This is a genomic window from Primorskyibacter flagellatus, assembly GCF_048268605.1.
In the GTDB taxonomy this organism is placed as follows: domain Bacteria; phylum Pseudomonadota; class Alphaproteobacteria; order Rhodobacterales; family Rhodobacteraceae; genus Primorskyibacter; species Primorskyibacter flagellatus.
This window is the reverse complement of the sequence record NZ_JBLWVF010000009.1, coordinates 55,808-113,223: the sequence shown is the minus strand read 5'-3', so window position 1 is coordinate 113,223 and position 57,416 is coordinate 55,808. Positions and strand designations below refer to the sequence as shown.

General features: G+C 59.8%; 51 protein-coding genes (1 of these 51 cut by a window edge). 33 read left to right on the top strand and 18 right to left on the bottom strand.

Annotated elements, in window-relative coordinates; translation table 11 throughout:
• Positions 1–10 precede the first annotated feature (10 nt).
• Genes ACN0WV_RS11815 through ACN0WV_RS11800 form a run of 4 tightly spaced genes read right to left on the bottom strand, consistent with a single transcriptional unit; the run spans position 11 to position 3,107 of the window.
• Positions 11–304 (bottom strand): CcdB family protein, encoded by a 294-nt coding sequence (locus ACN0WV_RS11815; RefSeq protein ID WP_084353705.1) that lies wholly within the window; start codon positions 302–304, stop codon positions 11–13.
• An 11-nt stretch (positions 305–315) separates the two neighbouring features.
• A complete protein-coding gene (locus tag ACN0WV_RS11810; protein WP_417605960.1) occupies positions 316–552 on the bottom strand; it encodes a type II toxin-antitoxin system CcdA family antitoxin in 237 nt (78 codons plus the stop codon).
• Between the two features lie 58 nt (positions 553–610).
• Positions 611–1,702: a ParB/RepB/Spo0J family partition protein gene (locus ACN0WV_RS11805; RefSeq protein WP_417605958.1), complete on the bottom strand. Its 1,092-nt coding sequence runs from the start codon at positions 1,700–1,702 to the stop codon at positions 611–613.
• Position 1,703: 1 nt separating this feature from the next.
• Entirely contained in the window at positions 1,704–3,107 is a 1,404-nt protein-coding gene (locus ACN0WV_RS11800) for an AAA family ATPase (RefSeq protein ID WP_417605956.1), read from the bottom strand.
• A gap of 601 nt (positions 3,108–3,708) precedes the next feature.
• Here ACN0WV_RS11800 and ACN0WV_RS11795 point away from each other — a divergent pair.
• The 4 genes from ACN0WV_RS11795 (at position 3,709) to ACN0WV_RS11780 (ending at position 9,963) form a co-directional block, all read left to right on the top strand.
• On the top strand, positions 3,709–4,908 hold the full coding sequence (locus tag ACN0WV_RS11795) for a replication initiation protein (protein WP_417605955.1): 1,200 nt from the start codon (positions 3,709–3,711) through the stop codon (positions 4,906–4,908).
• A gap of 193 nt (positions 4,909–5,101) precedes the next feature.
• Positions 5,102–6,271 (top strand): efflux RND transporter periplasmic adaptor subunit, encoded by a 1,170-nt coding sequence (locus tag ACN0WV_RS11790; protein ID WP_417605953.1) that lies wholly within the window; start codon positions 5,102–5,104, stop codon positions 6,269–6,271.
• Positions 6,268–9,369 carry an efflux RND transporter permease subunit gene (locus ACN0WV_RS11785; protein ID WP_417605951.1) on the top strand — a complete coding sequence of 1,034 codons (3,102 nt, stop codon included), beginning with the start codon at positions 6,268–6,270 and terminating at the stop codon, positions 9,367–9,369. Before ACN0WV_RS11790 ends, ACN0WV_RS11785 begins: the two co-directional genes overlap by 4 nt.
• Before the next feature lie 267 nt (positions 9,370–9,636).
• Positions 9,637–9,963, top strand: coding sequence for an MliC family protein (locus ACN0WV_RS11780; RefSeq protein ID WP_417605950.1), 327 nt, complete (start codon positions 9,637–9,639; stop codon positions 9,961–9,963).
• Here the strand turns inward: ACN0WV_RS11780 and mgtE are convergent.
• Positions 9,955–11,298, bottom strand: coding sequence for a magnesium transporter (mgtE, locus tag ACN0WV_RS11775; RefSeq protein WP_417605949.1), 1,344 nt, complete (start codon positions 11,296–11,298; stop codon positions 9,955–9,957). The genes ACN0WV_RS11780 and mgtE overlap by 9 nt on opposite strands.
• A 173-nt stretch (positions 11,299–11,471) precedes the next feature.
• The gene (locus tag ACN0WV_RS11770; RefSeq protein ID WP_417605947.1) at positions 11,472–12,170 is read right to left on the bottom strand and encodes a helix-turn-helix domain-containing protein; all 699 of its coding nucleotides are present in this window, start codon (positions 12,168–12,170) and stop codon (positions 11,472–11,474) included.
• Positions 12,171–12,425: 255 nt separating this feature from the next.
• On the opposite strand from ACN0WV_RS11770, the gene ACN0WV_RS11765 reads away from it, so the two are divergent.
• The 13 genes from ACN0WV_RS11765 to ACN0WV_RS11705 all read left to right on the top strand — a co-directional run bounded on the left by ACN0WV_RS11765 (position 12,426) and on the right by ACN0WV_RS11705 (position 27,389).
• A complete protein-coding gene (locus ACN0WV_RS11765; RefSeq protein WP_417605945.1) occupies positions 12,426–15,149 on the top strand; it encodes a nitrate/nitrite transporter in 2,724 nt (907 codons plus the stop codon).
• Positions 15,150–15,213: 64 nt separating this feature from the next.
• Entirely contained in the window at positions 15,214–18,960 is a 3,747-nt protein-coding gene (locus tag ACN0WV_RS11760; RefSeq protein ID WP_417605943.1) for a nitrate reductase subunit alpha, read from the top strand.
• Complete coding sequence (gene narH / locus ACN0WV_RS11755) at positions 18,957–20,483, top strand: nitrate reductase subunit beta (protein WP_417605940.1); 1,527 nt, start codon at positions 18,957–18,959, stop codon at positions 20,481–20,483. Before ACN0WV_RS11760 ends, narH begins: the two co-directional genes overlap by 4 nt.
• Positions 20,483–21,187: a nitrate reductase molybdenum cofactor assembly chaperone gene (narJ, locus tag ACN0WV_RS11750; RefSeq protein ID WP_417605938.1), complete on the top strand. Its 705-nt coding sequence runs from the start codon at positions 20,483–20,485 to the stop codon at positions 21,185–21,187. Before narH ends, narJ begins: the two co-directional genes overlap by 1 nt.
• A 1-nt stretch (position 21,188) precedes the next feature.
• A complete protein-coding gene (narI, locus tag ACN0WV_RS11745; RefSeq protein ID WP_417605936.1) occupies positions 21,189–21,974 on the top strand; it encodes a respiratory nitrate reductase subunit gamma in 786 nt (261 codons plus the stop codon).
• Between the two features lie 5 nt (positions 21,975–21,979).
• Positions 21,980–22,774, top strand: coding sequence for a peptidylprolyl isomerase (locus ACN0WV_RS11740; protein ID WP_417605934.1), 795 nt, complete (start codon positions 21,980–21,982; stop codon positions 22,772–22,774).
• A gap of 72 nt (positions 22,775–22,846) precedes the next feature.
• The gene (locus ACN0WV_RS11735) at positions 22,847–23,464 is read left to right on the top strand and encodes a carbonic anhydrase (protein ID WP_417605932.1); all 618 of its coding nucleotides are present in this window, start codon (positions 22,847–22,849) and stop codon (positions 23,462–23,464) included.
• Positions 23,465–23,858: 394 nt separating this feature from the next.
• A complete protein-coding gene (locus ACN0WV_RS11730) occupies positions 23,859–24,341 on the top strand; it encodes a hypothetical protein (protein ID WP_417605930.1) in 483 nt (160 codons plus the stop codon).
• 14 nt (positions 24,342–24,355) lie between these two features.
• On the top strand, positions 24,356–24,736 hold the full coding sequence (locus ACN0WV_RS11725; protein WP_116599120.1) for a hypothetical protein: 381 nt from the start codon (positions 24,356–24,358) through the stop codon (positions 24,734–24,736).
• A gap of 21 nt (positions 24,737–24,757) precedes the next feature.
• Positions 24,758–24,925: a hypothetical protein gene (locus ACN0WV_RS11720; protein ID WP_179141504.1), complete on the top strand. Its 168-nt coding sequence runs from the start codon at positions 24,758–24,760 to the stop codon at positions 24,923–24,925.
• Between the two features lie 13 nt (positions 24,926–24,938).
• On the top strand, positions 24,939–26,354 hold the full coding sequence (locus tag ACN0WV_RS11715) for an APC family permease (protein WP_232824976.1): 1,416 nt from the start codon (positions 24,939–24,941) through the stop codon (positions 26,352–26,354).
• A 76-nt stretch (positions 26,355–26,430) separates the two neighbouring features.
• On the top strand, positions 26,431–27,111 hold the full coding sequence (locus ACN0WV_RS11710) for a hypothetical protein (protein WP_417605927.1): 681 nt from the start codon (positions 26,431–26,433) through the stop codon (positions 27,109–27,111).
• Positions 27,108–27,389, top strand: coding sequence for a hypothetical protein (locus ACN0WV_RS11705; protein ID WP_417605925.1), 282 nt, complete (start codon positions 27,108–27,110; stop codon positions 27,387–27,389). Before ACN0WV_RS11710 ends, ACN0WV_RS11705 begins: the two co-directional genes overlap by 4 nt.
• 76 nt (positions 27,390–27,465) lie before the next feature.
• Here ACN0WV_RS11705 and ACN0WV_RS11700 read toward each other — a convergent pair whose 3' ends face one another.
• The 5 genes from ACN0WV_RS11700 to ACN0WV_RS11680 form a co-directional block, all read right to left on the bottom strand.
• The gene (locus ACN0WV_RS11700) at positions 27,466–29,448 is read right to left on the bottom strand and encodes a TRAP transporter permease (RefSeq protein ID WP_417605923.1); all 1,983 of its coding nucleotides are present in this window, start codon (positions 29,446–29,448) and stop codon (positions 27,466–27,468) included.
• The gene (locus ACN0WV_RS11695) at positions 29,445–29,912 is read right to left on the bottom strand and encodes a DUF1850 domain-containing protein (protein WP_417605921.1); all 468 of its coding nucleotides are present in this window, start codon (positions 29,910–29,912) and stop codon (positions 29,445–29,447) included. The genes ACN0WV_RS11700 and ACN0WV_RS11695 overlap by 4 nt, the downstream gene beginning before the upstream one ends.
• Positions 29,909–30,868: a TAXI family TRAP transporter solute-binding subunit gene (locus ACN0WV_RS11690; RefSeq protein ID WP_417605919.1), complete on the bottom strand. Its 960-nt coding sequence runs from the start codon at positions 30,866–30,868 to the stop codon at positions 29,909–29,911. The genes ACN0WV_RS11695 and ACN0WV_RS11690 overlap by 4 nt, the downstream gene beginning before the upstream one ends.
• Positions 30,869–31,011: 143 nt before the next feature.
• A complete protein-coding gene (locus ACN0WV_RS11685; protein ID WP_417605918.1) occupies positions 31,012–32,217 on the bottom strand; it encodes an aminodeoxychorismate synthase component I in 1,206 nt (401 codons plus the stop codon).
• A complete protein-coding gene (locus tag ACN0WV_RS11680) occupies positions 32,204–32,521 on the bottom strand; it encodes a Dabb family protein (RefSeq protein ID WP_417605917.1) in 318 nt (105 codons plus the stop codon). Before ACN0WV_RS11680 ends, ACN0WV_RS11685 begins: the two co-directional genes overlap by 14 nt.
• A 340-nt stretch (positions 32,522–32,861) precedes the next feature.
• On the opposite strand from ACN0WV_RS11680, the gene ACN0WV_RS11675 reads away from it, so the two are divergent.
• A complete protein-coding gene (locus ACN0WV_RS11675; RefSeq protein ID WP_417605915.1) occupies positions 32,862–33,674 on the top strand; it encodes a phytanoyl-CoA dioxygenase family protein in 813 nt (270 codons plus the stop codon).
• 122 nt (positions 33,675–33,796) lie between these two features.
• On the opposite strand, the gene ACN0WV_RS11670 is transcribed toward ACN0WV_RS11675, so the two are convergent.
• The 3 genes from ACN0WV_RS11670 to ACN0WV_RS11660 form a co-directional block, all read right to left on the bottom strand.
• Positions 33,797–35,101 carry a TRAP transporter large permease gene (locus tag ACN0WV_RS11670; RefSeq protein WP_417605913.1) on the bottom strand — a complete coding sequence of 435 codons (1,305 nt, stop codon included), beginning with the start codon at positions 35,099–35,101 and terminating at the stop codon, positions 33,797–33,799.
• The gene (locus ACN0WV_RS11665; protein ID WP_417605911.1) at positions 35,088–35,579 is read right to left on the bottom strand and encodes a TRAP transporter small permease; all 492 of its coding nucleotides are present in this window, start codon (positions 35,577–35,579) and stop codon (positions 35,088–35,090) included. The genes ACN0WV_RS11670 and ACN0WV_RS11665 overlap by 14 nt, the downstream gene beginning before the upstream one ends.
• 67 nt (positions 35,580–35,646) lie before the next feature.
• Entirely contained in the window at positions 35,647–36,591 is a 945-nt protein-coding gene (locus ACN0WV_RS11660; RefSeq protein ID WP_417605909.1) for a TRAP transporter substrate-binding protein, read from the bottom strand.
• Positions 36,592–37,111: 520 nt separating this feature from the next.
• On the opposite strand from ACN0WV_RS11660, the gene ACN0WV_RS11655 reads away from it, so the two are divergent.
• The 5 genes from ACN0WV_RS11655 to ACN0WV_RS11635 all read left to right on the top strand — a co-directional run bounded on the left by ACN0WV_RS11655 (position 37,112) and on the right by ACN0WV_RS11635 (position 43,112).
• On the top strand, positions 37,112–37,795 hold the full coding sequence (locus ACN0WV_RS11655) for a TetR/AcrR family transcriptional regulator (RefSeq protein WP_417605908.1): 684 nt from the start codon (positions 37,112–37,114) through the stop codon (positions 37,793–37,795).
• Positions 37,796–37,845: 50 nt separating this feature from the next.
• Positions 37,846–38,079, top strand: a complete 234-nt coding sequence (locus tag ACN0WV_RS11650; protein ID WP_417605906.1) for an STAS/SEC14 domain-containing protein — start codon at positions 37,846–37,848, stop codon at positions 38,077–38,079.
• Positions 38,080–38,607: a SpoIIAA family protein gene (locus ACN0WV_RS11645; RefSeq protein WP_417605904.1), complete on the top strand. Its 528-nt coding sequence runs from the start codon at positions 38,080–38,082 to the stop codon at positions 38,605–38,607.
• Positions 38,608–38,730: 123 nt separating this feature from the next.
• Positions 38,731–39,984, top strand: a complete 1,254-nt coding sequence (locus tag ACN0WV_RS11640) for an efflux RND transporter periplasmic adaptor subunit (protein WP_235866639.1) — start codon at positions 38,731–38,733, stop codon at positions 39,982–39,984.
• The gene (locus ACN0WV_RS11635; RefSeq protein ID WP_417605902.1) at positions 39,981–43,112 is read left to right on the top strand and encodes an efflux RND transporter permease subunit; all 3,132 of its coding nucleotides are present in this window, start codon (positions 39,981–39,983) and stop codon (positions 43,110–43,112) included. Before ACN0WV_RS11640 ends, ACN0WV_RS11635 begins: the two co-directional genes overlap by 4 nt.
• Before the next feature lie 645 nt (positions 43,113–43,757).
• On the opposite strand, the gene ACN0WV_RS11630 is transcribed toward ACN0WV_RS11635, so the two are convergent.
• On the bottom strand, positions 43,758–44,063 hold the full coding sequence (locus ACN0WV_RS11630) for a DUF1127 domain-containing protein (RefSeq protein WP_084353676.1): 306 nt from the start codon (positions 44,061–44,063) through the stop codon (positions 43,758–43,760).
• 541 nt (positions 44,064–44,604) lie between these two features.
• Between ACN0WV_RS11630 and ACN0WV_RS11625 the strand changes: the two genes are divergently transcribed.
• The 3 genes from ACN0WV_RS11625 (at position 44,605) to ACN0WV_RS11615 (ending at position 46,803) form a co-directional block, all read left to right on the top strand.
• Positions 44,605–45,057 (top strand): GreA/GreB family elongation factor, encoded by a 453-nt coding sequence (locus ACN0WV_RS11625; RefSeq protein ID WP_417605900.1) that lies wholly within the window; start codon positions 44,605–44,607, stop codon positions 45,055–45,057.
• 87 nt (positions 45,058–45,144) lie between these two features.
• On the top strand, positions 45,145–45,645 hold the full coding sequence (gene rnk, locus ACN0WV_RS11620; protein WP_417605898.1) for a nucleoside diphosphate kinase regulator: 501 nt from the start codon (positions 45,145–45,147) through the stop codon (positions 45,643–45,645).
• A gap of 234 nt (positions 45,646–45,879) precedes the next feature.
• Complete coding sequence (locus ACN0WV_RS11615) at positions 45,880–46,803, top strand: mechanosensitive ion channel family protein (RefSeq protein WP_417605896.1); 924 nt, start codon at positions 45,880–45,882, stop codon at positions 46,801–46,803.
• 155 nt (positions 46,804–46,958) lie between these two features.
• On the opposite strand, the gene ACN0WV_RS11610 is transcribed toward ACN0WV_RS11615, so the two are convergent.
• Positions 46,959–47,093, bottom strand: a complete 135-nt coding sequence (locus tag ACN0WV_RS11610; protein ID WP_268876745.1) for a hypothetical protein — start codon at positions 47,091–47,093, stop codon at positions 46,959–46,961.
• 451 nt (positions 47,094–47,544) lie between these two features.
• Here ACN0WV_RS11610 and ACN0WV_RS11605 point away from each other — a divergent pair, with 451 nt between their 5' ends.
• Positions 47,545–48,339 (top strand): HpcH/HpaI aldolase family protein, encoded by a 795-nt coding sequence (locus ACN0WV_RS11605; protein WP_417605894.1) that lies wholly within the window; start codon positions 47,545–47,547, stop codon positions 48,337–48,339.
• Between the two features lie 293 nt (positions 48,340–48,632).
• Here ACN0WV_RS11605 and ACN0WV_RS11600 read toward each other — a convergent pair whose 3' ends face one another.
• Complete coding sequence (locus tag ACN0WV_RS11600; RefSeq protein ID WP_417605892.1) at positions 48,633–48,908, bottom strand: hypothetical protein; 276 nt, start codon at positions 48,906–48,908, stop codon at positions 48,633–48,635.
• A 119-nt stretch (positions 48,909–49,027) separates the two neighbouring features.
• Positions 49,028–49,927 (bottom strand): LysR family transcriptional regulator, encoded by a 900-nt coding sequence (locus ACN0WV_RS11595; protein WP_084354966.1) that lies wholly within the window; start codon positions 49,925–49,927, stop codon positions 49,028–49,030.
• A gap of 184 nt (positions 49,928–50,111) precedes the next feature.
• On the opposite strand from ACN0WV_RS11595, the gene ACN0WV_RS11590 reads away from it, so the two are divergent.
• From ACN0WV_RS11590 to ACN0WV_RS11565, 6 genes are all read left to right on the top strand, one after another.
• Positions 50,112–50,834, top strand: coding sequence for an isochorismatase family protein (locus ACN0WV_RS11590; RefSeq protein ID WP_084354965.1), 723 nt, complete (start codon positions 50,112–50,114; stop codon positions 50,832–50,834).
• A gap of 62 nt (positions 50,835–50,896) precedes the next feature.
• Positions 50,897–51,958, top strand: a complete 1,062-nt coding sequence (locus ACN0WV_RS11585) for a TRAP transporter substrate-binding protein (RefSeq protein WP_417605889.1) — start codon at positions 50,897–50,899, stop codon at positions 51,956–51,958.
• Positions 51,959–52,033: 75 nt separating this feature from the next.
• A complete protein-coding gene (locus ACN0WV_RS11580) occupies positions 52,034–52,657 on the top strand; it encodes a TRAP transporter small permease subunit (RefSeq protein WP_084354963.1) in 624 nt (207 codons plus the stop codon).
• Positions 52,658–52,660: 3 nt separating this feature from the next.
• Positions 52,661–53,944: a TRAP transporter large permease gene (locus ACN0WV_RS11575; protein WP_417605887.1), complete on the top strand. Its 1,284-nt coding sequence runs from the start codon at positions 52,661–52,663 to the stop codon at positions 53,942–53,944.
• Positions 53,945–53,983: 39 nt separating this feature from the next.
• Complete coding sequence (locus tag ACN0WV_RS11570) at positions 53,984–56,065, top strand: hydantoinase/oxoprolinase family protein (RefSeq protein WP_417605885.1); 2,082 nt, start codon at positions 53,984–53,986, stop codon at positions 56,063–56,065.
• 17 nt (positions 56,066–56,082) lie between these two features.
• A protein-coding gene (locus ACN0WV_RS11565) for a hydantoinase B/oxoprolinase family protein (protein ID WP_417605883.1) crosses the window boundary here: on the top strand, positions 56,083–57,416 show its 5' portion. 454 nt of this gene lie beyond the right edge of the window; the window shows 1,334 of its 1,788 coding nt (coding positions 1–1,334); the start codon lies at positions 56,083–56,085; its stop codon lies beyond the right edge, outside the window.

The window sequence follows — 57,416 nt, the reverse complement described above, 5'->3', positions numbered from 1 at the left end:
GACCCCCCGGTCAGACCCCGTCGATCAGAACATCCAGCGCCCGCTTGAGCGCGTCGCGGTCTTCCGCCAAAGACCCTATCGGCGCGCGCAACTCGGCCCCCGGCACGGCGGCAAGCTCTTGCACCCGGACGATCCACCGCGTGCCATCAATCACCACCTTTGGCGTCAATACCGGGAACGCGGCATACCGGCCCTCTTCGCGCAAAGGTGCCACGATACGGGACGCCTCGATCCCGATCAGATCGGTCTGCAAATCGACGACAAGCTGGCCCGAGTTCAGGCGATAAACATCGAACTGCGCCACCGCCCCCTGCCCTAAAAGCTTCTGAACTGCGCCAGGGGCAGGCCGTTCCGGGCCACCTCCTCGGCATAAGCATCAATCGCGGCCCGGTTTTCCTCGCGCCACAGACGGTTGCGCTCGACCTTTGCGGCCTCAAGAATAGCGCCCTCTGCAAGCCGCGACATGTTCAGGCCAAGCGCCCGCGCCGTTTCCGCGACCTCGGCATCCAATGTCAGATTGACCTTGATACGGCCCATAGCACCCTCACGCATTATACGCCTATCTCAGGAGTATATAACCGCACAGACCCACTTGACAAGTCATCAACCATCAGCCCCGCCGATCCGGCGCATCGAGCAACCGTTCCAGCTCCGCCATGGCCACCTCGACCAGTTCACCGTCGACATGCTTCCCCCCGATCCGGATGAACCACCCCGCCCCGTCCTGTTCGGCCCGCAATGAGATGCCCGACCCCAGCGTCCTGAGTTCCGCCCTCGCCTGTGCCTTACGCGGCCGGCCGCCCCTCTTGGGATCTTCCTTGCGCTCGAACCCGTCCAGCGCCGCCGCGATCAGATCGGCCTCTTCCGCCGGACTGTCCGGCACGCGTTCCGCCAGCGCCTCACGCAGTTTCGCCTCTCCGCCATCGCGCAGCGCGGCGGCGATCTTCAGACCGTCCTTTTCCTTGATGAGATCCGGGAAGGTCAGCATATCGCCCAGCTCTTCGAAGATCAGCGCGAAGGACCGGATCTTCGACCGCTTGCCTTTCGACGCCGCCGGGAACAGCGCATTCACGGCCTCCTCGGCATTCACGAACGCGCCCTGCTGCGCGGCAATCACCGCGATTCGCCCGCGTTCATAATGGCTTAGCGAGGCGCGGATTTCGTTTTCCTCGACCATCGCGGCAAAGGTGCCACCCATCGCCTCCGGGTCGCGCAGCACCGCCTTGATCCGCGCATAGCCATCCTCATTCGTCAGCGCATGCAGATCCCGAAACGCCTTCAGCCGCCGATAGCCCGACAGCAACCCGTAGCGGAACCCCCGCGAATCGTCGGGCAATTCGAACAGTTCAACCGGCAGCCGCAATCCCCCCTTCGCGATAGAGGCTTTCAGCTCTTCCATCTCTTCGACGTCCAGCACCACCCGGTCGCGCACCAGCGCATCGGCGTCGATCTCGTCCAGCGGCACCTCAAGCATGACCAGCCCGCGCCCCTGCGCATCGCGCAGCCGCTCTGCATCAACCCGGTTCTTCGCCGCCTCGGCCCGCTGTTCGGCCGGGCGCGGGTCGAACGCGCCTGCGCTTTCGGCGGCAACCTGGGCAATTGGCGCCCCGCCCCGCCCTGCCCCGGTATCCAGTTTCAGTTCCGCCTCGATCCGGCTCAGATCCTCGGCCGAGGGCGTCTCCAGCTTGCGTCGCTTTGCCATGTCACTTGTCCTCCTGCTCGGCCTTTGCCATCTGCTGATCGCGCCACCATGTGCCAAGGATCACTTCCTTCACCTCAGCCCAGGTCCGGTCAAACGTCTCGCGGCCCCGCACATAGGTCTCCCGGTTGAAATCGCGATAATCGGTCTCGTAGATGCCCGAAACCTGCTCTCCGGCCTGTCCGACCATGGCGGTCATTTCCTGCCGATATGTCGTCATGAAATCGCCGAAATAGGCCTGGATCACATTTGCCAGATCGGTCTGCTGGTTCGCGTCGAAACGGGTCACCATTGCGCGCACCGCATCCCATTCGAACCGCACCTCGTCCAGCCCTTCGGCCCGCCGCAACCGGTTTTCGCCCTCCTCGATCGAGGCGAAGGTCGAATAGATCATGTCAAAGAACCGCCCCGTCGAATCGAATTCCAGAAACGATGCGCCAAGCGGCACAAGCAGAATATCGGCGGCGGTCAGCGCATTGATCGTCAGATACCCCAGTGCCGGCGGGGTATCGAGCAGGACGATATCGTAATCATCCAGCATGCCGCCTTCTTCCAGCGCATTCAGCAGCGAATTCCACAGCGGCCAGGATCGCATCTGCATCCGCCAGACCGGCACCTGAAACTCCGCCCAATACAGGTTCAGCTGCGCGCCGATCAGGTGGATATTGGGCCAATGGGTTTTCTGCACGAGGTTTCGTGGCGAAACCTCTAACGCCTCGGTCAGCGTCTCATCGAATTGGAAAGGTGTCAGCCCCTCGGCCTCGCGCACCCTGTTCTCTTCGGTCAGGTGCAGGGCATAATCGCGCGCCAGCAGCGGAAACACCGTCTGCCATTCATCCTCTACCTTGCCGCCCATGATCGACGTCATCGACCCCTGACTGTCCAGATCGATCACCAGCACCTTGTAGCCATCCAGCGCGGCCGACATCGCCAGATGCGCACAGGTCGAGGTCTTGCCCACGCCACCCTTGAAATTCGCCACGGCCACGACCTTTGCAGGCAGGCCTTCGGGGCGCCACGCGCGGTAATCGCGATCCTTCACACCTTCCTTGGCAAAAAAATCGCGCAGGCGCAGGATCTCTTCCAAAGTGAACCATTTCGATCCACCCTCGCCCTCGCCCTGTGGCAATTCCGGGTTCTGCCGCAGAACGCGGCGCAGATGCGCCGAATTCACCGGGATCAGATAGCGACAGACTTCCCATGTGGAAAACTTGCGCAGACGCTTGGCCCCGTCCGGGGCATATCCCCGGCGCGCCAGATCATCCCGCCCGCGTGTAGCGAAGGCCGCCGCCTTGGCAAACCGCGCCGTATCAATCGGATCTGCAAGCTTGCCAGCAGCCGTCTCCGGGTCAATATTGAAATACGGGGGAATTCCGGGCTTGCCCGACAGTCCAGGTTTTTTTGCCATGTTGCCTCGGATGTCCGCTGTTTACCGCGATATTCGCTGAACTATGGCACATGACGGAACGATTGTGAATCTGTTTGAGTCCCGTCTCTTCCAAAAACCTTATATAGAGACGAAGCAAACGAGGCCTGTTTGGTTTCTTTCAGACTCTTTAAGATGTTTGAGGTTAAATTATCCGTGTTATAACAGATAATTAGAGGCGTTTCAGCGCCCGTATACGGGATGAAAGGGGGCTGGATGCGGGAATTGTGGGACCCATCTACGGGATGCAAGGAACCTTTATCCGGTCAGACAGGGCGCAAGCGACTCGAAATGCCGGGTTTTCGGCTTGATAGGCTCACATAGGCGCGAATCGGGTCGCCCCTGCCCGCCCGATGAAAGTGAGGCATCCCGCAAACGGATACCTTTCCGATCGTATGCCAAAACATAGGTGCCCGTATACGGGAGGCCGGCACAGGTTCCCAGTTTACTCTTGCTCGCGGATACCTTTTCGCGGATCATATTGGCAACCGGGGCAAGGCGAGTCGCCCGAGACATCCGGATATAAAGCGCCCGCTTCCGGGTGCATGAGGCATAGGCGGTTCTGCCGCCAAGCGAGGTCAGTATGGATGACATCCCCCGCGATCGGCTCAGCGGCCCGTTGCGCCGTGGTGCGGTCAAGAAGCATGTGGCGGCAATCCACGTTTCTGGCAAGTTGACGCTGTTGCAGCGCAAGTTGTCCAATGTGCTGCTGCTCAACGCCTACGATACGTTGACGTCGCAGGCCTCTCATCAAATGGACGCCCGGACGCTCTGTTTGATGATCGGGTATAATTCGAACGACATGGACACGCTCAAGGCGTCGCTTCGCGGTCTGGCCGAAACGGTGGCCGAATGGGATATGCTCGACGCCGAGGGCAAACAGGAATGGGGTGTCTCGGCGCTGTTATCCTATGCCAAGCTGAAGGGCGGGGTCTGCGAATATGCCTATTCGCCCGCGCTGGCGGAAAAGCTGCACGATCCCAAGGTCTTTGCCCTGATCAACCTCAACATCCAGCGGCGGTTCACCTCGGGCCATGCACTCGCTCTGTATGAGAATTGTTATCGCTTCGTCCGGACAGGTTCGACGGGCTGGTGGTCGCTGGACCTGTTTCGCCGTCTGATGGGCGTGGCCGACAGCCCGTATTACGAAACCTACAAGCATTTGAACGCCAAGATCATCAAACCCGCCGTGGCCGAGGTGAACAAGACTTCGAACATCGTGGTCACGCCGGAGGTGCGCAAGATGGGCCGTTCGGTGACGGATATTCGGTTCCAGATAGCCGAGAATCCGCAACTCGCGATCCTTGATCTCGATGACGGAGAAGGCATCCGCAACAGCGAGATCTACGCCCGCCTGCGAGAACTGGGCGTCAGTGACCGGCTGGCGCGGCAATGGGTGGCCGAACATGGCGAAGCCTATGTCGGTCAGAAGCTCGACTACGTGGCTGGTCAGGGCGGGGTGAAGAATGCTGTGGGATATATTTCCAAGGCACTGAAACATGATTACGGCAATCCGCATCCGAAGGACGGGCAGGGGGTTTCGCCGCGAAACCCTGTGCCTCCGACCAGTCCCCGCGCGCGTCGGCTTGCCCGGATCCGGGATCTGGCGGCGGCCCGGAAACCGACCCAAAGAGATGCGGACAAGCTGCTTTTCCTGGCGCGGCTCGAAGGGTCATTGAGGGATGATTTCGAGCGGCACGGCTGGATGTCGGCGCTGAATGCGGACGCGATTCTGGCCTTTTGGGAGGAGCTTTCGCCGGGGGCTTTCGATGATCTGGAGTGATCGCAGCACGTCCGAGGAATGATGGATGATTGCGAACGCGTAAAGCGCGCGGGCGCGGTGCAAAGTCGTTCGAAATCATCTATACTGTGGAGATTGCACAAAGGCCGCATGCTGGGCGGGAACGCAAAATTGACGTGCTTTTTCCAGTCTGGTCCTGAATGATGCAAGACATCAACAGTGATGAAAGCCTTAAATGCATATTCTTCGTCAACTCATCCTTGTTTTGATTGTCGCCGCAGGCGGCCTTTATCTTTGGGTGGCCTATGTCCCGCAGTCCAGACCGCTTTTGGACAAGCTGGGATTGCTTGACCTTTTGGGGGTCGAAATGGCCGCCACTGACGCGGCACCTTCCGGGGCGGGATGGTCCGGGGGTGGGGCTGCGAAGGTGGTCACAGAGGATGCGGCGGAGCGGGCCATCGCCAACCGGATCACCGCCATCGGGGATGGCCGCGCGCTGCGGTCCGTCACGGTCCGGTCGAACGCTGTCGGGGTGATTACCGATCTGACGTTGGCCTCGGGTCAGCGTGTGGAGGCGGGAACCGTGATTGCGCGGCTGGAGGACGAGGCCGAGCAGATTGCGGTGGAGCAAGCCCAGCTTCGGCTGGACGAGGCCCGCAAGGAAGAAGAGCGCGTCAAACAGCTTCAGACACGCGGTGCAGTCACCGAGGTGCGTCTGAGCGAGACCGAAAACGCGGTGCGCAGCGCCGAACTTGGATTGCGGGAGGCAGAGTTCAACCTGTCACAGCGCGAAGTGGTCGCGCCGATTTCCGGCTGGGTCGGAATCATCGACATCTCGCAGGGCGACCGGGTCAACAGTCAGGATATTCTTGCAACGATTACAGACCGTTCCGAGATCCTGATCGACTTTCGCGTGCCTGAACGGGTGATTGGCAAGATCGCGGAAGGGCAGGGGGTTGATGTCACGCCGCTGGGCCTGCGCAACACGACCCTGAAAGGCGAAATTGCCACGATTGACACGGTGGTGGACCGGGCCAGCCGAACCTTGCTGGTGCGGGGCAAGGTGCGGAATGCTGACGATCTTCTGCGCGCCGGGATGGCGTTTTCGGTCAGCCTCAGCTTTCCCGGCGAAACGCTGCTGTCGATCGCGCCTTTGTCGGTGCAATGGTCAAGCGACGGTCCTTTTGTCTGGGTCGTGCGGGACGGCAAGGCGCAAAAGGTCGAGGTCACCATCGAACAGCGCAACAGCGATTCCGTTCTGGTCAAATCCGACGATCTGGCTGCCGGGGATGCCGTTGTGACCGAAGGGGTGCAAACGCTGCGTGACGGGGCCGAAGTCTTGCCAGTGGGCCCACAGGAAACAGCCAATGCCGTGGCCAACCCCGTCCGAAAGGATGCGCTATGAGCGGCGCTGACATCTCGTCGCCCGGCACGGCGCTGTTTGTGCGTCGCCCGATCCTTGCCTTCGTCCTGAACGCGTTGATCGTGCTGGCGGGTCTTGCCGCGCTTGTCGGGGTCGAGGTGCGGGAACTGCCCAATGTGGACCGGCCGGTTGTGACTGTCACGACCAGATTTTCTGGCGCGGCCCCGGAAACCGTGGATCAGGAACTGACCGGGCGCATCGAGGGGGCCGTGGGGCGCGTTTCGGGCGTGCGGGCCATCGCGTCCAATTCGCGGTTCGGGCGCAGCCGGGTCACGCTGGAATTCAACGACAACGTGGATATTGACGTGGCCGCGACCGATGTGCGCGACGCGGTGGCGCGGATCGTCAACCAACTGCCCGAAGCTGCGGATGATCCCGAAATCGTCAAGGCGGATGCCAATGCGCAAGCGGTCATGCGGATCGCCGTGACCTCTGCCGGGCGGTCACCACAGGAGCTGACAGCGATTGTCGAGGACCGGATCGAGGATCGTCTGATCTCGGTCGACGGGGTGGCTGATTTGCAGATCTACGGCGACCGGACACCGGTCTTTCGCGTTGATATTGACCAGTTGGAGCTGGCCAGCCGGGGGCTGACGCTGGGCGATGTGCAGCGTGCGCTGGCCGATGTGGCCTATGATGCGCCTGCGGGCGATCTGGCGGGGGACCGGCAATCCATCAATGTGCGCACCACGGCAAGCGTCGCCACCGAGGCGGCGTTCGAGGCGCTGGAAATCCGCCAGAACGTCCGCATCGGTGATGTGGCGCGCGTGACATTGGGACCAGCGCCGGGCGAAACGGTTTTGCGGGCCAACGGGCAGCAGGGCATCGGGATTGGCATTGTCCGGCAGGCCACGTCAAACACGCTGGAAATTTCGTCCAATGTGCGCGCGGTTGTCGATGATCTCAGCCAGAGCCTGCCGGATGACGTGAAGATTTTTGTCACATCCGATGATGCGACGTTCATTTCGGGGTCGATCAGCGAAGTACTGAAAACGCTGGGGATTGCCGTGGCCATCGTGGTGGCGGTGATTTTCATCTTTCTGCGCGATGTGCGTGCGACGCTGATCCCGACACTGACCTTGCCAGTGGCGCTGATCGGCACGCTGGCGGCGATCTATCTGGTCGGGTTTTCGGTCAACATCCTGACGCTTCTGGCGCTGGTGCTGGCCACGGGGATGGTTGTCGATGATGCGATCGTGGTGCTGGAAAACATCGTGCGGCAGCGCGCGGCCGGCATGGGGCCACGGGCTGCGGCGGTGAACGGTACGGCGCAGGTGTTCTTTGCGGTCGTGACCACCACGGCGACGCTGGCGGCGGTGTTCGTGCCGCTGTCCTTCCTGCCGGGGCAGGCGGGCGGGCTGTTCCGGGAGTTCGGCTTCACCCTGGCGATGGCGGTGCTGTTGTCCTCGGTCGTGGCGCTTAGCCTGTGTCCGGTGCTGGCCAGCCGGTTGCTGACAAAGCCGCCCACAAAAGACCCGCGCGGCCCGATGGTCTGGCTGGGCAACCGGCTGGTGCGCCTGTATGAAATGACCTTGCGCGGGGCGCTGGACATGCCCGCCGTGATCGTGCTGATCGCTGTTTTCGTCGCGGCCACGGCGGCGCTGGTCGCGGGTGGGATCCGGCAAGAGGTGACGCCGCCGGAAGACCGTGCCGTGGCGTTGCTGAGCATTTCCGCCCCGCAGGGCGTGTCGCTGGATTATACCCAGTCGAAGATGCGCCAGATCGAGGATCTGATTACACCGCTTCAGGAAAGCGGCGAGGTCACCAACATCTTCTCGATCAGCGGGTTCGGCTCTGACAATCGCGGTTTCATGGTGTTCACGCTGGCCAATTGGGAAGACCGGGACCGCGCCCAGCAAGAGATCGTGGGCGAGATCAACGGCATGCTGCGCGGCATCATCGGGGTGCGGGCCTTTGCCATTCAGCCGAACTCTTTGGGGATACGCGGCGCGGGCAGGGGGCTGGCCTTTGCGATCACCGGCGACAGCTACGATCAGCTTGCGGAGGTGGCGGAAACCATGGTGGCCCGGATGCAGGAAATTCCGGGCTTGGGACAGGTGCGGCTGGAATACGAACAGACGCAACCGCAGCTTTTCGTGCAGATCGACCGGACGCTGGCGGCGGATCTGGGCATCGACATCTCGGGGCTGGGGCAGGCGTTGCAGGCGGTGCTGGACGGGCGCAGGGTTGCGTCGGTTTTCATCGACGATGCCAGCTATGACGTGCAGATGGTGTCAACCTCGGACCCGGTGAACGATCCGGGCGATCTTGAGAATGTCTTTGTGCAGACCGGCGACGGGCAGATGGTGCCGATGTCCAGTTTCGTGACGCTGGAGGAACGCGCCGTGGCGCCGGAGCTGGACCGGGAAGGGCAGAACCGTTCGGTGGAATTGTCCGCGGGGCTGACGCCCGATATGTCGCTGGGCGACGCGCTGGCCGCGGTACAGTCCATCGGAGAAGAGGTGTTGGCCGAACAGAACCGTATCGTGCCGCTGGCCGAGGCGGCGACGTTGGACCAGACCAATAACGGCTTGTTCATCACCTTTGGTTTCGCCATCCTCGTGGTGTTTCTGGTGCTGTCCGCTCAGTTTGAAAGCTTCATCTCTGCGGTCGTTGTCATGTCCACCGTGCCCTTGGGGCTGGCCTGTGCGGTGTTCGCCCTGCTGATGACCGGGCAAAGCCTGAACGTCTACAGCCAGATCGGGCTGGTCATGCTGATCGGGATCATGGCGAAGAACGGCATTCTGATCGTCGAATTCGCCAACCAGCTTCGTGACAAGGGGCAGGACGTTCGTTCGGCGATTTTCGACGCCTCGACGATCCGGCTGCGTCCGGTGATGATGACCATGACCTCGACCGTTCTGGGGGGCGTGCCGCTGATCCTGTCTTCGGGCGCGGGGGCCGAGGCGCGCGAGGCGCTGGGGTGGGTGATCGTCGGCGGGCTGGGGCTGGCCACGGTGTCAACGCTGTATCTGACGCCGGTGGCCTATCTTTTGCTGGCGCGGTTCTCGACGCCGAAGGCAGAGGAAGAGGCGCGGCTGGTCAGAGAGCTGTCGGAGGCGCGTGCCCAAGCGGCCTGAGTCCCCGATGGCAGGACGAAGAGGGCAGGGGGTGCCCACGCCGTCAACCAGCGCCGGTCCGGCGATGTACCGGGCCTATCGCAGCGCAGCAGGTATTTGTTGCCTTACGGGTTGAAAACCCGGCGAGATCTGCCAGATGAGGTAATCTGGCCGATGCGGGATTGATTGGTGAGGGTCTTTGCACAACAAGCGGCGGACAGCAGACCTCATCTGGAAAAGGAAGGGTACTTCATGCGTAATATTGCCTCTACATTTGCCGTGCTTGTGATGGCAGGAACCGCTTCGGCGGATGTGACCGTGTCCATCCCGCTTGAACTTGGCGGAATGGATAGCGTGACAGCGCACAGCTATTCCTGCGGCGACGACCAGAGCTTCGCCGTGCAATATGTCAATGCCGGGGCAAATGCGCTTGCGATCCTTCCGGTGGACGGGGAACAGCGCATTTTCGTGAACGTGGTGTCTGGATCCGGGGCGCGCTATGCCTCCGGCGCGCATGTCTGGTGGACCAAGGGCGATACCGCAACCTTGCAGAACGAGATGTCGGATGGCGGCGATCTGGAGTGTCAGGTGCAGGATGCCCAACCCTCAGAGTGAGAGCATCGTCGTGGCGATTGAAAAGTAGATCAGAACGCCAAGCGCGTCGGAAATCGTGGTGACCAGCGGCCCGCTGGCCGTTGCCGGATCCAGCTTCAGACGGCTGAGCAGGAACGGTAACGACATGCCGACAAGGCTGCCGATGATCACCACCAGAAACATCGTCATGCCGACAACCAGCGCAACATCGGACCCGCCGCGCCATATCCCCAGGGGAAAGACGACCAGTGCCATGGTCGCCCCAAGCGCGGCGGCGATGAACAATTCGCGTCCGATCAGGTCGCGCCAGTCTTTCAGCACGACATCGCCCGTCGCCAGCGCGCGCACCATCAATGTGGCCGATTGCGCACCGGCATTGCCGCTGCTGTCGATCAGAAGCGGCAGGAAGAACACCAGCGAGACATAGGCCAGAATGGTTTCCTCGAAATAGGCGATGCCCGCGCCTGAAAAGAGGTTGCCGAAAACCAGCAGGGCCAGCCAGACGATGCGCTTTGAATAGAGCAGCCGGATACTGGCTTGACGCATGTTTTGCGAAAATGGCAGCACGGTCGAAATCTTCTGAAAATCCTCTGTCATTTCCGCCTGCATCGCGTCGGCCGCGTCATCATGGGTGACGATGCCCAGCAATATGCCCTCCGCGTCGACGACGGGCAGCGCCAGAAGGTCATAGCGCGCAATCAAATGCGCGACGTCCTCGCGGCTGGCATCCGAGGAGGCGGAAATGGGGTCGGCCTCCATCAACGCGGCGACCGGCGTCATATCGTCGGCCAATACCAGTTCATGCAGCCGGATCGAGCCCATCAGGTGACGGCTTTCATCCAGAACATAGGATCGGTAGATCGTTTCCGTGTCCGGTGCTTGCCTGCGCAATGCGGCCAGGGCGTCCTTCGCGGTCATATCCTCGGCAAGCACGGCATAATCCGATGTCATCAGCGCACCGACAGAGCGATCACCGTGGACAGAAAGGCGGCGAATATCCGCCCGGTCCGCCTCGTCAAGCTCTGCCATCAATGCCTTCTGGTCGTCCGGCGCGAGATGGTTGAACAGATCCGCGCGGTCATCGGCATCCATCCGGGTCACGATTCTGGCCAGATCGGCGGCCGCCACGGTTCCGGCCAGATCGGTCTGGGCGGCCAGTGACATTTTCCCGAACACATTCGCCCGGCGCCCCGGATCGACATCCAAAAGCTGTTGTGATCTCTCTGCAACGGGCAACTGCTCTATCCAGGTGGCGACATCGACAGCATGCGCCGATGCCAGAAATGTCGCGATGGTATCCTTCGATGCATGTGCCGATGGCAGATGTCCCATTGAGTGTCGGTCATATATCGGCATGGGAGCGTCCTTTGACATGCGGGCAGGGGGCCAGAAATGAATAGCGTCCACCGTCACCGTCAACAAGCGCGCCCGATCACGCAAGCCATGCGTTGCCGGCGCTGTACATCAGGACCCGCTGCCGGGAAACGTTGCGGGTGCCGCCATGCGTGGGTTTGCACATTGGCTGGCCGTCAGGTCGAGGCGTCGTCGATCAGCGGATTGGGCTTGGCGAACTCTTCGAGGCCCATCTGATTGCTGATCGTGATGCGGGTGCCGTTCACGGTGACACCATGAGGCTGGAGGCCTTTGAAGGCGCGGCTGAGGTTTTCGGGGGTCATGCCCAATATGGATGCCAGACGGCGCTTTTCGAAATCCAGTGTAAACACGTTGCCGCCGCCGACATGCTTTTGCTGCCGGAGCAGATAATTGGCCAGCCGTTCAAGCGAGCTGCGCAGCTTGATGTCCTTCTGTGCCTTGATGACGGATCGGTAGCATTGCGAAAGCTCTGTCACGATCGCACGGGCAAAACCACTGTCCTTGTCGAAAATGCTGCGGACATCCTGGCTGGGTATCAGGGCGATCCGGCTTTTTTCCAACGTGCGCGCGGACATCAGATAGGGCGCATTCTTGATCGTTGCGGCCAGAATGAAGGTAGAGATCGGCCGCACGGTGGCCATGCTGGTCGCCCTGCCGTTCCATTCCGAAAACAGATCGACCGCGCCGGACAGAACGACATGCAGAAAATCGCTTGGGTCGCCTTCGGTAATCAATTCGACCTGAGCGGGGAAATTCTGGACATAGGCCCCCTGCATCAAGGAGGCAAAATGCCCATCTGTCATTTGCGCGAACAGGTCGAGTTTCTGTATATCCCGGTATTCGGAATCGGACATGGCACTTCCTTAGCGGCCGCGTTGGGTAAGTATCGGTCACCTGATTGATAATTGTCAATTATTCGATTGACCTGTGCCGAATTGCGCTTGACCTATCAGGTTTTCAGGTATGACATTTTTCTTATAAGCAACTTATTTTGCTATTCTTTTTCTGTTTTATGATCTGGATCAACTTATCCGGCCCGCGCGCGATGCAGATACGGCAGTGACCCCCGCCAAGGGGTGAAGACGCAATTTCTCGCCGGAGGCCCCGCCATGCAGACCGCAGCCACAGCCTCGCGCGCCGATCAGACGCGCGCCCTGAGCCTGAGTACGATCGCCTTCACCGCGTGTTTCGCGGTCTGGACGATCTTTTCCATCATCGGAGTCGCCATCAAGGCCGAGCTTGGTCTGAACGACACGCAATTCGGGCTGCTGGTGGCCACGCCGATCCTCACCGGCTCTGTCACGCGGTTGTTTCTGGGCGTCTGGGCCGAGAAATACGGCGGGCGGCTGGTGTTTTCCAGCCAGATGATCCTGACGGCGCTGGCCACATGGGCGCTGACGCTGGCGGACAGCTATATCATGTATCTGGTTGCGGCGCTTGGCATCGGGCTTGCGGGCGGATCGTTCATCATCGGGGTCGCCTATGTCAGCCGTTGGTATGATGCGGGCCGCCAAGGCACGGCGCTGGGGATCTTCGGCGCGGGCAATGTCGGCGCGGCGGTCACCAAGTTTGTCGCGCCTTTCGTCATGGTCGCTTACGGCTGGCACGGTGTGGCCTATGTCTGGGCGGCCGGCCTTGCGATCATCGGCGTGCTGTTTTTCGTGCTGGCCAAGGACGACCCGGAACTGGTTGCGCGCCGCAAGTCCGGGGCGAAGGCGCCGTCGTTGGCGCAGCAATTCGCGCCTTTGAAAAACCTTCAGGTCTGGCGGTTCTCGCTTTACTATTTCTTCGTGTTCGGTGCTTTCGTGGCGCTGGCGCTGTGGATGCCGCATTACCTGATCGACGTCTACGGCGTGGATGTGAAGACGGCGGGCATGGCCGCGGCCTCTTTCAGCCTGTCGGCCTCGCTGTTCCGGGCCTATGGCGGACATCTCAGCGACAAGTTCGGCGCGCGTCAGGTCATGTACTGGACCTTCGGCTTTTCGATGCTGCTGCTGTTCATGCTGTCCTATCCGCCGACCGATTATGTGGTTCACGGCAAGGACGGGCTGATCACGTTCTCCACCTCCATGGCGTTCTGGCCCTTTGTCGGCACGCTGTTCGCGCTTGGCTTTTTCATGAGCCTCGGCAAGGCGGCGGTGTTCAAGCATATCCCGGTCTACTATCCGCAGCATGTGGGATCGGTCGGCGGTCTTGTCGGGATGATCGGCGGTTTGGGGGGCTTTGCCCTGCCGATCATCTTCGGCGCGCTTCTGGACCTGACCGGCATCTATACGTCCTGCTTTGCGCTGCTTTTCGTGTTGGTCGCGATTGCGCTTGCATGGATGCATCTGTCGATCCGCGCGATGGAGCGTGCCGCCCACGGCACCGCGCTGGACCAGTTGCCCGCATTGCCCGAGATGCAGGACATCCACACGCCCGAGCGCACCGAGATGCCGCGCGTGCTGGAGGAATGGCACCCCGAGGACGCGGCTTTCTGGGCCAAGAAAGGCCGGACCGTGGCGCGGCGCAACCTGTGGATCTCTATCCCGGCGCTGCTGCTGGCCTTTTCGGTCTGGATGGTCTGGTCGATGGTTGTGGCGCGTCTGCCCGCGATCGGGTTCGACTTCACCTCGGGCCAGCTTTTCTGGCTGGCGGCGCTGCCGGGCCTGTCGGGGGCGACGCTGCGCATTTTTTACAGCTTCATGGTGCCGATCTTTGGTGGGCGGCTTTGGACAACGCTGTCGACCGCATCGCTGCTGCTGCCGGCCGCGGGCATCGGATACGCGGTACAGAACCCCGACACGCCCTATCTGATCTTCCTGATGCTTGCGCTGTTGTGCGGCACGGGCGGCGGCAACTTCGCCTCGTCGATGGCCAATATCGGATATTTCTTCCCGAAGGCCGAGAAGGGCAATGCGCTGGCGCTGAACGCGGGTCTGGGCAATCTGGGCGTGTCGGTCATGCAGTTCCTGGTGCCCATCGTCATCACGGCGGGCGTCTTCGGGGCCATGGGAGGCCAGCCGCAGACCATGTCCGACGGCGGCATGCTGTGGATGCAGAATGCCGGTTTCGTCTGGGTGCCGTTCATCCTTGCGGCGACAATCGCGGCCTGGCTGGGCATGAATGACATCGCCGATGCGCGGGCCAGCTTTGCAGATCAGTCGGTGATCTTCGGGCGTGTGCATAACTGGCTGATGTGCGCCCTTTACACCGGTACGTTCGGCAGCTTCATCGGCTATTCTGCGGGCTTCCCGCTGCTGACGAAACTGGCTTTCCCCGAGATCAACGCGCTGAACTATGTGTTCCTCGGCCCCCTGGTCGGCGCGCTCAGCCGTGCCGGAACCGGCTGGATCAGCGACCGTTTCGGCGGCGGGCGGGTGACGTTCTGGACGTTCCTCGGCATGATCGTCGCCACGTTCGGCGTGATCTTCTTCCTCGGGGTCGGGTCGTTCATGGGCTTCTTCGCCTGTTTCATGGCGCTGTTCTTCCTGACCGGCGTGGGCAATGCGTCCACCTTCCAGATGATCCCGGTGATCATGGGCCGCGAGGTGCCGCGCCTGATGCCGCATCTGGGGCTGGAGGAACGCAAGCGGCAGATCGCGATGGAATCCGGCGCGATCACCGCCTTCACCTCCGCCATTGCCGCCTATGGCGCCTTCTTCATCCCCAAGGCCTACGGCACATCCATCGCGATGACCGGATCGGCGGTGGGGGCGCTTTGGGGCTTCCTTGCCTTCTACGCGCTCTGCGTCGTCATCACCTGGGTCGTCTACACGCGCCCCGGCGGCCTGCTGCACGATATCGAGAGCGGCGGCGGGACTGTCGATGCCGCCGCGCAGCCCGCCCAATGAGCCAACCCAATTCGCGGGCGGCGCCTGACGCCGCTCACAGCCTGAATACCGAAAGGACTGCAAGATGAGCCATTTGCTTGACAGACTGAACTTCTTCCAGAGCAAGGAGCTGGAGACATTCTCGGACGGGTGGGGCCAGACGACCCGCGAAAACCGCGACTGGGAAGAGACCTATAGAAACCGCTGGCGGCACGACAAGATCGTCCGCTCGACCCATGGGGTGAACTGCACCGGATCCTGTTCGTGGAAGATCTACGTCAAATCCGGCATCGTGACATGGGAGACCCAGCAAACCGATTATCCGCGCACCCGTGCGGGCCTGCCCAACCATGAGCCGCGCGGCTGCGCGCGGGGTGCGTCCTATAGCTGGTATCTGTACTCGGCCAACCGTGTGAAGAACCCGCTGATCCGGGGCAGTCTGATGCGGATCTGGCGCAAGATGCGCGCCAAGAAGACGCCCGTGGCGGCCTGGGCCGCCATTCAGAACGATCCGATCCTTCGGGGATCCTACACCAAGACCCGTGGCAAGGGCGGGTTCGTGCGCGCCACATGGGAAGAGGCGACAGAGATCGTGGCCGCCGCCAACGCCTATACCGCCAAGACCTATGGCCCGGATCGCGTCTTCGGGTTTTCCCCGATCCCGGCCATGTCGATGGTCAGCTATGCGGCCGGCGCGCGCTATCTGTCGTTGCTGGGCGGCACCTGCATGTCCTTCTACGACTGGTATTGCGACCTGCCGCCCGCGTCGCCGCAAACCTGGGGCGAACAGACCGACGTGCCCGAAAGTGCCGATTGGTACAATGCGGGCTTCCTGATGCTTTGGGGGTCCAACGTGCCGCAGACCCGCACGCCCGACGCGCATTTCTATACCGAGGTCCGTTATCGCGGCACCAAATCCGCCGTGGTCAGCCCCGACTATTCCGAGGCCGCCAAGTTCGGTGACATCTGGCTGAACCCGCAGGCCGGCACGGATGCGGCGCTGGCGATGGCCCTGGGTCATGTGATCCTGCGCGAATTCCACCTTGACCGGCAGGCCGAGTATTTCGAGGACTATGCCCGCAAATATACCGATATGCCGATGCTGGTCCGGCTGGATGAAAAGGACGGCCACCTTATTCCGGGCCGGATGCTGCGGGCCGAGGATTTCAGCGACAAGCTGGGCGAGACCAACAATCCCGACTGGAAAACCGTCGCCTATGACGAGGCGTCGGGCCAGATCGTGGCACCCAATGGCTCCATCGGGTTTCGCTGGGGCGAAGAGGGCAAGTGGAACCTTGAACAGCGCGCCAAGGGGGGCGAGGCGCAGTTGCGCCTGAGCCAGATCCTTGACGGCGATCACGACGAAGTTGTCGGGGTGGATTTCCCCTATTTCGGCGGGGCCGCGACCGGCGATTTCGTGAAATGCGACCACCCCGAGGTTCTGACCCGCAACATCCCGGCGCGGCGTGTGACGCTGGCGGATGGCAAGGACGCGCTTGTCGCCACCGTGTTCGATCTTTTCTGCGCCAATTACGGACTGGATCGCGGGCTTGGCGGCGACTGGGTGTCGAAGAATTTCGACGATGACAGCCCCTATACACCCGCCTGGGCGGAAAAGATCACCGGGGTGGAGCGTGAAAAGATCATCGCCGTGGCGCGCGAATTTGCGAGCAATGCCGAAAAGACCGAAGGCAAATCCATGGTCATCCTCGGGGCCGGTCTGAACCACTGGTATCACATGGACATGGCCTATCGCGGCATCATCAACATGCTGGTGATGTGCGGCTGTATCGGCAAGGAGGGGGGCGGCTGGTCGCATTACGTCGGGCAGGAAAAGCTGCGCCCGCAAACCGGGTGGCAACCGCTGGCCTTCGGCCTGGACTGGAGCCGCCCGCCGCGGCACATGAACGCGACCAGCGCATGGTATGCGCATACAGATCAGTGGCGCTATGAAACGCTGAGCGCCGGCGAGATCCTGTCGCCGACGGCACCCAAGGGCGACTGGGATGTCAGCCTGATAGATTACAACATCCGCGCCGAGCGTATGGGCTGGCTGCCATCTGCCCCGCAGTTGAAAACCAACCCGCTTGACGTGTCCAAGGCCGCAAAGACTGCGGGCAAGGAGATCAAGGATTACGTCGCCGAGCAGTTGAAATCCGGTGATCTGCAGATGTCCTGCGAGGATCCGGACGCGCCGGAGAACTGGCCGCGCAACCTGTTTGTCTGGCGCTCGAACCTGCTGGGATCCTCCGGCAAGGGGCATGAATATTTCCTCAAGCATCTTCTGGGCACCGATCATGGCGTGATGGGCAAGGATCTGGGCGAGGAAGGCGGCGTAATGCCGAAAGAGGCCGTCTGGCATGATGAGGCACCCAAGGGCAAGCTGGACCTGCTGGTGACCATTGATTTTCGGATGTCCACCACCTGCGTCTATTCCGACATCGTGCTGCCCACGGCAAGCTGGTACGAAAAGGACGATCTGAACACCTCGGACATGCACCCGTTCATCCACCCGCTACAGGCGGCGGTGGATCCTGCCTATGAAAGCAAATCCGACTGGGAAATCTTCAAGTCGATTGCCGCGAAGTTCTCCGAAGTGGCACCCGAGGTGCTGGGCGTGGAAATGGATATCGTCCAGGTTCCGCTGCTGCATGACACGCCCGGCGAACTGGCGCAGGCCCATGTCAAGGACTGGAAAAAGGGCGAATGCGACCTGATCCCCGGCAAGACCGCGCCGAATTATGTCGCGGTCGAGAGGGACTATCCGAACCTCTACAAGAAGTTCACCTCTGTCGGGCCGCTTCTGGAAAAGCTGGGCAATGGCGGCAAGGGCATCAACTGGGACACCAAGGTCGAGGTCGGGCATCTGCGGGACCTGAACGGCGAGGTGCTGGACGAGGGTATCTCGAAAGGCCAGCCCAAGCTGAACACCGCAATCGACGCGGCGGAAATGATCCTGATGCTGGCCCCCGAAACCAATGGCGAGGTGGCCGTGAAGGCGTGGGAGGAACTTGAAAAGCCCACGGGCCGACACCATGCCCATCTGGCCGAGGGCGCGCATCACACCAAGATCCGTTTTCGCGACATCGCGGCGCAACCGCGCAAGATCATCTCCAGCCCGACATGGTCGGGGATCGAGAGTGAGGAGGTCTGCTATAACGCGGGCTACACCAACGTGCATGAGCTGATCCCGTGGCGGACGCTGACCGGTCGGCAGCAACTGTATCAGGATCACGAATGGATGCGGGCCTTCGGCGAAGGTTTCGTCAGCTACCGCCCGCCGGTGGATCTGAAGACCATCACCAAGGCCGTCAACAATGACGCGGCCGAGGGCAGCCCGCATGTCGTGCTGAACTTCATCACGCCCCACCAGAAATGGGGTATCCACAGCACCTATACCGACAACCTGCTGATGCTGACGCTGAACCGGGGCGGACCGGTTGTCTGGATGTCCGAACTGGACGCGAAGAAGGCCGGGCTGGTCGATAACGACTGGGTCGAGGCCTATAACATCAACGGCGCGCTGACCGCGCGCGTGGTGGTCAGCCAGCGGATCAAGCAAGGCACGCTGTTCATGTATCACGCGCAGGAAAAGATCGTGAACACGCCCGGATCGGAAAAGACCGGCAATCGCGGCGGCATCCACAACTCTGTCACGCGGACCACGCTGAAGCCGACGCATATGATCGGCGGCTATGCGCAGCTGTCCTATGGCTTCAACTATTACGGCACCGTTGGCAGCAACCGCGACGAATTCGTGATCGTGCGCAAGATGAAGAAAATCGACTGGCTGGACCAGCCCGCAACCGACAAAGTGGAGGCAGCAGAATGAGAGTTCGCGCGCAAATCGGCAAGGTTCTGAACCTCGACAAATGCATCGGGTGTCACACTTGCTCTGTCACCTGCAAGAACGTCTGGACCAGCCGCGACGGCGTTGAATACGCATGGTTCAACAATGTCGAGACCAAGCCCGGCACGGGCTATCCCACCGATTGGGAAAATCAGAAACGCTGGAATGGCGGCTGGACACGTTCGGCCAGCGGCAAGCTGCACCCCAAGCAGGGCAGCAAATGGCGGATCATGGCGAATATCTTTGCCAACCCGTCCATGCCGGAGATCGACGATTACTACGAGCCGTTCGATTTCGACTACGATCACCTGAAATCCGCACCGGACATGGATGCCTTTCCTACCGCGCGGCCCCGGTCGAAGATCACCGGCGAGCGGATGGAGAAGATCGAGAAAGGCCCGAACTGGGAGGAGATCCTGGGCGGCGAATTTTCCAAACGCTCGGCGGATTACAACTTCGAGAACGTGCAGAAGGAGATTTACGGGGAGTATGAAAACACCTTCATGATGTATTTGCCGCGCCTGTGCGAGCATTGCCTCAACCCGACCTGTTCGGCCTCTTGCCCGTCCGGCGCGATCTACAAGCGCGAGGAGGACGGCATTGTCCTGATCGACCAGGAGAAGTGTCGCGGCTGGCGGATGTGCATTTCCGGCTGTCCCTACAAGAAGGTCTATTACAACTGGGATACCGGCAAATCCGAGAAATGCACCTTCTGCTATCCGCGGATCGAGAGCGGGCAGCCGACAGTGTGTTCGGAAACCTGCGTGGGGCGCATCCGCTATCTGGGCGTGATCCTGTACGATGCCGACAAGATCGAGGCGGCGGCGAGTTCGGAACGTGAAACCGATCTGTACGGCGCGCAGCTTGACGTGTTTCTGGATCCCAACGACCCCGAAGTGATCGCTTCGGCCCGGCGTGACGGCGTGCCCGAAGATTGGATCGAGGCGGCCAAGATCAGCCCGGTCTGGAAGATGGCGATGGATTGGAAGGTGGCCTTTCCGCTGCATCCCGAATACCGGACACTGCCGATGGTCTGGTACATCCCGCCGCTGTCGCCCATCCAGAACGCCGCGCAGGCGGGGCAGATCGCCATGAGCGATCAGATGCCCGACGTGCGCAGCTTGCGCATCCCGGTGAAATACCTCGCCAACATGCTGACGGCCGGGGACGAGGAACCCATCGTGCACGCGCTGGAACGCATGTCGGCGATGCGGCTTTACATGCGTGCCCTCAGCGTTGACGGCGTGCGCGACGAGGCGATTGCCGCGCGTGTGGGCATGGCGGGCCGCGTGATCGAGGATATGTACAAGATCATGGCCATCGCTGATTACGAGGACCGTTTCGCGATCCCCACGGCGCATCGCGAACAGAACGAGCAGGGCGGCGACATCCGCAGCGGCTGTGGCTTCACCGACGGCAATGGCTGTTCCACCGGCGACACGGGCAAGACCACCCTGTTCGGCGGCAAGAAAAAGCCGTTTGCCCTTCCGACGGAGACATTCTGATGATGGACCGCACACTCAAGGCTTTGTCACTGGTGCTGAGCTACCCCACGGCAGAGCTACAGACTGCCATGCCCGATATCGGCGAAATCCTTGGCGCTGATCCCCGTATCCCGCTCAGCCTGCGCGCCGTTTTAAGGCAGTTTGCGCATGGGTTTGCCAAGGACGATATTGTTGATCTGCAAGAGCGCTATGTAATGCTGTTCGACCGGTCGCGCACGCTGTCGCTGAACCTGTTCGAGCATATCCACGGCGAAAGCCGGGAGCGTGGCGGCGCGATGGTCAGCCTGATCGAGACCTACCGGGAAGGCGGGGTCGAACCCGCAACCTCGGAATTGCCGGACCACCTGCCGGTGCTGCTGGAATTTCTGTCCACAAGGCCACTGCCCGAGGCGCAGGAGATCCTTGCAGATGCCGCGCATATCCTTGACGCACTGCGGGCGCGACTGGTGCGGCGCGAAAGCGGTTATGCCGGCGCATTGGCAGCACTGCTGCACCTGTCGGGCAGCCCTGCCGATGCCGATACGCTGGCCGAAATGCTGGCCCTGCCCGATGACGACCCGACCGATCTGGCCGCCTTGGATGCGGTTTGGGAGGAAGCCGAGGTCACGTTCGGGCCGGATCCGAACGGTGGATGCCCACAGGTCCGCGATCTGCTTGCCGCGATGGACAGCCCTGCCGCCCCCCCTTTGAACCGGAGGACATGACATGTTTGCCAATCTCGACATCGACTTCATCATCTTCGGGATCATGCCCTATGCGGCGCTGACTGTACTCGTGGTGGGCTCGATCGCGCGCTATGAACGCGATCCTTTCACCTGGAAAAGCTCGTCGAGCCAGCTTTTGCGCCATAAGCAGCTTTTCTGGGGCTCGGTCCTGTTTCATGTCGGAATCATCACGGTGTTCTTTGGCCATCTGATCGGGCTTTTCACCCCGGTTTGGGTGCTGGATGCCCTGGGCGTGCCCCATGGGCTGAAACAGTGGATGGCCGTTTTGATCGGTGGCCCGGCGGGACTTGCGGCGCTGATCGGTGCCACGATCCTGCTGCACAGGCGACTGACGGACAGCCGCATCCGGGCCACGTCCAGCTTTGCCGACATCACAATTCTGGCGCTGATCTGGCTTCAGCTTATCGTGGGTCTTTTCACCATCACCCAGACGCTTCAGCATATGGATGGCGCAGAGATGGTGCGCTTCATGAACTGGTCACAAAGCATCCTGACATGGAACGTCAACGCCTGGAGCGATATGGTTGACGTTCACTGGCTCTACCGCTTTCACATCTTCCTTGGTCTGATCATCACGGCGCTGTTTCCCTTTACTCGGTTGGTTCACATGATCTCGGGCTTTGCGGCACCCTTTCGGTATCTGCTGGGACGGTCGGGATACCAGATCGTCCGGTCACGCCGCCAACGACCGCTGGAAGAGCGCCGGGATGCGTTTGATGCGCGCCAGGCAAAACCGGGCACCACCGTCCCGACAGCAGGGGAGTGATGGCAATGAATATTTCTCTCTTTCCCGACGTTGTGGTGAACGGCGAAACAATACCCCCGGCAGCGATTGCCGCCGAGGCCCAGAACCATACAGGACCCAAGGAAAAGCCCGGCATCGCATGGCGCAAGGCAGCACAGGCGCTGACGATCCGGGCGCTTCTGTTGCAAGAGGCGCGGCGGCGCGGTCAGCACCCCGAGCCTGCGGAACTTGCGCCGGGGCGGGTCGAAACCGAGGATGAGGCGATGATCCGCGCGCTTCTGGACGACGCGCTGGACATCGCTCCGGTGACAGAGGAGGCGGTGCGCCGCGAATGGGCGAAAGATCCCGACCGCTACCGCTCTGCGCCGCTTTGGGATGTGTCGCATATTCTGTGCGCCTGCGATCCGCGCGATGAAGAGGCGCGCATGCAGGCCGAGGCCCGCGCAAACGCGCTGTTGTCAAAGCTGGACGGCGACGCAAAGGGGCTTGCCCGCGCGGCGCGCGAAAGCGATTGCGGATCGAAGGAAACCGGCGGTCATCTGGGTCAATTGGGGCCGGGTGATACCGTGCCCGAATTCGAGACGGCGCTGCGCAGCCTTTCCGATAATTGCATCACGTCCGCGCCGGTGCTATCACGTCACGGCTGGCATATCATCCGCCTCAACGCCACGGCACCGGGGCAGGTGCTGCCTTATGAAACGGTTCGTCCCAAGATCGCGCAGGCGTTGGAAAAGGCCGCCTGGGCTCGCGCATCGCGGGATTTCATTGAAACGCTTGCGTCCAAGGCAAGCATTGCAGGCGCAAGCCTTGCGCCGATCTGACACACGCGAAAGGGCGTGACATGAATCAGCCAGACCCGGCGGAGCGCCTTCGCCTTTCAGCGGAGCCATCGCATGTTGAATGATCTTCTCGCGCGCAATCGGAACTGGTCGGCAGAGCGGCAGGAACAAGAGCCGGACTATTTTACCCGGCTCGCCGCGTTACAGGCACCCGAGTATTTCTGGATCGGCTGCTCGGACAGCCGGGTTCCGGCGAATGTGGTTGCCGGGCTTGATCCCGGCGAAGTCTTTGTTCACCGCAATGTTGCCAATGTCATTCATTCCTCCGACATGAACCTGCTGTCGGCGCTGGAATTTGCGGTTGACGCGCTGCATGTGCGCGAGATCATCGTTTGCGGCCATTACGGTTGCGGCGGTGTGAAGGCCGCGACCGAGGATTTCCCCCATGGTCTGGCCGATCACTGGCTGGAGCCGATCCGAAGGCTGGCACGCAGCTATGCCGCGGAACTCACCCAGCTGCCGGACATCGAAAAGCGCCGCGAAAGACTGGCAGAGTTGAACGTGGTCGATGGCGTCCGGCGCGTGGCCGAAACGCCGATCCTTCGCCGGGCGTGGCAACACGGGGCGGATATACGCATTCACGGCCTGATCTACGGGCTGAAAGACGGGCGGCTGCGCGATCTGGATTGCACGGTTGGTGCCGGTCATTTTCAATCGGCCGACCCGAGCTGAAAACCAGACCCTGACGATACATCTTCCGTGTCGATCAGCAAGCGCCCGGACAAAACTGCGATCCGGGCTGAATGCCACGCGGCATGACCGTTCCCATTTTCAAGGTTTGCCCGACGACCCTGATGTCGCGAAAGCGCGTGGCTTTGACAGCGCTGAATTTACCTTGTCTGAAAGTGACCGGAAGGACCGCGTGCCGGTTCTTCGAGCATGGCGTTAAGCCATAGCGATTTCGTGGAAGTTGCTTCGCGTGGTGCGAGGCTGCGGGGCTTCGGAAATTTGAAATGTCGTCATCAAAGCTGACATGGATGAACGTGATGGTTCCAGAGCGGTTTCCGGGCCGCACTGACGGGGCATTGCGCGCGGCGGCTTTGCCGAACCTACTGTCAAAATCGAGATGTTCCCACAGCCTTTTTCAGCCGGTGTGGGCGGCGCGGTTTTTAACCCTAAGAGAAAAATTGTTTACCTATGGGAATTTTTACCTAATATGGGCGAGATAGAGTTAACTTCAAGGCAGGCTGGATTTTGGCAACAAAATTATCAAAACGCGCTGGAAAGTTACAACAAACATCAACATGGGAGAAAACATATGCCTGACATGGCGAAACGAATCGAATCGATGCACCGACAGGACATCGGCGTTGCCTGGGCTTTTGTTGTGGGTTTGTGGCTTGCGATCATCTTCGTTGCCAGCGCGACATGGTCGCTTGCACCCAATGGTGCCGCGCGGACAATGCTGCTGATCGGCGGTGCGATGATCTTGCTGCTGAACACAGCCGCCATTCTGGCGATGCTGCGCCATTACCGCGAAGATCGCGACTTCATGTACGGGCTGGATATCAAGTTTCTCGATATTGCCCGCGCGCAGAAACGTCAGTGAACGGAAGTACAAATATGGCAGATTATACACCCCCTACCCAAAGCAAGTTTGGGCAGATCATCGACGTGATCGTTCTTCTGGTTCTGGCCATCGGCGCGCTTTATCTGCCGCTGTGGCTGAACCTTGCAGGCAGTTCGCAGACATCCAATGTGTCCGAGAACCCGACATGGGAAAGCCTGGGGCAGAATGCGACGATGATCGAGAAGTGGAACCAGCTTGGCTACGCCGAAGCGGCCGATGCCGCCGAACTGATCACGGCACGGTTTGATTATTCGTTTTCGATCCTCAGCCTGCTGGTCATGATCGTGGTCGTCGTCGGTTACTACGCGCTTATTCTTCGCTTTTCCGAAAAGGAATACGGCGATGTAATCGCAGAGAAATTTGGCAAGAAATAGACGAGAGAACGGATTATACACATGGATATCTGGAATATCTTTGAATACGCCGCTTGGGGACTTTCAATCGTCTTCGGGCTTTATATCGTCATCGACTGGTTCAGGATCGACAGCACCTATAGCGAAGAGGAACTGATGTCCTCGCGCGAGGGCGCGCTTGAGGCGATGACGGAAGAACACACACTTTAAGAGGGGTAAGTGGATGTCTGATACAGATATCACGTCCAAAGACATGGATGGAATGGGCCCCGGTGGGACCAAAGTGGGCCTGGCACGGGTGCTGGGACCGGCACATATCTGGGGCCTTGGCGTCGGGATCGTCCTTGTGGGCGAATATATGGGATGGAACTTTGCCGTGGGCAAGGGCGGGGCCTATGCCGCGCTGTTGGCCTGCTGGTTTGCCGGTATCCTGTATTCCTGCGTCGCGATGATTGACAGCGAGGTCACATCGACCGTTGCGGCAGCCGGGGGTCAGTATACACAGGCCAAGCATATCGTCGGGCCGTTGATGGCCTTCAATGTCGGTCTTTATCTGGTCTTTGCCTATACGATGCTGGAGGCGGCGAATGCCATCACCTTTGGCTTCCTGATCGACACGGTGGCCGGCATGACGGGGCATGAAGGGCTGGACCAACGGCCGTTCATTGTTCTGGCAATCATGTTTCTGGCATGGCTGAACTATCGCGGCGTTCTGGCGACGCTGACATTCAGCCTGATCATCACCGCCGTGGCATTCTCGGCGATCATCATTCTGTTCCTGTCAACCGCCGTCTTCATGGGCGACAGCCCGCTGCGTCATGCACAGTTGATGACCGATCTTCCCTATGGATGGCTGGGCATCTTGGCCGCGATGCATTTCGGCCTTTGGTACTACCTGGGGATCGAAGGGACATGTCAGGCGGCAGAAGAGGTCCGCTCGCCCGCGCGGTCGCTGCCCTTCGGGACGCTTGCAGGCATCATGACGCTACTGATTGCGGCAACCCTGACATGGTATGTCTGCGTGGGTCTCATGCCTTGGGAATATCTGGGGCAGGCGGGCGTTCCGCTGTTTGACGCGGCACGGCTGTCGGGGTCGATGACACTGATGATCCTTTTGGGGATCGGCACCATGTTCGCCACGCTGGCCTCGGCCAATGGCTGTATCAATGATGCCAGCCGCGCCTGGTTTGCGATGGGACGTGACCACTATCTGCCGGAATGGTTCGGCGCGGTGCATCCAAAGTTCCGCACGCCTTACCGGTCGATCATCTTCCTTATCCCGATCGCGCTGATCTTTGCCTTGGGTGCGCCGTTGGATCAGGTCATTACCTTCTCGATCCTGTCAGGCCTGCTGGGATATACCTTCATGCCGCTGAACGTGATCCTGTTCCGTCGCAAATGGCCGCTCGACACGATCAAGCGGGGGTATGAGCATCCGTTCCACCCGATCCCGGCGATCCTGTTGCTTTGTCTGTGCGGTGTGACGTTCTTTGCGGTGTTCCTTGGCTATGGATCGCAGCTGGTCGCGATGATCTCTTTCTACATCATCGTTTCGTTGTGGTTCCATTTCTGGCGCTACCGCTTCGTGCGTCGGGCGGCGCAATTCACCATGCCGTGGCCGCGTCCGCGCGGATACTGACACCCCGGACCGGCCCGCACTCTCGCGGGCCGGTTCCTTTTTTGCGAAGGCTGTCGGGATGGACCGATTTCTACTCATGGCGATCATCGTCGTGCTGGGGGCGCTGGTGGCGACCCTCGCGATCAACATCCGCCGTGCCACTGCTGCGCGGCATCGGACGCGCGCCGCCTATATGGATGCGTGTCGTGCGCTGTTGGATCAACCGCGCACGGGGCGTTCGCCAACCGGGTTTGCGCGGCTGGCAGGCAGCTATCAGGGGCATGAGGTCGACATTCAGGCCATGCCCGACACGCTGACCTTCCGCAAACTTCCGGCCTTGTGGGTGCTTGTGACATTGCCCGGCCCATTACCCGTGGGCGCTACGCTGGATCTGATGGTGCGGTCCACCGGAATAGAGCCATTCTCGCGCTTTCAGACATTGCACAACCAGCTGGGTCTGCCCGAAGGTTTTCCGGAAACCTGCGCCATCCGCACAGACAATCCCGCGCTTATGCCGTCCGAGGATCTTGTGCGCAGGCATTTGCATATCTTCGATGATCCTAGGGTGAAGGAACTGGTGATTTCGCCGGACGGTCTGCGGATCGTGTTTCTGGCGGAAGAGGCGCAGCGCAGCCGCTATCTGATTTACCGCGATGCGGAAATGGGCCGGACGCCGCTTCCTGCGCAGCAGGTGATCCCGAAACTGGATGCGCTTCTGGCGCTGCGGGCAGATATTCTGGACGCGGCAGCCGACAAGATAGAGAAAATACCCGCATGAGCATCGTCACGCGCGCGCCCTTCCATCCCTATCTGGTGCTGGCCAGCGCCATCATCCTGCCCGCGTCGGGACAGGTGTTGAACCGTCAGCCGATTCGCGGATTGCTGTTCTTGTTCTTCGTGGTGCTTCTGGGCGGCTACACGCTGAAGACAGCGGCCCCGGATGTGTCCCTTATCGGCAAGTATTCGGGCGGGATCTTTGTCTATGCGATGGCGATTTATGACGCCTACAAGACCGCGCGCATCCGCCATTCGGTATGGGCCGCCGCAAAGCGGTAAGGGTGGCCATCAGTGCCACGATCCGCGGGCAGGGTGCTGGACCAATTGCTGTTTGACCACCTCCGATGGCTTGTTGTCAGGCGGGCGTCATCGTCTCGCGGTGCTTTTTGGCCGTCATCCAATTGAGGGCCAGCAGCGCGGCGATTAAAACCGCGCCTGCGATTTCGGCCTGCAAGCTGGGCCAGAAGATCGCGACAATGCCGGGCAGGACCGCAACCCGCGCCCAGATTGGCATGGGGCCGAACAGGAACCCTTCCAATGCGGCGGCAAAGGCTGTCAGGGCGAGGATGGCAATCACGCCGTTCCACAGCACAAGCGGGACGGGGCCGCCCTCGATGATCGACGGATTGAACACCATGAAAAGGGGAATGAGGTACAGGCCCTTGGCGTATTTCCACGCCTGCACAGAGGTTTCCATCGGCGAGGCATTGGCAATGGCCGCACCCGCAAACCCGGCCAGTGCGACGGGTGGGGTGACGTTCGAGTCCTGACTCCACCAGAAAACCACCAGATGCGCGACCAGAATAGGCATTCCGAACTGTTCGGTCAGCGCCGGACCGACAAGGATGATCAGCACGATATAGGCGGCCGTGACCGGCAACCCCATTCCGAGGATCAGGCTGGCCAACACGACAAGGAGCAAGGCCAACAGCAGGTTGCCGTTGGAGAAAGCCAGCATCATGGCCGAGAATTTCAGCCCCAGCCCGGTCAGGCCCACGACGCCGACGACAATTCCCGCCACGGCACAGGCCATCGACACGGCGACGGCATTGCGGGCACCCAGTTCCAGCGCCTCCAATGTCCGGGCGACGCCTGCTTTTGCAAGCGCGATCAGCGCAGGGATCGTTGGACCGGCGGCGACATATTGCATCAAGCCGCGCAGCATGGCCGCGCCGATCACGGCAACGATGGCATAGAACCCGACGCGCATCGGGGAATAGCCCACGACCAGCAGCCAGACCAGCGCGACCAGCGGCAACAGAAAGTGCCAGCCCTCGGCCAGCACGTCGCGGACCTTGGGCAGTTCGTCGGAGGGTATGCCGGTCATCCCCTGTTTGACAGCAGCAATGTGGACCAGCAGATAGACCGCGCCGAAATACAGAAATGCCGGGAAGATGGAAACCAGCACGATCTCGATATAGGGTACGCGGGTGAATTCGCTCATCAGGAATGCACCTGCCCCCATCAGCGGCGGCATGATCTGGCCACCGGTCGAGGCGGCAGCCTCGATCCCGCCGGCCTGCGCGGGACGGTAGCCCAGCCGTTTCATCAGCGGGATGGTGAACGCCCCGGTCGTGACCACATTGGCGATGGCAGACCCCGAGATCGACCCCATGCCCGCGCTTGCGATCACCGCCGCCTTGGCGGGGCCGCCGCGCTGCCGACCGGTCGCGGCATAGGCGAGGTCGATGAAGAACTTGCCGGCCCCGGTCACTTCCAGAAATGCGCCGAACAGCACGAAGACGAAGATGAACGTGGCGGCAACCCCCAGCGGCAGGCCGAAAATGCCTTCGGCACCCAGGGTCATCTGGCTTGACAGGCGTTCCAGCGTGTAGCCGCGATGGTTCAGGATGCCGGGGAGGAAATCGGACAGAAAGGGCAGCTCTCCACGGTTGCCGGCAAAGGCGTAGAGGATGAACACCGCGCCGATGATCGTCATGCCAAGGCCGATGGCCCGTCGCGCCGCTTCCAGCACGACCAGCGTTGTGATGATCCCCACGGTCACGTCGATGTTGCGCGGGATGATGGCATTGGCGATGGCGTCGATATTGGCGGGCACCCAATAGCCCACCAGCACACCGCACGCGATCAGCGTCCCGTCGATGGCCCAGCCCAATACGCCGCGCGGGCGATCGCCGGTCACGGGATACATCAGGAAGCAAAGGACAAGGATGAAACCCAAGTGAATGGGGCGCTGAAAGAACAGGCCAAGCGGCTGAATGCCGGCGGCGTAAAGCTGAAACAGTGACAGTGCGATGCCGATTGCGGCAATCATTCGCAGGACGAAGCGCGGCTGCTTCCCCACCCCCGGGGCCTGCACGTCATGTGTGTCGGTCATTCGGTTTTCCCCGGTTTCAAAGCGATTTGTACCCGGGCGCGGGGCGCCAAAGCCGAGAGCGACACGTTACGGTCGCTGGTTACGATCCTGTGGTTCACGGCCATGGTGCCGGGTCGCAGCACATAGGCATCGCCGGGCACCGGCTCGCTGATACCCTCAATCCAGTAGCCACCAGCTCCGTCCGAGATCTGTTTTCCCCGCCCCGGAAGATGGCCCAGACCAGCGGCGAAATCTGGCTGGTGTGATCGTTCCAGAACCATGCGGCCTGATATGTTGCGATAGCAGTCCTGAACTTCGAAACCCTGCACCGAATGATGCCAAAGGATACACCACCCGTCACCGTCAGGCACGGTCAGCCGGGCAATCTCTGTCCCGTCAGGCAAGGTCGCAGTCAGGTCTTCGGCCAAGGCGGGCAGGGCGGTCAGGAAGAGGGCCAGAAGCCCCCTTCCTACAGTACGGATCACGGGCGGAGTTTGTCCGGGATCGTGGCCCCTGCCTCTTCGTAGTAGCGCAGCGCACCGGGGTGCAGCGGCACCGGGGTGGCGTTCATCGAGAACTCTACCGTGGTCTCGTTTGCGGCGGGGTGAACGGCCTGCATGTCGGCGATGTTTTCATACATGGCCTTGGTGATCATGTAGACGGTGTCGTCGTCCATCTCGGACGAGACCACCAACACGTTGGGCACACCGAGGGTCGAGACCGCCTCATCGACGCCGTCATAGACGCCTCCGGCAAGGCTGAGCGATGCAAAGACCGGGTCCGCTGCTTTTGCCGCCTCCACCTGTTCATCGCTAAGGCCGATCATGCGGATGCTGTTGGTGGTCGCAAGGTTGAGGATTGACGAGGTGGGCGCGCCAACGCTCCAGAACCCGGCATCAATATCGCCGTTGTTGAGCGCGTCTGCGGTTTCATTGAAATTCAGCCGCTGTGCGTTGAAGTCGTCAAAGGAGATGCCGTTGGCCTCCAGCAGGGTCTTGGCGTTCACCTCTGTGCCTGATCCCGGCGCACCAACCGACACCCGCTTGCCCTTCAGGTCGTCGATCGTCTCAATGTCGCTGTCAGCAAGGGTCACAATCTGGACCATGTTGGCGTAAAGCGAGCCGACGGCACGGATCATCGGCAGTTCCTGACCCTCGAAACGGCCAGTACCGGAATAGGCCTGCTGCACCGTGTCGGCCAGCCCGATGGCGAGATCGGCATCGCCCGTCGCGATAAGCCCCATGTTTTCAACCGACGCACCGGTGACTTCGGCCGTCGCGCTGTAGCCTTCGACGTTATTGTTGATGACCTCGGCCAGCCCGCCGCCCATCGGGTAGTAGACCCCGCCAGTACCGCCGGTGGCGATGGAAAGCTGCATCTGCGCCATGGCCGGCGTGGCGGCCACAAGCGCCGCGACAGCAAAATACTTGGTTAGTTTCATTGGTTCCTCCCGGTTTATATTGGCGTTCACCGTATATCCCGACCGAAATATTTCAAGCTGAACCGGTCCGGAAGGGCAGGAAATTCCCGTGGCGTAAGGCACGGACAGCGCCGATCACATGGTGCCGCAGCGCCAATTCGCACCTAGTCTGCGGCACCCCGGTCAAGATCGGGCGTGGCCAACGCCTTGCCGGTCGCAAAGCGTGCCTTGAGCAGGCATTCCTCATATTCGGCCTGCACTTCGGAATCGTAGACGATGCCGCCGCCGACATTGAACACTGCTTGGCCGGTGTCGTGCAGCGTGAGCGTACGGATCGCCACGTTGAACCGCATGCGGCCGGCTGGCGAGGTATAGCCGATCGCGCCGCAATAAATATCGCGCGGTTGGTCTTCCAGCCCGCGCAGGATCTGCATCGCGCGCAATTTCGGCGCCCCGGTGATCGAACCGCAGGGAAAGAGGGCTGTAATGATGTTGGCAATCGTCACGTCTTGGTTAAGACGCGCCCGGACGCGGCTGACCAGTTGATGCACCGTCGGATAGCTTTCGATGCGAAACAGTTCCGGCACATGCAGCGAGCCAAGCTCGCAGATGCGGGAGATGTCGTTGCGCAGCAGGTCGACGATCATCAGGTTTTCGGCGCGGTTCTTGACGTCCTGTCGCAGCGCCTCGGCAAGGGCCGCGTCTTCCTCGGGGGTCGCGCCGCGCCGCATGGTGCCCTTCATCGGGTGCGTTTCAATCCAGCGGTTGTCATCCACCTCGAAGAAAAGCTCAGGCGAGCGCGACAGGATGACCGGGCCACCCAGATCAACCAATGCCGCGTAGCGGACGGGCTGACGTTCTGTCATCTCGTTGAAAAGCGCGGCGGCAGAGCCTTGCCAGTCGGCGGTGATCGGGAAGGTCAGGTTCGCCTGATAGCAATCGCCTTGGCGCAGGTGTTCATGCACGCGGTTGAACCGGGGGGCATAGTCCTCGAAGGACCACATGGGCCGAAAGTTTGACAATCCAGCCGTGCCATCGTGGCCTTGGCTGACCGGTCGCGCATCCGGCGCGTCGAATACCCCCATCAGCACCAAAGGCACGCCGCGGGTTTCGGGCATCTGGCCGTGCAGCTTTGGGTCCAGCGCAAATCCGGCCTCATAGGACAGATAGCCCGCGCACCATTTGCCATTGGCGCGGGCGCTTTCCATCTTTTCCAGTGCTGCGGGGACGTCCCCGGCACTGTCGGCACGGATCATCTCAACGGGCGCAGTGAAGCACAGCTCCTGTCCCGCGATGTCGTCGCGCAGCAGCACAGATGGTTCGTCCAGCGCGGCCAGACTGTCGCCGGAGGGCGTATCAGGCGTCGTCATCGGGGGTATTGACGGCCTGTGCCACGTCGTAATCCGCGGCCCACCGCATTTCGCGCAGCGGTTTCACGCGCCGGACGGACTCGGCGTAAAACTCATGCGCCTTATAGGCGGTCAGTGCATCATCATCCGCAAATTCACCGTAAACCACCACGTCCACTTCACGGCTTGTCGGCTCTGATTTGCGATTCAGCGCGATTTCCAGTCGCTGAGCGTGGGGGATCCGTTTCAGGATCTGCAATCCCTTCCTGATAGGCTCGATATTGCCGTCATGCTGGGCGGTGAAGAAAACGAAGTGACGGATCATGAGGAAAATTCCGGTCGTTTTGGGGGATGAGTATATACACCCGGAACACGGGCTGCGGAGGCGGTCTGGATGTGCAAGCCGTTCTACAGCCTTGGCAGAGGTTTTCAACCGGAAGAGTAGATGTTCGCCGAAATTCACGGGCCTGCTGAAGTCAAGAGCCATGGCACTCCCGGTGCCGACGTTGACATGGTATTTTCGAAGAGTGCAGAACATATAGTCCGTTGTAAACGTGCCGGGGATTCGGACAGGCGGACGCTCGGACAAATGGCAAACCGACCGACAGCTTCTTCTTCTAGTCCGAAAAAACAACATGTCTTCCAAACTGACAAGGTAACCGAACATGACGCATCCTCTTCTGACCCAGGATCATATTGAGGCTTACGAACGCGACGGTGTTGTTCTTGTGAAAGGACTGTTCAAGGAGCAGGTGGATCAACTGCGAGCCGGTGTGGAACGAAACATGGCCGAACCAGGCCCATATGCCGCCGAGAATCTGAAAGCCGGGGAAGGGGGGCGTTTTTTCGACGACTATTGCAATTGGACTCGTATCCCCGAATTTCAGGACGTGATTCACACATCGCCGGCGGCCGCTGTCGCAGCAGAGCTGATGGGTTCACAGACCGTCCAGATGTTCCACGATCATGTGCTGGTCAAAGAACCCGGCACCTCCAAGCCGACGCCGTGGCATCAGGACAGCCCGTATTATTTCGTCGAAGGGCAGCAAACGGTCAGCTTCTGGTCGCCGCTTGATCCGGTGCGTGAAGCGTCCTTGCGCTGTGTCGCCGGGTCGCATCGCTGGGAAAAACCGGTGCTGCCGACGCGTTGGTTGGCCGAGACCAATTTCTACCCCAATGACGATGATTACATGCAGGTGCCTGATCCGGACGCCGAAGGCATGGACATCCGTGAATATGAGATGGAACCGGGCGATGCCGTGGCGTTCAACTACAAAACCCTGCACGGGGCGCGTGGCAATGACAGCGGCACACGCCGGCGCGCGTTTTCGCTGCGGTTGCTGGGCGATGATGCGCGGTATGTGGAGAGGCCCGGCCCAACATCGCCTCCCTTTCCCGGCCACGATATGAAAGCCGGTCAACGTCTGCGCGAAGACTGGTTTCCAATACTGCTGGATGCCGGGAACACACGGGCCTGAAGCAATGGCACGCGGATTGAAACCCTAACCGGATTGACCTTGGCAAGCGCCGCACACCCGTCCGCAGAAATGGAACCACTTCTATCTGGACAATGGGTGCCGCCCGATCCGGTCATAGGCCCCTATGGCACGAAAGTCGGCATGATCCAGCGTGGCAGTGCCAAGATCAACTCTGGCAGGAGGATGATCAACAGCAGGATCCCGACCATCGGCAACAGGATGACACCAACGTCCCGCAACGCATCGACGACGCGGATGCGCCCGATTGAGGCTGCGATCAGCAAGCACAGCCCGTAAGGCGGCGTGACCAGGCCGAAAGACAGGCTTATGACGCCGATGATGGCGAAATGAATCGGATGCATGCCCACATGCTCTGTCACCGGAAGCAGCACCGTTCCAAGGATGATGATAGCCGGAATGGCGTCGATGAACATGCCGATCAACAGAAAGGCCAGCGCCACCATGATCCCGGTTCCGATCACGCCAAGACCCATGGCGGCGATCTGGTCCACCAGGGCCGCCGGGATCTTGAAATAGGCAAGACACCAGCCGAATGCCGAAGCCGTGCCAATGCAGAACAGGGTGATCGAGGCGAACCGGGCGCTGTGGTAAAGGATGCCCGGCAGTTTGGGAAGCGCGATCGAGCGATAGACGAAAAGGCCGAGGATCAGGGAATAGACAACCGCAACGACCGATGCTTCGGTCGGGGTGAAGAACCCGCCGACAATGCCGCCAACGATGATCAGCGGTGTCATCAGCGCCAGTGAAGCGCCTGCGGCTGCCTTGGCAAGCTCTATCAGGCTTGATCGGTCATGCACGGGATAACCACGTCTTTTGGCGTAGATATAGACAGTAAGCATTTGCGACCCGGCAATCATTATGCCCGGCAAGACGCCAGCAAGGAACAACCCCCCGATAGACACCGACATCAACCCGCCCCAGACGACCATCAGGATCGACGGCGGGATGATCACGCCCATCACGCTGGAACTGGCGGTGATGGCGACAGCGAATGACTTGTCGTAGCCCTCTTTTTCCATTTGGGGGATAAGCAGCGACCCGATGCCTGCCGCATCCGCTGTAGAGCTGCCGGAAATGCCGGCAAACAGCATCGACACGACGACGTTCACATGGCCCAGCCCGCCGGGAAGATGCCCGACCATCGCACGCGCCAGACGGATCAGCCGGTCGGTGATGCCCGAGGAATTCATCAGGTTTGCCGCCAACAGAAAGAACGGCACCGCAAGCAGGATGAACGCATTGTAGCTTTTGAACATTTCGCGCATCAGCAGCACGGGTGTCAGACGCTCGTCGATAAAGAACACCGGCACGACGGCCAGCCCAAGCGCAAAGGCGACGGGCACGCGCAGGAATACCAGGACGGCGAAGGTCCCGAACAGGATCGCCGCAACTTCACCTGGCCCCATGATGTTCTCCTTTGAGGTTTTTCACTTCGTCCCATATCTTTTCTAGGGTGAAGACTGTCCATGTCGCTCCGGCAATCGGCCAGCCGATATAAATCGACAGCATTGGCAACCCGGAAATCTCCGATCTCTGGCGCGATCCCAAAATACCGAAATCATAACCCCAGTAGATAAATGAAAGCGCCATGCAGAGGATCGCCAGATGGACAAACATCCGCGATGCGAACTCTACATATTTCGAGGCGCTTCGGGGCAAGACATCCACATCGAAATGCGTGCCGTCACGCACCGCGATCATCGCGCCGATCATAATGATCCAGACGAAACAGAACCGCGCAATCTCTTCTGTCCAGATAAAGCGTGGGATGATCCCGGTATATCGGCTAAGGATTTGCATGGAGACCGGGATGATCAGCAAAGTCATCAAAATGGTCAGCAAAAGTTTCAGGAAGCGATAATAGCTTTCCAGCACTACGCGCATGGCGCCTCTCAATCACATAAAGTGAAGATGCGGCCCGCAGAGTTTCCGCAGGCCGCTGGTGGTTTGGTTACTTGACCGCTTCGATTGCCATCAACACATCCGTTGCGCCAAGCTCTTCGGCGTAGGCTTTCTTGACCGGGGCAGCCAGTTCCAGCAGCTTGTCGCGCTCCTCGAAGGCATGGGTGGTCAGCAGGCCGGCTTCTTCCATTGCGGCAAGCTTTTCACTGTCCTGGCTGCTTTCGATGTCGCGGCCAAGTTTGCCACCGGCAGCACCCGCAGACATAACGCATTCCTGTTCTTCAGGTGTCAGGCGCTCGAATGTTGCATTTGAAAAGGCAATCGGGCGCACGGTGATGGCATGAGCCGTCAATGCGATATGCGGCCCGACCTCGTAGAACTTCATCTGTTCGATACCCGCGGCCTCGTTTTCGGCGGCTTCGATCACGCCGGTCTGGATCGCGTTATACACCTCGGCATAGGCGATAACCGAGGGTGCGGCGTGGATGGCCTCGAAGATGCGGGTCTGGATGGGCGCACCCATGACACGCATTGGAAGGCCCTCAAGCTCTTCCATGTTCGTGATCGGTCGATTGACGATCAGTTGCCGCGTCCCGCCGCCAGCATAGCCGATCAGGCGGACATTGGCCTTTTCAAGCACATCCTGCGCCAGCGGGGCAAGCGCGTCCTGTTCCATCACCGCGTTCCAGTGATCAAGATCGCGGAACAGGAACGGCATATCCATAAGCGGTGCCTTCTGAGAGAAGGTCGACATATGCGATGGACTGACGATCGCGTAATCGACAGCGATGCCCTGGCTCATATTCTCGAAATAGTCTTTCTCCAGTCCGAGTTCCGAATTCAAATGTAGTTCAAAGGTCAGCGATCCGCCCGAACATTCACCTGCCGAACGCTCAAATTCGCGCAAGGCCTTGGTGAAGGCGTGGTCTTCGTTGAACTGAACTGCGCCCACCAATTCCGTGGCAAAACCCGGAACCGCAGACAAGGCAAACATACCGCAACCAATGGCTGCGCTTGCAAAGTTTTTCATATTATCCTCCCAAGATTGAAAAACGATACTCTGAAGCTGGTTATACAGTCTAGTATGGTAGCAAGATGCTCATGAGTGCAATAGCTGTCGCAAAGATGGACTTGCAAATCAGCGAAACCCCAAGATCGTTGAATTATATTATTTATAAATCAATTACTTAAAAACAAATACGACATTTGTGCACGTGGTGAGCCTTGGGATTTCCCAAGAAGCTGTGGCCCGGGCATGCCAGTGCCACTTATGCGCTGACCACCGAGGTAATGTGGAGGTCAGGTTCAAAAAGCTGTCGTTTCTGCGCCGGTGTGAAGCGATCGATTTTCACCGATATGATTGTCGCCCGTAAGCGTGAGCCAACCCAATAAAAAGGTGGCCTCCTCTTGACGACATGAGTGCCAATCCTACATACCGACCGTCGGTTTGTAGGATTGAAGACGTGGACGCCAGTAGCAAAACAGAGAATTACAAAACGCCAAAGCGCGTCCGCATGGCACCGGATGAACGTCGGGTACACATCCTTGACGCGGCACAAAAACTGTTTTTTGCCCGAGGTTGGGATGACGTCACAATCGCCGAAGTTCTGTCCGCAGCGGAGATTTCGAAGGGTGGTTTTTATCATCATTTTTCGGCCAAGGAGGATCTGCTTGACGGGGTGGTCGAACGGTTCACGACGCAGGCATTGATGGCAGCGCAAACCGCAAGGGACGCGACATCCGGCAACGCGCTGCAACGCTTCAATGCGTTTCTTGCTGAATCCAACCGCTGGAAGGCAGAGCAGGGGCGGCAGATGAAGTTCTTCATCGACGTCATGCTGCGCCCCGGCAACGACGTTTTGTTCGACAGAATCACGACAGCGGCAAACGCCGCCGCAATGCCTGTCTTGCTGGAAATGATCGGGCAGGGCGTCGATGAAGGCATCTTTGACATCCCCGATATTGCCCTCGTCGGTGAGACGATCATGGGGCTGTCGCGGGGGCGCCGCATGGTGCTGAAGGAGGCTTTCGGTGCCGCCGAACAAGGTGATCTGGACCGGGCAACTGAATGTCTTGATCGCCGGATGGTGGCCGAGGCCGCCCTGATCGACCGAATACTTGGACTGCCTCGCGGTAGCGTCCTGCTCTCCAATCCGACGGAGTATCGCCTCATGCTTCGCGCGATTGTGAATGATTGAGACATTGATCGGGGCCGCGCCCACTCTTTTTGAACAGAAAAGGAAAGCTCATGTTGAAACTGAAGGAACTGAAGCCGAAGGTCTGGGAACTGACGCTGACTGGTGTCCTTGAAAAAGACGACATCGCGACGATGGAGCGTGAATTGACACCCGCGCTGCAAGGCGATGGACCGCTTGGGTTGATCGTGCGTGCAGAGGAATGGAAAGACATCACCGCCGATGCGATGGCCGAGGACGCGAAGTTCGAATTCGGGATGCTGGCCCAGTGGTCGAAAATCGCGTAGATGGCGGTGGTTACCGATCTTCAGGCCGTCGCCGCGCTGCTGAAGTGGATGGACCCGATCCTGCCGATGATCGATATGAAAGCGTTCGGTTCTGCGGATGTCGCGGCGGCCGAGGCGTTCGTCTTTGACTTGCCCCTGAAGGAACCTGCGGCTGCGGGGGCGGGCGTAAAGCTTCTGTCTGACGGTGCGGACGGTGTCATCGCCTACGAGATCGGCGGGCGGATCACCGCAGAGGATGTCGACAGCGTGCTGACCCCTCTCGAAGCGCATATGAAAGGCGACGAAAAGATCAATCTGCTTGTCCGGTTCAAGGGTTTCGACGGTTTTGATCCGGCGATCCTGACAAACGGATCACTTATGGGCACCAAGATGAAAGCCATCACGCATCTAAGACGCTATGCTGTTGTGGGCGCGCCGACATGGATGGCCGCGATGGCGGGCACGGTCGCCGGTATGCTGCCTTTCGAGATGCGGATGTTCGACGGGTCAGAGGATGCGGCGGCATGGGCCTGGGTCCGGGCTGTCTAAGGTATCACACCGCCCGGTTTATCTGGGCGGTCTTTTCAGAAGAAACGCAAAACAGGTTTCGGTATCGGAACCCCTGCCGGGACAATGTCCGGATTTGATGCGTATTATCGAGGACAGAAGACCGTGACCGAGACACAGACCGACGGGCCGAAATCGCTCAGCTTTGAAAACGATAAGGGATCGACCCGGTCCAGATGGGTCGCGGGTGGGCTTGCCATAGCCATCATCGGCTGGATGGGCAGCGGGTATCTACTGCCATCGGACGAACCGGTCCAGACCACGAAAACCTCGGTTACTCCGCGCGTTGTTACGGTTGCGGTGCGTCGCGCTGTTGCCGAACCGGTCGAACAGGTTTTCGTTGCCGAAGGGCAGGCCCTGCCGGACCGCGATACCGCCGTGCGCGCCGAAACATCCGGACAGATCGGCGAAGTTCTGGTGGAGATGGGCGCTGATCTGGAGGCCGGTCAGGTCATCTCCCGGATCAACGTTGCTGCCCGCCAGGCCGATCTGGAACGGGCCGAACAGGAACGCGACCGCGCACAGCGCGAGTTTGACAATGCCTCGGCGCTGGTGGAACGCGGCGTTGCAACTGTCGACCGTGTCGCCCAGGCACAGGTGGCGCTGGCAGCGGCGGAGGCAGGCGTAAGGACTGCTCAAGAGGCGATCGGAGACACTGAAATCCGCGCGCCTTTTGCCGGTCGGCTGGAATCGCTGACCATCAACCCTGGCGAATATGTGTCGATGGGTGCAGATGTGGGCCGCATCGTCGACAACACGCCCCTGACCATTCGCATTCAGATCCCACAACAATCCTTGCGTGACATCAAGGTCGGACAGACCGCCGAAGTCGCGTTCATCACCGGCGAAACCGCGACCGGTGAGGTCCGCTTTGTATCGACAAGCGCCGATGCGGAAACCCGGACGTTCATGGCGCAGATCGAGGTGCCGAATGTCGACGGCGCGATCCCCGCCGGGATCAGCGCGCAACTGCGCATTCCCACAGGCGAGGTGACTGCACATTTTGTGTCGCCGGCGATCCTGTCGTTGGACACCGACGGGACATTGGGAATCAAGACGGTAAACGCCGAAAATGTGGTCGAATTTCACAAGATCGAGATTGTCCGGGCCGAGACAGACGGCATCTGGATTTCGGGGTTGCCGGCTGAGACGCAAATCATTTCCATCGGGCAGGGCTTCGTCAATGATGGCGAAACGGTCGATCCGCAACTTGACGAAAACGAGGCAGAAACCACCGCGCAAAACCCTGTACCCGGTGCCCCGGAAACCAAACCGCAAACCGATGCGGATGGTCAGATCATCAAGTCCAGGCCGGAACCAGACTTGCCCGCAGCCGCCACGAGGGAGTCGAGCCCATGAATACGCTTATCGACGCCGCCTTCAGTCGCGGCCGGGTGGTCGTCATGGCACTGGTCATGGTTCTTTCGGTTGGTGCCTACGCCTATACGGCGATCCCAAAGGAAAGCTCGCCCGAGATTCCGATCCCTATCTTTTATGTGTCCACGGGTCTTGATGGTATTTCACCGCAGGATTCCGAACGCTTGCTGATCGAGCCGCTGGAAACCGAGCTGAGCTCTATCACTGGCCTCAAACAGATGACCAGCAATGCCGGCGAAGGTTATGCCAGCGTGCAACTTGAATTCGAGCCGGGTTTCGATGCCGTCGAGGCGCTCGACAAGGTGAAGGAGGGCGTGGACCGTGCCCAGCCCGATCTGCCGGAGGACGCCTGGGACCCGGTCGTGACCGAGATCAACACGGCCCTTTTCCCGATCCTGACCGTGATCCTATCGGGGCCGGTGCCTGAGCGGACGCTCAACAGCCTGTCCGACGATCTTTCCGACCGGATTGAGGCGCTTCAAGGTGTGCTTGAGGTCGATGTGGGTGGTTCGCGGACCGAATTGCTGGAGGTGCTGATCAACCCCACCGTGTTCGAGACCTACAATATCAGCTTCGAGGAACTGATTGGCCAGATCAACCGAAACAACCGGCTGATCGCGGCGGGGGCCATCGAGAATGGGGCCGGCCGGATCGTGCTGAAAGTGCCCGGACTGATCGAGGGGATCGAAGATGTGATGGCTTTGCCCGTCAAGGTGCGCGGCGATACGGTCGTGACCTTCGGGGATGTGGCCACCATCCGCCGGACCTTCGAGGACCCGACCGGATTCGCCCGCATCGACGGGCAGCCCGCGCTTGCGCTGGAAATCAAGAAGCGGTCCGGGTCGAACATCATCGAGACTGTCGCTGCCGTGCGTGGCCTGATCGTAAGCGCGCAGGCGGAGTGGCCCGACAGCGTTCACATTGATTATATGCAGGACGAAAGCGAGCAGGTAGAAACCATGCTGAGCGATCTGGAGGCAAACGTGATTGCCGCCGTGATCCTTGTGATGATCGTCATCGTCTGGGCGCTTGGTATCCGCTCTGCGTTGCTGGTGGGCCTTGCCATTCCGGGGGCGTTTCTTGCGGGCGTCACGGCCTTGTTTCTGATGGGCTACACGATGAATCTGGTGGTTCTGTTCTCGCTGATCCTCGTGGTCGGGATGCTTGTGGACGGTGCCATCGTGACGACAGAACTGGCGGACCGGCGCTTGCAGGAAGGGGACCAACCCAAGGTTGCCTATGCCTTCGCCGCCAAGCGTATGGCCTGGCCGATCGTCGCGTCCACCGCCACCACGCTTTCGGTGTTCTTTCCGTTGCTGTTCTGGTCCGGCACCGTGGGGGAGTTCATGAAATTCCTGCCGATCACGGTTATTCTGACACTTACCGCTTCGTTGTTCATGGCGCTTGTCTTCATCCCCGTCGTCGGCGGCATCATCGGCAAAAGGCCGCCGCAATCGGCGAAGGACAAGGCGACGCTATACGCCGCTGAAAAGGGGGACCCGCGCGATCTGAAGGGTTTCACCGGTGGCTATGTCCAGTTATTGCAATTCGCCATCCTGCGGCCCTGGGCCACGGTGATCATGGCGATCTCGTTCCTGTTGGCGGGGTTCGGTGCCTATGGCCAGTTTGGCAATGGCATCAGCTTTTTTCCGTCCATCGAGCCGGAATTCGCGCAGGTTCAGGTCCGGGCGCGCGACAATTTCTCGATCTTCGAGAAGGATGCGCTGGTGCGTCGGGTCGAGGAGCGCCTGTTCGCCTATGATGAAATCGCGTCGGTCTATGCACGGTCCGGTGGTAGCAATCAGGATGCGGCCGACCTGATCGGCACGATCCAGATCGAGTTGACCGAATGGGACACGCGTCGCAAGGCGGCCGCAATTGGCGAAGATATTCGCGCCGACATGGCCACGATCCCCGGTATCGACGTTCAGGTGCAAACCGCGTCATCGGGCCCGTCGGCGGGCAAGCCGATCTCGCTTCGGGTCCGTGCAAGTGATCCGCAGGCTCAGGCTGACGCGGTCGAGGCCATCCGCGCGGCCATGACCAGAATTGGCGGCTTTACCGATGTCACGGACACGCGGCCCTTGCCGGGCGTCGAATGGCTCATTTCGGTGAACCGGTCCGAGGCGGCCCGCTTTGGTGCCGACATCTCGACCCTGGGGCAGGCGGTGCAACTGCTGACCCGAGGCATCACCGTGGCGGATTATCGCCCTGAAGATGCCGAGGGGTCCGTCGATATCAATGTGCGCTTTCCGGCCGACGAGCGGACGTTGGAAGAATTGCAATCGCTGCGGGTGCCGACCTCGGCGGGCCTTGTCCCGATTTCGAACTTCGTGACCTTTGAGCCAAGCCCGCGCAGCGGCACCATCACGCGTGTCGATCAACGCCGAGTCATAACGATCGAGGCAAACGTAGCCCCCGGCGTATTGGTCAACGACCAGGTGATCGCCTTGCAAGCGGCCATCGACGGTATGGATATGCCCGCCGGCGTCGAAGCGGCCTTTGCTGGCGAGGCGCAGGACCAGACCGACGCGATGACCTTCCTTGTAGGGGCATTCATAACGGCAATCTTCCTGATGTTCGTGATCCTCGTGCTTCAGTTCAACAACTTCTATCAGGCCTTCGTCGTGATGAGCGCCATCGTGTTCTCGATCGCGGGTGTCCTGTTTGGTCTGATCGTCACGGGCCGCCCATTCGGCGTGGTCATGGGCGGGATCGGTGTGATCGCGCTTGCCGGGATCGTGGTGAACAACAATATCGTTCTGATCGACACCTATAATGCGCTGAAGAAAACCGGGATGTCACCGCTGGAATCGGCATTGCGCACCGGGGCGCAACGACTGCGACCGGTGGTGCTGACCTCGGTCACGACGGCGCTTGGCCTGATGCCGATGGTGATTGGCGTGAACCTGAATTTTTTCACCCGCGAGATTGTCTACGGCGCGCCCTCTACCCAGTGGTGGACCGAACTTTCGTCGGCAATCGCCGGGGGTCTTGTGATAGCAACAGTGCTGACCCTTATCGTCACCCCCGCCATGTTGATGCTGGGCGAAAAGAAAGCGCGCCGGGCATTGCGGACGCCGCGCATTCCGTCTGTAGAAACGGCATAGCTTTGCCGGGAAAAGAAGCAGGAGATTGATGCGCGTTCGGGGCCGCAAATATTCAACGCCCGTCCTGCGTCTTGGGGTCATCAGGTCCCGGCGGTCGCGTTTCTCATGGACGATACGATTGCGGTGTGGCCGCGTCACTCGCACATGATCCATGTACGAGTGACACCTTTTCATATCAACGCGGTCGTGGCTATGAGCTGGTGACCAAAACGCGCCGGTCTGTTTTGGGCTGCCCATAATCATATAGCGTGGCCCATGCTGCCGCATAGGCTGCTGTGACTGGCATCGCGAGGTCTAAAGGACCAGGGCGAGAAACCCCCGCATATTGCGGTCTGGCACTCGATACAGCCCGGCGTCGCAGTTTGGCAGGTACTTCTTGGCCACCGTCATCTTCCCAGCGGGCAAAACGACCAGCGCTGGGTGACGTTACCAGAGTCGCTGGATTGGCAGTTTGGCGCGTCTCAGCGACGGGTTCGGGTTTGAACAGGTCAGGGAACAGTTCTTCAAAGTCGGCTTTGCAAATCATCATTTCTTCGGTCCTCTCTGATCGAAACAGGTATCGTGCGGCTGGCGTGATCGCGTCACCGGGACCGGTGACGCGAGCGTATGAAGTGGCTGGATCACCTCATTTTGCGGAGCACGCTTTTATTTCCCCCTGTGGGATTCGATTGGCGCGGCAAAAGGCACCATGCCGAGTTCACGGTCGTCAAAGCTGTTGACGATGTCACGGATATCACCGCGATAGATCCCGATATCGTGCAGAACCCAGTCATCCATGGCTTCAAGCGTTGCGATCAACTTGTTGCGTTGCCATTGACGAATTGCGGTTCGCGCCCATCGGCCCAACGTGCGACCTGCGGTCTTGGCAGGGTCGCGCGGTGCAGTTGACCGAGACAAAGCTGGAGAAAGGAAGTTTCCCGGAGTCAAGAATGTTTGCATGTCATTTTCCATGTCGAGAGTGTTGAAACCACGACGTTCAACGCCTTACCTTCCGAACAGCCCACGGTTTCCCGTCATTGGGCCAATCGGCGATGCAAGAAGCGTTTTCGTCTTTCGATTTGATCGATGTAAGATCACTGTCCGCCCCGAGGCGCGAGCCGGCACAATAGCCGGCCCCGCTCGGGGCTACCCGCGGTTCAGCAGATTTCCCGCGCTGAGCGGGAACCTCGTATGAAGCATGATCATCAACATGATCTATATCTGGCCCGTCCTGCTGAAGTTTGCAAGGTCGCCGGACGGGGTCGCGACATCTTGGCCGGAAACCGCTCAATCACTGCTATTTTCGCTTTCTCAATTGCGCATGAGATTGACGCAGGGACCTTGCGTACCTATCTTAAGGTCATGTTGGTACATGCAGATCATTTTCGATTTCTCCTGCTGAACCGCCCGTTTCCCCGGGCGGTGTAGACGCGTTCGCGTTTCCTGAACCTTCCGGGGCCTCCTCATAGTCAAAAAATGAACAAGTGGCGACAAGGTCGCCCGAGGGGAAACCATGACCAATATCTGTAACAGTCTTTCATACGACATCCGGAACCAACATGGCCCGAGAGAACGGCAACGCAGGCATCTGGTATTGCCCGAGGCCGATCACGCACAGCTTCAGCGACATCTGGAACAGTGCGAAGGCACGCAGCACCCGGCATGGAGATTGCTTGCATATGTGTTGCGCGACAAGATCATGATGACCGATCCTGTCAGCAAGCTGCATGTGCGCGATCTTGTGACCGGTGGGTGTCGTGTAACCTATTGCGTCAGCAATGCAGAGTCCCAGACGGGGCTGCTGGTCCATCGTGCGAGATCGGGAGCGGGCAGTGGTGTGATACCGGTGGCGTCTTTGTTGGGGGCCACGTTGATTGGCATGCGGGCCGGACAACGCGCGCCGCTTCTGTGCGAGGACGGGTCAATCATGTCGGTATCGGTCCTCGACGTTATGCCGCCGAACTGACGCTGAACTGAAAAATTAATTACGACTGAGAAGCGGGTGGGCCATGCCATTCGCCCTTTTACCCCATACCTGGAAGGAGGCCGACCGATGTTAGCCGATATGAACGAAACCGTTAAGAAACGCCGTACCCGGACACCGAAAATTGTCATCAATTCCGATGATCTTGCACATATCGAAGCGCTGGCAGAAGGCGCGATGCAGCGCAATCCAACGCTCGCCGATCGCCTGTTGGATGAGATCGCGCGCGCGCGGATCGTTGCGCCGTCCAAGATGCCTGCAAATGTCGTGTCGATCGGTCGCTCGGTGACCTACAGGGATGAAAGCACCGGGCTGGACAAAACCGTGACGCTGGTATTCCCCGAAGACGCCGACATCGCGCGTCAGCGCGTGTCGATTGTGACGCCGATCGGTGTTGCGCTGCTGGGATTGGCCGAGGGAGCTGTTTTTCATTGGGACACGCGGGCAAACCAGCGTCGGATGCTGACGGTGATCCGGGTCGAAGAGTCGTCCGACGGCGATCTTGGGCAACCCCACGATCCCCGTGGCCAAGAGGATGATATCACCCCTGACCAAACCGCGACGACGTAAGCGTGTCGTCGTGCGAGATTCGGGATGACGGATGCAACTCATTATTCGAAATCCGCGATCTGACTTGTATCCGAACCCGCGCGACCTGCGGAAATGTCACTGAAATACCGCTGCATCGGATCCGGTGCGAAGCATCAACAGTCATGGATTGAGGGCTGCTTCGGCCAGTTGTCCGTCCGTACAGGGCGGGCAACTGCACCGCCCACAGTCGCGTCAAACGAAAGGAGATCGGCAATGAGCGCAAAGCAACATCTTCGTCGGCTTCTATGGCCGACGATCTTGACATTTATCAGCCTTGGGCTGGTCCTGTTTCCATCGCAACTGGCCGGGCTTTTCGGGGATGGCGAAATGCTGCCGCTCGCTGTCACGGCGCTGGCCTATTTTGCGGCGGCCTGGCTTGTCAGCCGGATCGCGGCGATGGCGCTGGATCAGGCGGCGGCACGGCGCAAACCCTATCCACGTCTGCTTAAAGATATGGTGGCGGCACTGCTGTTCCTGATGGCGTTCGTTGCAACGACATCGCTTTACATGGGCAAGGGCGCGTTCGGGGCGCTGGCGGGGTCGGGCCTGATACTGGCGCTGTTGGGTTTTGCGGTTCGAAATGTGGTTGCTGACACCCTGTCGGGCGTCGCGCTTGGCGTGGAGGGTCCGTTCCGCATAGGGGATTGGGTCGATATAGACGGGTTGGCCCGTGGCAAGGTGATCGAGATCGGCTGGCGCACCACGCGTCTGCTGACCCGTGACCGAACCTATATGATCCTGCCCAACAGCCAAATCGCGCGCCAGCGCATCACCAACTATTCCGCGCCAAAACCGGAATATCGCGCGCAGGTCAGTATTACGCTGGATCATAGCATGCCGATTTCTCGGGCGCGCGAGGTGATGCTGGAGGCGCTTCAAGCGGCGGACCTGATCCAGAAGGATCCTGCGCCGGATGTGCGTGTTCTGGCCTATGAGGAAGCAGGGATTACCTATGCCCTGCGCTATTGGCTATCCCGGTTCGACCGCGACATAGACTGTCGCGACGAGGTGTTTACTCGGGTGGACGACGCATTGCGGCGGGCCGGTTCGATCGCCCCTCACCGTCGTATAGAGGTAATCTCGCAGGCGGATGAAACGCTATCGAAGGTGCGTCCGCCCGACCTTCGTTCGGAATAATGCGCGTGTTCAACCCATGCGCGCCAGGGTTTCCTTGCGCCGATACCGGAGTGAATTTCCATTGATGCGCTCGGGCAATGAGTCTGCGTGCAGGTCGGGTGCGGTGACGCGACGGGTCTGCGCAGACACCTCTACCCACCGGTTTGGAGCGTGGCTCAATCCCGCCCCACATCGAATACTTCAACCACATCGGGTATCACCCATTCCTCGGTGACCGGTCCGCCTTCGAACAGACTGCGGGCCACATCACAGTTTATCCGTTCTTTTCCGGTGGCGAACCATAGGTCCATGGCCCAAGAGCTGTGGCATTGTTGAAAGCACGATGTGAGGAAACGAACCCAACGTCGCTGCACCGGTCCCAGACAACAACATCGTGTCTACCGCTGCGGTTCGAAAGCGCGATCATCTCTTGAAGGGAATTGCTGCTGACATGTTCCATGCCATGGGTTTCACCATAACATGTATGGACTTTGAGGGCGGGATGGACATGACCGAAAATTCGGCCCGCCCGCGCGCAATCCGGATCTTGTCGGACCAGCTTTGGTTTAGGTGTTGGGCTGGCCTGTTCGATTTGCATTTGCGGATGCAAACAGGTCTTCTTAGGCGGGCCACCCCATCATGCGTTCGAATGTAAACAAGGAAAGAACTTGCGTAGCGCAAGTTTTATCTTGTTTAACGCGCGGGTCTGACCGAGCCCAAATTGGCGACTTGCCCACCGTCCAACCATAAAGGTAGAAAAAGATGCGACAAAATAGAATCAAGGAAATCTGGGCTGCTGGTGAAACCGCAGTGAACGGATGGCTGGCCATTCCATCCCCGTATTCCGCTGAAGTGATGGGACATCAGGGGTTCGACGCCGTCACGATCGACATGCAGCATGGCATGATGGGGTTCGATACGGCTGTGTCAATGTTTCAGGCGCTTTCCGCGACACCCACGGTGCCGTTTGCCCGTGTCCTGAAAAACGATTCCGGATTGATCATGCAACTGCTGGACGCCGGTGCTTATGGGATCATCTGTCCCATGGTTTCGACGCCTGAAGACGCGCGCCAGTTCGTTGCGGCCTGCCGCTATCCACCCCAGGGCGTGCGCTCGTTTGGTCCGGCGCGGGGCCTGCTGTATGGCGGCGCGGATTATTTCGCCAATGCGGATGATGAGATCATCACAATGGCGATGATCGAGACGCGTGAAGGTCTTGAGAACCTTGAGGAGATTGTGGCGACCGAGGGGCTTGACGGCATCTATGTGGGGCCAAACGATCTGTGTCTCGCGCTTGGGGTGCAGCCGAATGCTGAATCCACTGAACAGATCGTGCAGGACGCGATTGAGCGTATTGTCGATTGTTGCCGTGTTGCTGGAAAGGGGATTGGCGTTTTCTGCTCTTCCGGAGAGGCCGCCGCCATGCGCGCCAAGCAAGGCTTCAATCTTGTCACACCCAGCAACGACGCCAACCTTTTGTCCAAAGCCGCCCGCGCCGAAATTGCGACCGCGCGCGGCAAGACTGCTGAAAAACCTGAATCCGGCAGCGGATATTGACACCCATCCGGGCGCTTCGGCTGACATATGCCGAAGCGCCTTCAAGATGCCAAAGACGCATGCATAAAGTCGATCATCGAGCGTGACCCGGTCCGCGGCACGGGAATTGCGAAGTTTGTCCCGAAGACGCGATCTATCAAAAAACCCGTCACTGATCACAAGACACCAAGTGGCGACCGGTGAATTTTGACATCGGTGCCGGTGCCGGTCTGTCCTTTGAGAACGCAATGTGCATCAAGCATTCCGGGGCACCCCTTTCAGATCATAAGAAAGGGATGAAACGCCCATGGTCGTCAAATCCAGACCGTCGATCTGGCCGGTGATACGCACGGCCTCGCCTTGGCCGGTGGGGCCACGCGAACGCAGCCCCAGCGCGGATGACCATGTGGTTGAGGATGCCCAGCCATACCGGATGTTGTGTATCGTTTCAGGTGCTCAACAGAGACATGGCCTTCGCTGTGGGCCTGGGTAGCCCCACCTGAACATGCGCTGCCCGCTGCCGCCGCCCGATTACAACTTTTAACCTTGCAGCCGGAACAACAAATTACGCCTATGATCCAAAACCACACCCGTTTTACTGGATGAGTCCTTCACCCAGTATTGTGAGCTTCGACGAAATATATCTGATCTTTGTCAGATGCTTGATCGACTTTTCGGCGTGTTGGTGCTGCGACACGCCTTCCCTTGGTTATCTTCGTGTGCCCTGCTTCTTCGCCGTTTCAACGAAATGTAGCACGGCACGCGATCGGTTGTTTCGTTTCCAGGCCAACACGGTGCGGCTGCGGTAGTCGGGATGGATGATGGGCCGTGTCTCCACAGTACGGCCGAGGAAGCCGATCAGACTCTCGGGATAGATGGTAACGCCAAGACCTGCCGAAACCAGTCCGATCAGCGCCAGCGTGTTGGACGCTTCGAGTGTTGGCGTGAGATCAATGCCCGAACGGCTGAATAGGTCAGCGAGGCGATAGCGGAATTCACCCCATTCCGCCATGTCGCCCAGGATCAGAGGTACGTTTTGCAAATCGTCCGGTTCTATGTGGCTTTTGCGTAAAAGAGGGTGCGACCGGGGGGTGACGACATAAAGCAGTTCACTGCTGAGAAGCACGCTGTGGCAATCACTGTTGTCATACGGACCGATCATGAATCCGACGTCGATTTCGTCATTGGCGATGGCGATTTTCTGACCTTGGGTGCGCATGTATCGCAGCGCAAGCGAGATGTCGGGGTGTCGCTGTTCGAAACGTGCCACCGCGTGCGGCATCAGTTCCGTGGCGGCAAAGGCCATGTAACCGACACGAACGTGACCGGAGCGGCCTTCCGCGATGCGCCGCGAGTCGTTGATCGACTGCACATAGTCATCCAGCAGATGTAGCGCGGAATTATAGAAATTCTGGCCGGCTTGCGTCAGCAGCACTTCGCGGGTGGTGCGTTCCAGAAGCGGATAGCCCAGTTGCGCCTCAAGTCTCTGAATGCGGCGACTCAGCGCCGATTGATCCAGCGCCAAACGTTCCGCGCTGCGTCTGAAATTCAGCTCCTGCGCCACCGTTACAAAGGATTGCAGCAGAGAAAAATCAGGCAGCGTTGACATCTAACGGCTTCCGATTGTGGAAAAAAATGGGTGATGCATATCATGCATTAATAAATGTTGTTTCGTCAATTCAGTTTCGTTTCTCAAAGGTTCACCCTTGGTCATGTTCGGTCAAAGGGCGCGATAAAGTGCTTCTGAGACGGTCAAGTATCAGCAAACTCCCCGTTTTGGGCATGGAGGACACATGAGCGACATCGACAACAAAGAACTGGATCAAATGCTTCAGGCTGCATTTGATGCATCATCAAAGCTTTATCAAGAGCGCGGCTTTCAGCGTCGCGTCGGCTTTGGCAAGCGCCCCGCGTTGATCAGCGTGGATCTGGCGAACGCATGGACCCGTCCGGGCAACCCCTTCACCTGCGATCAGGAGAAGATGGATAACGAGATCATTCCGGGGATGCAGAAGCTTCTAAAGGCGTTCCGCGCGCAGCAGCTTCCGGTTGTTCATGTGACGACTGCGTATGAAATCACCGACCGCAACGCGCCGTTCACGGATATGGGTCTGTGGCATGACAAGATCCCTGTGGATGTCGTTGATCTGGCGGACAAGGATCTGTGGGCCATCGATAGCCGCATCGCGCCGGTTGATGGCGAATACACCTTGCTGAAAAAGCGCGCTTCGTCCTTCCACGGTACTGAGCTGGCGGGCATTTTGCGGGCCAACAATGTGGACACGATCCTCGTGACCGGGGTGACCGCATGTGCCTGTGTGCGCCAGACGATCTGCGACGGCATTGCAGACGGGTTCCGCCCCATCGCCGTTCGTGAAGCCATCGGCGACCGCGTTCCCGGTGCTGTTGCCTGGAACCTGTTCGACATCGACGCGAAGTTCGGTGACGTCAAATCGGTGGATGAGTGTGTCGCCTATATCGACAGTCTTGGCGGCGTGGCCGCCGCTGCCGAATAAAAAACGCAAGGCGCTGTCGGAAAGGCAGCGCCTTTTTACATTCTCAACAGGGGAAAAAGAACATGCAGATCCGGACAGTTTTCGCGACCACTGCGGCGTTGTGTTTCGCAGCCGGGACCACCTTTGCAAACGATGGTGCCGAGAAAACCTTCAAGGTCGTCGGGACCTGGGGCAATCTTTCCTCCTGGCAGAATGTCGAACAACCCTTCTGGGCCGACAGTTTGCCCGCAGCAACAAACGGCAAGATCGGGGGCGATGCCATTCCGATTACCGAAGCAGGGCTGAAAGGCACCGAGGTCATGCGCCTTCTAAGTCTTGGCGTGTTCGAGGTCGCGCATGGTTTGGGCAGCTACGTCGCGTCGGAAAACCCGGCAATCGAAGGGGCTGACCTTTCGAGCATTGCGACCGATTTTACCACCATGCGCGCCGTCGTCGATGCATATCGCCCGACAATGGACGAGCTTTTCCGGAATACGTATGGCGCGACAATCGTGGCGCTGCACCCATGGCCGGCATCAATGATATACTGCCGGGACGAGATTTCCGGTATTTCCGATCTGGAGGGGCGCAAGGTGCGCGTCCATTCCGCAACGCTTGGCGATTTCGTCGAGGGTGCGGGTGGCGTAACCGTAACGCTGCCATTCGCCGAAGTCGTGCCAGCGCTTGAAAAAGGGGTTGCCGATTGCGCAATTACCGATCCGGTTTCGGCATTCAAGGCAAGCTGGCACGAGGTTATCAATCACGTATTCGCGCTGCCCGTCGGGTACTCGATCACTTTTACGGCCGTCAACGCAAAGCTGTGGGACGGGCTGGACGCAGAGACCAGAGAGACAATGCAGGCGGCCTTTGACGATATGGTGAATGACGGCTGGACACTGGCAGAATCCGAACAGGAGATGGGTGTCGGATGCCTGACCGGCACCGTCGATGAATGTACCCTTGGAACGCCGGGAGACGCCGTGCTCCACCGGCCAAGCGAGGACGACACAGCCGCCCGTCAGGCCATTCTTGACGACTTCGTTCTAGCCCGCTGGGCCGACCGGTGTGGCGCCGATTGCGTCAACGCATGGAACGCGACTGCCGGGCAGGCCTCGGGGCTTGTTGCACCCGCGCCGGGCGGCTGATCCGGTATATCTGCCCGGACCGCTTAGCATAGCGCGGTCCGGGCTTTCCATCCGCCTCACAACCACGGAGAGAACATGTATCAAACGGCATTGTCATACGTTTTCCGGCTGTCGCTTTTTGCAGTCTGGATAGGCGGCTCCATGATGGTGCTGGCGGCTGTGATGGTGTCGGTGGATGTTCTTGCACGCAAGATCCTTGGCGTGACCTTGGGCGGTTCCGACGAGATTTCCGGCTACCTCTTCGCGGTCGCCACCGCCTTTGCCTTTCCCTACGCCGTGATGCATCGCGCAAATGTTCGCATTGATGTGGTTTACATGCGGTTGCCGGCGGTGGTCCGTGGTGCGCTGGACATCTTCGGACTGGCGCTGCTGACCGGTTTTGCCGGTGTCGTGACATGGCGTGCATTGGCGATGGTGGCCGTCACCTGGAAAAACAACTCCCATTCGATCACGCCATTGCACACACCGTTGATCCTGCCGCAAGGCCTGTGGGTTCTGGGATGGTGTCTGTTCTGTCTGACACTGGTGTTTCTGCTGGGCGGGCTTGTGGTGGCATGGCTGCGCGGTAATTGGGCAGAGGTACAAAAACTGGGTGGAGCCCTGTCGATGGAAGAAGAGATCGAGGACGAAACAAAAGGCGTCCTGCCCGAAAAGTCCGACCCCACGCCAGACCCGCGCCCCGTTGCGGAAGGAGTATAACGCATGCTTGGTTCCGCTTCAGGAATACTCTTCGGGCTGATCGCGCTGAGCGTGCCGATTGCCGCTGTGGTGGGCATTCTTGCCTTCGTGCTGGCCTGGCTTTATTCGCCCATGCCACTGTATCTGGCGGCGGGCGACATCTTCTGGACCAACAGCATAGACTTCATCCTGATCGCGGTGCCGCTGTTCATCCTGATGGGCGAAGTCCTGCTGCGGGCAGGAATTGCCGAGCGGATGTATAACGCGCTGACACATTGGATTTCATGGTTGCCCGGCGGGCTGATGCATTCGAATATCGGGGCCAGCACCCTGTTTGCCGCGACCTCCGGTTCGTCAATCGCGACGGCTGCCACGGTCGGCACGGTGGCGATGCCGCAGATCGATAAAAACGGCTACAACCCGCGCCTGTTCATGGGCACGCTGGCCGCAGGCGGCACGCTAGGTATCCTCATCCCGCCCTCCATCAACATGATCGTCTATGCGCTGTTGACCGATACTTCGGTGCCAAAGCTTTACCTTGCCGGATTTCTGCCCGGATTTCTGCTGGCGCTGTTGTTCATGCTCACCGTCGCCGTGGCGTGTATCATCCGGCCCGCTTGGGGCGGACAGCCGGAAAAATCCAGCTGGCGCGCGCGCATCGCCTGCCTGCCCGACCTGTTGCCGCCGCTGGGGATCTTTCTGGTCGTCGTCGGCTCTATCTATGCCGGGATTGCCACCCCGACAGAGGCTGCATCCCTGGGCGTGGTCGCGTCCCTTGGACTGGCAGCGTGGACCGGTACGCTCAATATCACGATGCTGCGGCTTGCGCTGGAATCCACCATGCGCACGACAGCAATGGTGATGTTGATCGTCTTTGCCGCGATCTTTCTGAATTTCGTGCTCGCGGTGGTCGGACTGACCGACCTGCTGAGCGCTTTCATCAACGGTCTTGGCCTCAGCCCGATGCAGACGATGATCGTGATCGTCGTGGCCTTCATGTTTCTGGGCTGCTTCATGGAGGCGTTCTCGCTGCTTCTGATCGCGACGCCGCTTCTCGCGCCGATCGTTGCGGGGCTTGGCTTTGACCTGATCTGGTTCGGCATCCTGATGATGCTGATGCTGGAAACCGCGCTGATCACGCCGCCCATCGGGGTCAACCTGTATGTGATCCAGGGGGTGCGCGGGCGCGGGTCAATCAATGACGTCATCATCGGCGCGCTGCCTTTTCTGCTGGCGCTGATAGCGATGATTGTCCTGCTGCTGATTTTTCCGCAAATCGCATTGTGGCTGCCGGACACATTCGGCTGAAACGAATGAACAAGATGAACAAACAACCAGGAGGATGAAATGGCTCGAATTGGCGTAGATGTCGGGGGTACGAATACTGATCTCGTGCTCGAAACCGGCGCAGGTGTATTTTACCACAAGGTTCCCACGACCCTGAAAAACCAGTCCATCGGCGTTGTCGAAGGGGTGCAAAGCATCTGCAAGATGGCCGGGATCGAGCCGTCCGAGGTTGAAACCATTGTCCACGGTACGACGACCGCAACCAATATCACGATTGAGCATAATGGCTCGGAATGCGGGATGATCACCTCGGAAGGGTTCCGTGATATCCTGCATATCGGTCGGCACAAGCGGCCGCATAACTTCTCGCTGCATTTTGATGTGCCTTGGCAGAGCCAGCCGCTGGTCAAACGCCGCAACCGGATCTCGGTGGCCGAACGCATCGTGCCGCCGACCGGCGAAGTGCTGACCCCGCTTGACGAGGATGCCGTGCGCGACGCGTGCAAACTGTTCAAGAAGCGCGGCATCGACTCCGTCGTGATTGGCTTCATGTTCGCCTTCCTCAACAACGCCCACGAGCGCCGTGCGCGCGATATCGTGCTGGAAGAAATCCCCGAGGCCTATGTCACGCTGTCTTCCGAAGTGGCCAATGTGATGCGCGAATATGAACGTTTTTCGACCGCTGCAATGAATTCCTATGTCGGGCCAAAGACGGCGTTCTACCTGCGTGACCTGGAGGCCAAGCTGCGCGAGGCAGGTGTGGGATCCAAGTTGCGGATTATCCAGTCGAACGGCGGTGTGTCCACTGTCGAGGCCTGCGCCAAGCGACCGGTGCGCATCCTTATGTCCGGCCCGGCGGGCGGTGTCATCGGCGGCGCATCCGAAGGGGAAATGGTCGGGACCGGCAATATCATCACCGTCGATATTGGTGGTACCTCTGCGGATATCAGCACCATCCCCGAACATCAGATCAAGATCATGAATCCGCGTGACACCTATGTCTCAGGCCATCCGGTGCTGACACCGATGATTGACCTTGTCACCATCGGCGCGGGGGGCGGCTCTATCGCCTATATCGACGAGGCGGGGGGCTTCAATGTGGGGCCGCGTTCTGCCGGGTCAGAGCCGGGACCGGCCTGCTACGGGCGCGGCGGGACAGAACCTACCGTGACCGACGCGCAGATCGTGCTGGGTCGGCTTGATCCCGACATGGCGCTGGGGGGTGATCTGCAACTGGACGCGGATCTGTCCCGCAAGGCGGTGGAGGAATATATCGCCAAGCCGCTTGGCATGAGCGTTACCGATGCTGCACTCGGGATCATCAAGATCATCAACAACAACATGGCGCTGGCAATCCGGTCCAATTCGGTTGCGCGTGGGGTCGATCCCCGCGAGTTCTCGATCATGCCTTTCGGCGGTGCCGGTCCGCTGCACGGCGTGGCCCTGGCCGAAGCGACATCGGCCAAGGACGTGATCGTGCCGGTCGCGCCGGGGATCACCGCCGCTGTTGGTCTGCTCAAGACCGATTTGCAATACGAACACACCGAAGCGCTGATTATCGAATTGAACGCGGCCAAAGACGCGGAATATGCGCGCATAAACGAAGCGGTGGCGTCCTTGCGTGACAAGGTGGCGGCAGAGCTTGCCGCAGACGACATTCCGCAAGAGGCGCAAAAGATCGAGGTCATTGCCGAATGCCGGTATCATGGACAAGGCTTCGAACTGCGCGCCTCCATGCCTGACGGGCCGGTGACAACAGAGACCTATCGTACCATCACCGACAGCTTCCACGACCAGCACCAGCTTGATTATGGCTACAGCTACCGCGATGCGGAGGTCGAACTGATCACCCTGCGCGCCATCGGGTCGGCCTCTGCCCGCAAGATCGAGATCCCGAAGGTACAAGAAACGGATGGATCGAGTGTGGACCGTGCCTTGATGTTCGTGCGCACCACCACGTTCGACAACGGCCAGACGCTGGAAACCCCGCGCTATGACCGGTCCAAACTATATGCCGGTGACGTCGTGAACGGCCCGGCGATCCTTATTCAGCACAATTCGACCACGCTCGTTCCGCCGGGATACGCCGCCGAAACGCTGGCGCATGGCAACACCCGCATCCGCCTTGTCGGCGCGGCTTGAGAAAGGGAGAGACAGACATGAACGTCATGACCAAACCCGAAACAACCGAGGTGGACCCGATTTCTCTTCAGGTCATCCGCGGCGCGTTCGAGACCATTGCAGAGGAAATGGGCCACGTGCTTTATCGCATGTCCTTTTCCTCGATCATCCGCGAAAGCCAGGACCTGGGCGCGGGGCTGTTCGATACGGACTACAACACCTTGTGTGAAAGTGAATCGACTCCGATGCATATCGGCTCGATCCCCGGATACCTGCGCGGGATCGAGGAAACGCTCGAAGACGGCGAGTGGTTCGAGGGCGATGTGGTTGTCCACAACCATCCCTATTACGGCGCATCGCATACGCCAGACCTCGCCATCGTTGTGCCGGTGTTTTATGAGGGCCGTCTGGTCGGGTTTGCTGGCAACACCGCGCACCATGTCGATATCGGCGCGGCGACGCCCGGTCTGATCATCGACGTGCCGGACGTGTTTGCCGAAGGGATGTTGCTGGCGGGTGTAAAGCTCTATCGCAAGGGCAAGGCCAATACCGGTATGTGGAACTATATCCGCATGAACAGCCGCGCCGCACAGCAGCTTATCAGCGATATCGAGGCGCAGGTCGCTTCAGCGCGTCTGGGTGCGAAACGGTTCGTCGAACTGATCGAGAAATACGGCGAGGATGTCGTCTTTGGCGCGGCCAATCAGCTGATGGATTATTCCGAGCGGATGACCCGCCAGCGGTTGTCGGAAATCCCCGACGGGGACTATGAAGCCGAGGGATTTCTGGACGATGACGGGCGCAACCGGGGCCAGCAGCTAAAGGTCAAGGTAACGGTCAAGGTGCGTGGCGACGCGGTCGAGGTGGATCTGACCGGATCGGCCGATCAAACGCCGACCGCCTATAACGTGCCATTCGAGGGCTCAACCAAAGTCGCGGCCTTCGCGGCGTTCCGCAAGCTTCTGCTTGATACCGCCACCTCCGAGATGCGCGTGCCCTCGAATGAAGGGTCGTTTCGCCCGATCAAGGTAACCGCGCCGCTGGGGTCGATCTTCAATCCGAAATTCCCGGCTTCGGCCGAGGCGCGGTTTACCCAGTGCAACCGGATGATCGACCTGATCATTCGCGCCCTTGCGCCGGTCTTGCCGGAAACGGTGATTGCGGGGTCTTCGGCCTCGATTTCCTTTGCGGCCTATTCGGGCGTGCGGCCGTCGGGTGATTACTGGGTATTCCTGGAAGTGAACGAAGGCGCCTATGGCGGACGGCCCCGGTCGGACGGGCCGGATGCCATTGACAATCTGATGGCCAATACCCGCAACAACCCGCTGGAAGATCTGGCGATGCATATCCCGATGATCTGCGACCGATACGA

Bases quoted from the DNA above. Each gene is read 5' to 3' on its own strand.
- ACN0WV_RS11810 (WP_417605960.1), bottom strand. From the start codon at position 552: ATGCGTGAGGGTGCTATGGGCCGTATCAAGGTCAATCTGACATTGGAT.
- ACN0WV_RS11805 (WP_417605958.1), bottom strand. From the start codon at position 1,702: ATGGCAAAGCGACGCAAGCTGGAGACGCCCTCGGCCGAGGATCTGAGC.
- ACN0WV_RS11800 (WP_417605956.1), bottom strand. From the start codon at position 3,107: ATGGCAAAAAAACCTGGACTGTCGGGCAAGCCCGGAATTCCCCCGTAT.
- ACN0WV_RS11795 (WP_417605955.1), top strand. From the start codon at position 3,709: ATGGATGACATCCCCCGCGATCGGCTCAGCGGCCCGTTGCGCCGTGGT.
- ACN0WV_RS11790 (WP_417605953.1), top strand. From the start codon at position 5,102: ATGCATATTCTTCGTCAACTCATCCTTGTTTTGATTGTCGCCGCAGGC.
- ACN0WV_RS11785 (WP_417605951.1), top strand. From the start codon at position 6,268: ATGAGCGGCGCTGACATCTCGTCGCCCGGCACGGCGCTGTTTGTGCGT.
- ACN0WV_RS11780 (WP_417605950.1), top strand. From the start codon at position 9,637: ATGGCAGGAACCGCTTCGGCGGATGTGACCGTGTCCATCCCGCTTGAA.
- mgtE (WP_417605949.1), bottom strand. From the start codon at position 11,298: ATGCCGATATATGACCGACACTCAATGGGACATCTGCCATCGGCACAT.
- ACN0WV_RS11770 (WP_417605947.1), bottom strand. From the start codon at position 12,170: ATGTCCGATTCCGAATACCGGGATATACAGAAACTCGACCTGTTCGCG.
- ACN0WV_RS11765 (WP_417605945.1), top strand. From the start codon at position 12,426: ATGCAGACCGCAGCCACAGCCTCGCGCGCCGATCAGACGCGCGCCCTG.
- ACN0WV_RS11760 (WP_417605943.1), top strand. From the start codon at position 15,214: ATGAGCCATTTGCTTGACAGACTGAACTTCTTCCAGAGCAAGGAGCTG.
- narH (WP_417605940.1), top strand. From the start codon at position 18,957: ATGAGAGTTCGCGCGCAAATCGGCAAGGTTCTGAACCTCGACAAATGC.
- narJ (WP_417605938.1), top strand. From the start codon at position 20,483: ATGATGGACCGCACACTCAAGGCTTTGTCACTGGTGCTGAGCTACCCC.
- narI (WP_417605936.1), top strand. From the start codon at position 21,189: ATGTTTGCCAATCTCGACATCGACTTCATCATCTTCGGGATCATGCCC.
- ACN0WV_RS11740 (WP_417605934.1), top strand. From the start codon at position 21,980: ATGAATATTTCTCTCTTTCCCGACGTTGTGGTGAACGGCGAAACAATA.
- ACN0WV_RS11735 (WP_417605932.1), top strand. From the start codon at position 22,847: ATGTTGAATGATCTTCTCGCGCGCAATCGGAACTGGTCGGCAGAGCGG.
- ACN0WV_RS11730 (WP_417605930.1), top strand. From the start codon at position 23,859: ATGTTCCCACAGCCTTTTTCAGCCGGTGTGGGCGGCGCGGTTTTTAAC.
- ACN0WV_RS11725 (WP_116599120.1), top strand. From the start codon at position 24,356: ATGGCAGATTATACACCCCCTACCCAAAGCAAGTTTGGGCAGATCATC.
- ACN0WV_RS11720 (WP_179141504.1), top strand. From the start codon at position 24,758: ATGGATATCTGGAATATCTTTGAATACGCCGCTTGGGGACTTTCAATC.
- ACN0WV_RS11715 (WP_232824976.1), top strand. From the start codon at position 24,939: ATGTCTGATACAGATATCACGTCCAAAGACATGGATGGAATGGGCCCC.
- ACN0WV_RS11710 (WP_417605927.1), top strand. From the start codon at position 26,431: ATGGCGATCATCGTCGTGCTGGGGGCGCTGGTGGCGACCCTCGCGATC.
- ACN0WV_RS11705 (WP_417605925.1), top strand. From the start codon at position 27,108: ATGAGCATCGTCACGCGCGCGCCCTTCCATCCCTATCTGGTGCTGGCC.
- ACN0WV_RS11700 (WP_417605923.1), bottom strand. From the start codon at position 29,448: ATGACCGACACACATGACGTGCAGGCCCCGGGGGTGGGGAAGCAGCCG.
- ACN0WV_RS11690 (WP_417605919.1), bottom strand. From the start codon at position 30,868: ATGAAACTAACCAAGTATTTTGCTGTCGCGGCGCTTGTGGCCGCCACG.
- ACN0WV_RS11685 (WP_417605918.1), bottom strand. From the start codon at position 32,217: ATGACGACGCCTGATACGCCCTCCGGCGACAGTCTGGCCGCGCTGGAC.
- ACN0WV_RS11680 (WP_417605917.1), bottom strand. From the start codon at position 32,521: ATGATCCGTCACTTCGTTTTCTTCACCGCCCAGCATGACGGCAATATC.
- ACN0WV_RS11675 (WP_417605915.1), top strand. From the start codon at position 32,862: ATGACGCATCCTCTTCTGACCCAGGATCATATTGAGGCTTACGAACGC.
- ACN0WV_RS11670 (WP_417605913.1), bottom strand. From the start codon at position 35,101: ATGGGGCCAGGTGAAGTTGCGGCGATCCTGTTCGGGACCTTCGCCGTC.
- ACN0WV_RS11665 (WP_417605911.1), bottom strand. From the start codon at position 35,579: ATGCGCGTAGTGCTGGAAAGCTATTATCGCTTCCTGAAACTTTTGCTG.
- ACN0WV_RS11660 (WP_417605909.1), bottom strand. From the start codon at position 36,591: ATGTTTGCCTTGTCTGCGGTTCCGGGTTTTGCCACGGAATTGGTGGGC.
- ACN0WV_RS11655 (WP_417605908.1), top strand. From the start codon at position 37,112: ATGGCACCGGATGAACGTCGGGTACACATCCTTGACGCGGCACAAAAA.
- ACN0WV_RS11650 (WP_417605906.1), top strand. From the start codon at position 37,846: ATGTTGAAACTGAAGGAACTGAAGCCGAAGGTCTGGGAACTGACGCTG.
- ACN0WV_RS11645 (WP_417605904.1), top strand. From the start codon at position 38,080: ATGGCGGTGGTTACCGATCTTCAGGCCGTCGCCGCGCTGCTGAAGTGG.
- ACN0WV_RS11635 (WP_417605902.1), top strand. From the start codon at position 39,981: ATGAATACGCTTATCGACGCCGCCTTCAGTCGCGGCCGGGTGGTCGTC.
- ACN0WV_RS11630 (WP_084353676.1), bottom strand. From the start codon at position 44,063: ATGGAAAATGACATGCAAACATTCTTGACTCCGGGAAACTTCCTTTCT.
- ACN0WV_RS11625 (WP_417605900.1), top strand. From the start codon at position 44,605: ATGACCAATATCTGTAACAGTCTTTCATACGACATCCGGAACCAACAT.
- rnk (WP_417605898.1), top strand. From the start codon at position 45,145: ATGTTAGCCGATATGAACGAAACCGTTAAGAAACGCCGTACCCGGACA.
- ACN0WV_RS11615 (WP_417605896.1), top strand. From the start codon at position 45,880: ATGAGCGCAAAGCAACATCTTCGTCGGCTTCTATGGCCGACGATCTTG.
- ACN0WV_RS11610 (WP_268876745.1), bottom strand. From the start codon at position 47,093: ATGGACCTATGGTTCGCCACCGGAAAAGAACGGATAAACTGTGATGTG.
- ACN0WV_RS11605 (WP_417605894.1), top strand. From the start codon at position 47,545: ATGCGACAAAATAGAATCAAGGAAATCTGGGCTGCTGGTGAAACCGCA.
- ACN0WV_RS11595 (WP_084354966.1), bottom strand. From the start codon at position 49,927: ATGTCAACGCTGCCTGATTTTTCTCTGCTGCAATCCTTTGTAACGGTG.
- ACN0WV_RS11590 (WP_084354965.1), top strand. From the start codon at position 50,112: ATGAGCGACATCGACAACAAAGAACTGGATCAAATGCTTCAGGCTGCA.
- ACN0WV_RS11585 (WP_417605889.1), top strand. From the start codon at position 50,897: ATGCAGATCCGGACAGTTTTCGCGACCACTGCGGCGTTGTGTTTCGCA.
- ACN0WV_RS11580 (WP_084354963.1), top strand. From the start codon at position 52,034: ATGTATCAAACGGCATTGTCATACGTTTTCCGGCTGTCGCTTTTTGCA.
- ACN0WV_RS11575 (WP_417605887.1), top strand. From the start codon at position 52,661: ATGCTTGGTTCCGCTTCAGGAATACTCTTCGGGCTGATCGCGCTGAGC.
- ACN0WV_RS11570 (WP_417605885.1), top strand. From the start codon at position 53,984: ATGGCTCGAATTGGCGTAGATGTCGGGGGTACGAATACTGATCTCGTG.